This is a genomic window from Blastocatellia bacterium, assembly GCA_035275065.1.
Classification (GTDB): Bacteria; Acidobacteriota; Blastocatellia; order UBA7656; family UBA7656; genus DATENM01.
In genome coordinates this window covers 1-51,151 of the sequence record DATENM010000080.1, presented here as the reverse complement: position 1 = coordinate 51,151, position 51,151 = coordinate 1, and the positions used below count along the sequence as shown (strand labels likewise).

The 51,151-nt window shown below is 61.3% G+C and carries 33 protein-coding genes and 1 tRNA gene; 10 read left to right on the top strand and 24 right to left on the bottom strand.

From position 1 onward, the window contains the following. Both VJ464_18205 and VJ464_18200 read right to left on the bottom strand, forming a co-directional pair. Nucleotides 1-2,061 (bottom strand): alpha-L-arabinofuranosidase (locus VJ464_18205; protein ID HKQ07068.1); only part of this gene is annotated, 2,061 nt, incomplete at its 3' end. Between the two features lie 267 nt (nucleotides 2,062-2,328). After that, complete coding sequence (locus tag VJ464_18200; protein HKQ07067.1) at nucleotides 2,329-5,349, bottom strand: M14 family zinc carboxypeptidase; 3,021 nt, start codon at nucleotides 5,347-5,349, stop codon at nucleotides 2,329-2,331. Between the two features lie 483 nt (nucleotides 5,350-5,832). Here VJ464_18200 and VJ464_18195 point away from each other — a divergent pair, with 483 nt between their 5' ends. Together VJ464_18195 and VJ464_18190 are read left to right on the top strand one after the other, a co-directional pair. Next, entirely contained in the window at nucleotides 5,833-8,799 is a 2,967-nt protein-coding gene (locus tag VJ464_18195) for a protein kinase (protein HKQ07066.1), read from the top strand. A 13-nt stretch (nucleotides 8,800-8,812) separates the two neighbouring features. Beyond that, a complete protein-coding gene (locus tag VJ464_18190; GenBank protein HKQ07065.1) occupies nucleotides 8,813-9,238 on the top strand; it encodes a BON domain-containing protein in 426 nt (141 codons plus the stop codon). 273 nt (nucleotides 9,239-9,511) lie between these two features. On the opposite strand, the gene VJ464_18185 is transcribed toward VJ464_18190, so the two are convergent. Then, a tRNA-Ser gene (locus VJ464_18185) sits at nucleotides 9,512-9,594 on the bottom strand. 627 nt (nucleotides 9,595-10,221) lie between these two features. On the opposite strand from VJ464_18185, the gene VJ464_18180 reads away from it, so the two are divergent. Then, a complete protein-coding gene (locus VJ464_18180) occupies nucleotides 10,222-12,585 on the top strand; it encodes a DUF3352 domain-containing protein (protein ID HKQ07064.1) in 2,364 nt (787 codons plus the stop codon). Nucleotides 12,586-12,630: 45 nt separating this feature from the next. Here VJ464_18180 and VJ464_18175 read toward each other — a convergent pair whose 3' ends face one another. From VJ464_18175 to VJ464_18150, 6 genes are read right to left on the bottom strand one after another with little or no spacing between them, the layout of a single operon-like run. Continuing rightward, on the bottom strand, nucleotides 12,631-12,759 hold the full coding sequence (locus tag VJ464_18175) for a hypothetical protein (GenBank protein HKQ07063.1): 129 nt from the start codon (nucleotides 12,757-12,759) through the stop codon (nucleotides 12,631-12,633). Between the two features lies 1 nt (nucleotide 12,760). Beyond that, a complete protein-coding gene (locus VJ464_18170) occupies nucleotides 12,761-13,225 on the bottom strand; it encodes a hypothetical protein (GenBank protein HKQ07062.1) in 465 nt (154 codons plus the stop codon). 25 nt (nucleotides 13,226-13,250) lie between these two features. Further along, nucleotides 13,251-14,783 carry an aldehyde dehydrogenase family protein gene (locus VJ464_18165; protein ID HKQ07061.1) on the bottom strand — a complete coding sequence of 511 codons (1,533 nt, stop codon included), beginning with the start codon at nucleotides 14,781-14,783 and terminating at the stop codon, nucleotides 13,251-13,253. Nucleotides 14,784-14,797: 14 nt separating this feature from the next. Further along, nucleotides 14,798-15,781, bottom strand: a complete 984-nt coding sequence (locus tag VJ464_18160; GenBank protein ID HKQ07060.1) for a hypothetical protein — start codon at nucleotides 15,779-15,781, stop codon at nucleotides 14,798-14,800. 36 nt (nucleotides 15,782-15,817) lie between these two features. Next, the gene (locus tag VJ464_18155; protein HKQ07059.1) at nucleotides 15,818-17,512 is read right to left on the bottom strand and encodes a M28 family peptidase; all 1,695 of its coding nucleotides are present in this window, start codon (nucleotides 17,510-17,512) and stop codon (nucleotides 15,818-15,820) included. 41 nt (nucleotides 17,513-17,553) lie between these two features. Then, on the bottom strand, nucleotides 17,554-18,504 hold the full coding sequence (locus VJ464_18150) for an acetyl-CoA carboxylase carboxyltransferase subunit alpha (GenBank protein HKQ07058.1): 951 nt from the start codon (nucleotides 18,502-18,504) through the stop codon (nucleotides 17,554-17,556). A gap of 226 nt (nucleotides 18,505-18,730) precedes the next feature. Here VJ464_18150 and VJ464_18145 point away from each other — a divergent pair, with 226 nt between their 5' ends. The 4 genes from VJ464_18145 to VJ464_18130 all read left to right on the top strand — a co-directional run bounded on the left by VJ464_18145 (nucleotide 18,731) and on the right by VJ464_18130 (nucleotide 22,074). Further along, nucleotides 18,731-20,110 (top strand): NADP-dependent isocitrate dehydrogenase, encoded by a 1,380-nt coding sequence (locus VJ464_18145; GenBank protein ID HKQ07057.1) that lies wholly within the window; start codon nucleotides 18,731-18,733, stop codon nucleotides 20,108-20,110. 155 nt (nucleotides 20,111-20,265) lie between these two features. Next, nucleotides 20,266-20,826, top strand: coding sequence for a hypothetical protein (locus VJ464_18140; GenBank protein HKQ07056.1), 561 nt, complete (start codon nucleotides 20,266-20,268; stop codon nucleotides 20,824-20,826). Between the two features lie 15 nt (nucleotides 20,827-20,841). Then, the gene (locus tag VJ464_18135; protein ID HKQ07055.1) at nucleotides 20,842-21,693 is read left to right on the top strand and encodes a ribonuclease H-like domain-containing protein; all 852 of its coding nucleotides are present in this window, start codon (nucleotides 20,842-20,844) and stop codon (nucleotides 21,691-21,693) included. 57 nt (nucleotides 21,694-21,750) lie between these two features. After that, the gene (locus VJ464_18130; protein HKQ07054.1) at nucleotides 21,751-22,074 is read left to right on the top strand and encodes a hypothetical protein; all 324 of its coding nucleotides are present in this window, start codon (nucleotides 21,751-21,753) and stop codon (nucleotides 22,072-22,074) included. Between the two features lie 52 nt (nucleotides 22,075-22,126). On the opposite strand, the gene alaS is transcribed toward VJ464_18130, so the two are convergent. The 6 genes from alaS to selA all read right to left on the bottom strand — a co-directional run bounded on the left by alaS (nucleotide 22,127) and on the right by selA (nucleotide 31,123). After that, complete coding sequence (alaS, locus tag VJ464_18125; GenBank protein ID HKQ07053.1) at nucleotides 22,127-24,817, bottom strand: alanine--tRNA ligase; 2,691 nt, start codon at nucleotides 24,815-24,817, stop codon at nucleotides 22,127-22,129. Nucleotides 24,818-24,948: 131 nt separating this feature from the next. Beyond that, nucleotides 24,949-25,701, bottom strand: a complete 753-nt coding sequence (locus tag VJ464_18120; protein HKQ07052.1) for a DUF4388 domain-containing protein — start codon at nucleotides 25,699-25,701, stop codon at nucleotides 24,949-24,951. Between the two features lie 15 nt (nucleotides 25,702-25,716). Further along, nucleotides 25,717-26,163 carry a regulatory protein RecX gene (locus VJ464_18115; GenBank protein HKQ07051.1) on the bottom strand — a complete coding sequence of 149 codons (447 nt, stop codon included), beginning with the start codon at nucleotides 26,161-26,163 and terminating at the stop codon, nucleotides 25,717-25,719. Between the two features lie 98 nt (nucleotides 26,164-26,261). After that, nucleotides 26,262-27,476, bottom strand: coding sequence for a type IV pilus twitching motility protein PilT (locus VJ464_18110; GenBank protein HKQ07050.1), 1,215 nt, complete (start codon nucleotides 27,474-27,476; stop codon nucleotides 26,262-26,264). A gap of 342 nt (nucleotides 27,477-27,818) precedes the next feature. Next, a complete protein-coding gene (locus VJ464_18105; GenBank protein HKQ07049.1) occupies nucleotides 27,819-29,510 on the bottom strand; it encodes a hypothetical protein in 1,692 nt (563 codons plus the stop codon). 98 nt (nucleotides 29,511-29,608) lie between these two features. Then, nucleotides 29,609-31,123 carry an L-seryl-tRNA(Sec) selenium transferase gene (gene selA, locus VJ464_18100; protein HKQ07048.1) on the bottom strand — a complete coding sequence of 505 codons (1,515 nt, stop codon included), beginning with the start codon at nucleotides 31,121-31,123 and terminating at the stop codon, nucleotides 29,609-29,611. A gap of 88 nt (nucleotides 31,124-31,211) precedes the next feature. Between selA and VJ464_18095 the strand changes: the two genes are divergently transcribed. After that, nucleotides 31,212-31,793 carry an MXAN_5187 C-terminal domain-containing protein gene (locus VJ464_18095; GenBank protein ID HKQ07047.1) on the top strand — a complete coding sequence of 194 codons (582 nt, stop codon included), beginning with the start codon at nucleotides 31,212-31,214 and terminating at the stop codon, nucleotides 31,791-31,793. Between the two features lie 73 nt (nucleotides 31,794-31,866). On the opposite strand, the gene VJ464_18090 is transcribed toward VJ464_18095, so the two are convergent. From VJ464_18090 to VJ464_18060, 7 genes are all read right to left on the bottom strand, one after another. Beyond that, a complete protein-coding gene (locus tag VJ464_18090; GenBank protein ID HKQ07046.1) occupies nucleotides 31,867-33,267 on the bottom strand; it encodes a BACON domain-containing carbohydrate-binding protein in 1,401 nt (466 codons plus the stop codon). Nucleotides 33,268-33,542: 275 nt separating this feature from the next. Further along, entirely contained in the window at nucleotides 33,543-34,865 is a 1,323-nt protein-coding gene (locus VJ464_18085; protein HKQ07045.1) for an MFS transporter, read from the bottom strand. Between the two features lie 107 nt (nucleotides 34,866-34,972). Then, a complete protein-coding gene (locus VJ464_18080; protein ID HKQ07044.1) occupies nucleotides 34,973-36,169 on the bottom strand; it encodes a lactonase family protein in 1,197 nt (398 codons plus the stop codon). A gap of 53 nt (nucleotides 36,170-36,222) precedes the next feature. Next, on the bottom strand, nucleotides 36,223-37,713 hold the full coding sequence (locus tag VJ464_18075; GenBank protein ID HKQ07043.1) for an alpha/beta fold hydrolase: 1,491 nt from the start codon (nucleotides 37,711-37,713) through the stop codon (nucleotides 36,223-36,225). A gap of 54 nt (nucleotides 37,714-37,767) precedes the next feature. Further along, nucleotides 37,768-39,531, bottom strand: a complete 1,764-nt coding sequence (locus VJ464_18070) for an NF038122 family metalloprotease (GenBank protein ID HKQ07042.1) — start codon at nucleotides 39,529-39,531, stop codon at nucleotides 37,768-37,770. Between the two features lie 278 nt (nucleotides 39,532-39,809). After that, on the bottom strand, nucleotides 39,810-40,931 hold the full coding sequence (locus tag VJ464_18065; protein ID HKQ07041.1) for a helix-turn-helix transcriptional regulator: 1,122 nt from the start codon (nucleotides 40,929-40,931) through the stop codon (nucleotides 39,810-39,812). A 191-nt stretch (nucleotides 40,932-41,122) separates the two neighbouring features. Further along, on the bottom strand, nucleotides 41,123-44,866 hold the full coding sequence (locus VJ464_18060) for a multifunctional oxoglutarate decarboxylase/oxoglutarate dehydrogenase thiamine pyrophosphate-binding subunit/dihydrolipoyllysine-residue succinyltransferase subunit (GenBank protein HKQ07040.1): 3,744 nt from the start codon (nucleotides 44,864-44,866) through the stop codon (nucleotides 41,123-41,125). A 199-nt stretch (nucleotides 44,867-45,065) separates the two neighbouring features. Here VJ464_18060 and VJ464_18055 point away from each other — a divergent pair, with 199 nt between their 5' ends. Beyond that, entirely contained in the window at nucleotides 45,066-45,842 is a 777-nt protein-coding gene (locus VJ464_18055) for a hypothetical protein (protein HKQ07039.1), read from the top strand. An 80-nt stretch (nucleotides 45,843-45,922) separates the two neighbouring features. On the opposite strand, the gene VJ464_18050 is transcribed toward VJ464_18055, so the two are convergent. Beyond that, entirely contained in the window at nucleotides 45,923-46,921 is a 999-nt protein-coding gene (locus VJ464_18050) for a PfkB family carbohydrate kinase (GenBank protein ID HKQ07038.1), read from the bottom strand. Nucleotides 46,922-47,004: 83 nt separating this feature from the next. Continuing rightward, complete coding sequence (locus VJ464_18045) at nucleotides 47,005-48,447, bottom strand: glycosyltransferase family 9 protein (protein ID HKQ07037.1); 1,443 nt, start codon at nucleotides 48,445-48,447, stop codon at nucleotides 47,005-47,007. A gap of 300 nt (nucleotides 48,448-48,747) precedes the next feature. Here VJ464_18045 and VJ464_18040 point away from each other — a divergent pair. Further along, nucleotides 48,748-51,151 (top strand): carboxypeptidase regulatory-like domain-containing protein (locus VJ464_18040; protein HKQ07036.1); only part of this gene is annotated, 2,404 nt, incomplete at its 3' end.

The window sequence follows — 51,151 nt, the reverse complement described above, 5'->3', positions numbered from 1 at the left end:
CGAAGTGATTACTATCCAACTGTCGTTGCTTACGGCAGTCCAATTGCAACTCGACGGCGCAATCACGCTGACCTGCCCGTCGCCGCCGCCGAGCGGGAAGAATTGATCGGCGGGCGAGATGGCCGCAGGGCAGGCCGCAGGGGCCAGTGAGATCACGGCGGCGGAGTAAGGCGCTACCGCGTAAACAAAGCTCGCCGCCGCGCCCGCGAAATTGCTCGCGGCCACGTCCGGCGAGCCTGCCCCGGTGCGCGCGGCTTCGTCCTGCGCGACGCCGTATGAATAAACGGTCGCGCTCGATTGCGGGGCGAAGCCTGCCAGATTGATGCTCGCGCTCAGAGAAGTGGTGGCGCTCTTATTGATCAACAGCAGCGTCAAGCCGCCGTCGCTCCGCTTCACGCCGTAAGCGGAAAGGAGGTTGTAGTTGCTCGTAGCGGACACGACCGAGTCGCCGCCCCCGGCGAAGCGGGAGATGAGCTTGCTCATGTAATAAGTCGGGTAAGGGTTGCTTTGCCCGGAGACCATTCCGTAGTCCCCGTACAACCGCCACCCGTAAAGCGACGGGCTGTTGTTATTGCCCGTCTCCTGACCGTTGCGCAGAATCCACCACATCAGCGTGTTGAATTCGGTTTGAAGAATCTGCCCGAAGCTCTCCGCGTAGAACAGCCCGTTGACGAGGCTCGTCGTCTGTTTGCCGGGCCGGCTGCTTACGGAATTATTCTCCGTGCAGACAAGCTCCACGCCGACCGCCTGCGCGCCGAGGTAATCGTTCAACTGCTGGCGCAGGTTCGCGGCGTCCGCCGCCCAGCTCCTCGCCGACTGCAAGAGCCACGCGTCGTCTTCCCCTCCCGGCCCTTGATCGTACTTGTGATGAACGATGAAATCGGGCGCGACCCCTAACGATTTGAGCGTAGCAAGCATCACCGGAGTCCAACCGTTATGCGACTGCCCCGTGCGCGGGTTCACGACCGTGTGGTCCGCGTAGTTGGCGTAAGAGTCCTCGCCCGGCACGGCTACGACGCCGACTTTGATCGTCGGATCAACGGCTTTCATCGCGTTGATGTAATCGCGCGCGGCGAACGCGTAAGTGTAAGGGTCGTGGGGCCGTGCGTGAGAGTCGTTCTCCCAGCTTCCATAATTTTCATTACCGACTTCCCAGTACTTGAACCCATAGAGTTTCGTTACGTTCGAGTAACGCACCCAGTCAGCCGCTTCCTGAGCGGTGCCGCTGCCATAGTTCGTCGTGACGAACGCCTGCGCGCCCGTGGCGCGGACTACGTTTGCGAAAGCGTCGAAGTTGGTCGCCCATTGAAAGGGGTTGCCGTCAGTCATGTTGATTTGCCAGTGGTAGCTATTCGATAGCGAGCCGCCGGGAAATCGAGACACTTTCGTGTTGTTCGCGCTCAAAAGCGAGATCGTCGCGGGGGTGTTGAACGCCGCGTCCCACACGGCACCCGCAACGCCGAACAGTCGAGCGTCAACTGCGCGTTTGACATTATTCGCGTCAACGTTCACCGAGATTTGAGCGGGCGGAGGCGCTGCGGTAAGACTGATGTCGTCAACGTAGAAAGCCGCCTGCGCGCCGCCGCTCCCGTCCTGAAGCCAGAAGCCGTTGAAATTCGGATTGTTCGCGGCGTGAAGCGCCGAGAGCGGAATGGTGACTTTGCGCCATGCGTTGGCGGCGACCGACCCGCCCGCTACGTACGTGTTGAGCGGCACGCTCGGTTGCGACGTGTCGTTGACCTGCGCCGCGACCGTGACGTTACGATTATTAGCCGTGCCTCCGTTGATCCAGAAGACGAGATCGGTATAGGCGGAGTCGTCTAAATTCGCGTGGCGCAGGTAAAAGCCCTGCCACCCGGCGGTGTAAGTAACCTTGACGCTCTTCGCGCCGCTATGAACGTAGTCGGTCGAGTTGAAATCGCGCGCGCACCAGGACCAGTCTTGCCAGCCAGCGCCGAGCGAATCGCTATAGATGACGAGGTCCGCCTGTGCGCGGGCCGGTCGCGACAGCACGCACAGCAGAGATAAAAGGACGAAGCAGTGTATGAATCCCCGGCGCATTCGATTGACTCCTCGGCGGCTTAATACAAACGGGCGAGTTATTCGAGGGGGGCAAGAGATTTCAGGTGAGGTGAGAGATACAGGCGTATCTTAGCAAAAGAAGTATTGACCGAGAAGAGAATTTAATTCTTTCAACTAGGGCCGGTTTGAGAGCAAGCCTACAGCCCCGACTTCAGAAAATAGGCTGCCCAATAGTCAACTGCAATATCAAAGGGCGAGACCGAATTGACCTCGCCCTTTCGTTCATTATCGCGAAGCGATTAACTCCTAATTTTCGCCCGTAGCGGCTTGTTGCGGGCGGGCGGGCTGTTCGGGGCGACCCGCGCCGAGGTTGTTGTAATTCAACGCCGCGTTGAACAGCAAAAAGAAGCTGCCCTGCGTTTGATGCCGCCACATCGGATTGGTAGCAAACATCACGACATGGCCACGGCCTACGGGTATGTCAACTACGGCGGGCTTGCCCGCAAGCTCCGACCCGCCGGCGAGCATTCCGCTCACGAGCAAATCTTTTTCGCTCGAATTGAACCGCAAGACAACGCGCGGCCTCATGTTAAGCGGCGGGATCATCGCTCCGGCGAACTGGCGAACCTCTTCGGGGATTCCCTCTTCGCCGGGCCTCGTTTGCTGTTGCGGGCGCTGGCCCGCCTGCGGCATTGATTGAACGATGTCAGGGTCGCTCAAAGTGCCGCGACCGGACGGGCGCTGGCCCGGCGCGGCCCCGCCTCCACCACCGAAACCGCCTCCTCCGCCTCCGCCGAAGCCCGGTATCGCGCTCACGTTAAACAACGGCGCTTGGTTGAAGTAGACGGCCAATGAGTCGCCGTAGCCATAAGCGATGGGGCTTTTGCGGTCGGCAAAGGTCGCGTTGTAAATAGAGCCGCGCGCTTGCAGTTGCCTGGACTGCTCAATCGTCACGCCCGTAGTGATGCCGTAATCAATCGGTATCTGCGAAATATTCGTGATGGTGATGAACAGCCCGCCGTCTTCGATGAACTTTTGCAAGTTCATCACGCCGCGCAGCTCCATCCCGCCGCGTATGTCAGCCGTTTGATCCGGCGTCAATCCGAAGTTCGGCGTTATGTCGGATTGCTGCCACGGGATGGGGTCGCCGCGCTTAGGCGTGCCGTTGACTATCGTTTGAGCCGTGCCGCCCACGGGCGGGAAGATGATCACGTCGTAACGCGACTTCAGGTCAGTCGTGTCTCGTATGGTGTGGTCCGAAATATACGAGTAAGGAATCTGCAAGCGGTCAAACTCGATGCGGAACCAGCCTTCGTTTTGGGTGTTGGTCCACGTGTGAACTATGGCTATGCGCGGGACCGCCGTTTCATGCGTCTTCACTTCGGGCAGCTTGTCAACCGCGACCGCCGTCAGCCCAAGCTCCGCGACCGCCGATTCGAGTTTCTGCCGCGCGTCGGCAGAGACGCCTTCGGTTTTGATGATGAACGAGCCTGCGTTGAAGGGTTGATCGCCGACTTTGAACGGGTCTTCGGCGGCGAGCACTTTGATGTCTTTGAGCTTGAAGCGAAGCGTCGCGAGCGTGTTGTCCGTGTTGTGATTGATGATGAATGCGGCTGCGGGAGCCGATCCCGTGACGCGGCCCGTCACTTTCGCGTCGCTCGTAAGCAGCACCATCCCCGCTTCGAGCACGCCCTTGTCGGTCACGCGAACAGTCTTCACGTTTCGGAGCGCGCCCAGAGTCCAGCCCGTGTCGTCGTACGGGCGGGGGTCGTTCACGTTGTAATACTGCGTGTCCATCAGCATATCAGCCATGCGCGAGTAAGGCTGATCCATGCGGACGATGTACGAGCCTGCCGGGTACTTCTGCGAGCCGACGGAGAATTCTTTAGTCGCCGTTTGGACCTCGACCCCCATCAACCGAAGCAGGTTCACCATGTCCGCCGCTTCGACGGGGCGCGGCGTGTCGCCCGGTATGACGTAAGCCGCCGGGCCTTCATTCGCGGCCTTCGCGATTGAACGTTTGCTCTTGATGTAGAAGTTATTCAGGAAGCGGTTTTTTTGACTGGCGACGTAGTTGATCGCGAACAGTATCGCGGACTGCTGCATGTTGATGTTGTTTCGTATGGACCACTTCACCCACGGCAGCGGCGGGTTCGGGCGGAACCAGTCGCGCTGCGATTGCGCCCCGACGTTGCGGGTGGACGTATCCGCGCCCGTCCCGCCGTACGTTTCATAGAATCGCCCGATGGCGTTGTGGCCGTTCGCGACGTAAAACATGTAGTTCGGTGCCCAGCCATCATAGAACCCGTGCGTCCACACCCCCGGCACCCCGCGCTTGGTCATCTCTTCGATCTCGTGATAAGCCAGCACGTGCCACTCGTCAATGACGAGCGGGTCGAGCCACGCGTTATACGGCCCCGTGCCGGTCGAGGTGTAGAGGAACGGGACCGACTCGTGCAGGTCGTGCAGTATGGTCGGGTGGTATTCGAGAAACGTCTTCATCTGATTGCGCGTCAGCGCCAGGGCCATCCCCAGCCCGTCGCGGTTGTTGTCGTGCGCGACGTACTTGCCCCAGTAAAGCAGCGGCGGCGCTTGCTTGTTCGGGTTAGCCTTGCGGTAGTTGTATTGATCAACCGCGTTGTCCCGGCCATCCACTTCGAGCGCGGGCGTAATCATCACTATGACGTTTTTGCGAATGGCTTCGATGAAAGGCGAGTCCTCGACCGCCAACCGGTAGGCCAGCTCCATCAGCATTTCACACGACCCGGTTTCGGGCGAATGTATCGAGCCTGACGCCCAGTAAAACACCTTGCCCTCCGCGATCAAGGCTTGCGCTTCCGCGTCATTGATGCGGCGCGGGTCGGCCAGCTTCGCCGTGACCTCTTTGTAGCGGTCCAGGCGGGCGAGGTTCGATTCGTCGCTCACGACCACGAGCATCTGCTCCTTGCCCGCCTCGCTCCGCTCCGAGGCGGTGAAAGTGCGCACGCGGGGCGTGGCTTTTTCAAGCTCGCGGTAGTAGCGATACATATCCTTCGTGTAGGTGAGCTTGTTGGGCGTGCCTACGACGTAGCCGAGAACCTTGTCGGGCGAAGGCACTTTGTCTGACGCCGGCAGGTGGTCAACAAGCTCCGTCAGGAAGTATTTTTCCGTCGTGAACTCTTTTATTTTCGCCGTGTATTCTTCGTTCACGCGCGAGGCGGAACCCGCCCTGGCCTTTTCTTTCTTCTGGGCCGCCAAACCTCTGGCGGCAGCAACGCCGAACAGCAAAGCGCAGGCGAGCGCCACCGCAACCTCCGGCCTGGGTGCAAACAAGCGTCCTCGGTTCATTTTGCCCTCCGTTAAAAATGATGAATTATGAGCGATGGTTGATGAATTATAAGAACTGAAGGCAGGCGCTAAGTCAACACTGGGCCTCCATAATTCATCTTTTTGGAGAATCTGGCCGAGCGTGCTCGCGTCCGCGCCAGTGGAAGCACGGTCACGAGCGCGCCCGCCTGACGGTGAATACCGCGGGCGACATTCGCCGGTTACAAAAAATTCGAAAAATCTTCCCGCCGCGCCCGATCATTTTGCGGCCCGCTTCTTTCATCCGTCGGCTTGGCGTCGGCGGCGGAGAAAGAAAAATTTGCGCCCGCCTGAAAGTCGTATTATGATGAGCCCGCGAAGCAGACGACCTATCTTCAACGGCGCGGCACGCAGGGTCCGGCGATGACAGGGCAAGGGTAACGCAAAGGTAGGCGCGGCGACGGGCCATCGCCGATTGCATTTTTAATCTCTTCAGTTCTTAACGCACCTCGGTTACCACTCGCAATGCAAGTTTCCGGTTGCGAGGCACAAGACAGCGCCAACACCTTCTGCACGCTGAATATGACGAGGGCTGCCGGTACAAGGCTTGGAAGTTACGAAATCCTCTCGCGGCTCGGCGCGGGCGGCATGGGTGAGGTTTACCTGGCGCACGACGAACGGCTCGGGCGCAAGGTCGCCATCAAGCTGCTCGCCGACGAGGTCAACCAACGCGAAGAGCCGTTGCGCCGCCTGGCCAAAGAGGCCCGCGCCGCCAGCGCCCTTAACCATCCGAACATCTTGACCGTTTATGAGTTCGGCCAGCACGAAAGCGGCACGCATTACATTGTCACCGAATACATCGAAGGCCAGACCTTGCGCCAGCTCTTGCGCGACAGCAGGCTCGAAGTCACCGAAGCCCTGCGCATCGCCGCGCAAGCCGCTGCCGCCCTGGTCGCCGCGCACCAGGCGGGCATCATCCACCGCGATATCAAGCCCGAAAACATCATGGTGCGGCGTGACGGGCTGGTGAAAGTCCTCGACTTCGGGCTGGCCAAGCTGATCGCCGCGCCCGGTGCCGGGCTCGACACCACCGCGCCGACGCTTGACATCGGGGCGACCGCGTCCGGCATCGTCCTCGGCACGCTGCATTACATGTCGCCGGAGCAGGCGCGCGGCATGGCCTTGGACGCGCGCACGGACATCTTCAGCCTGGGAGCCGTGCTCTACGAAATGCTCACCCAGCGCGCGCCGTTCGGCGGCGCTACGCCGAGCGATGTGATCGCCGCTGTGCTGACCACGGAGCCGCCGCCGCTGGCCGCGCATCTGCCCGAAGCGCCCGCCGAATTGCAGCGCATCGTCGCCAAGACGCTGCGCAAGGATCGCGAGCGGCGCTATCAAACCACTCAGGACTTGCTCATTGACCTCCAGAGCTTGCAGCAGGAGATCGAGTCAAGCGCCCGCGCGGGCCACACAACTGCCGAAGTGGTCGCGCCGCTCACCGGCGCACACATACCACCGACGACCAGCCTGACCGTGGCGCGGCGGCGCTTCTCTCTGCGCCATGCGCTGATCATCGTGCCGCTGCTGCTGCTAGCCGCCGCCGTCATCTGGTGGTTTGTCGCCGGTCGCAAAAGTCCAGCCGCGGCGCTGAAAACCATCGAAGTCTTCACCTGGCAGAGCGCCCCCGGCGAACCTGAGAGCACAGGCGCGTTCTCCCCCGATGGCCGAGAGATCGCCTTCGCCTCCAGCAGAGAGGGCAAGTGCAACCTTTGGCTGAAGAAGACGGCGACCGGAAACACCGTGCAGATCACTCATGACGAGTTCAACACCAACCCGGTCTGGTCGCCTTCGGGCGACGAGATCGCTTTCTTCTCCGCCCGCGGCGCGCGAAATGGCATCTGGCGCATCCCAGCGCTCGGCGGCACGGAAACGCTGATCAGAACGCTGGCCAGCGGCCAGGGCGACGCCAGGCTGATCTTCTGGTCAAAGACCGGCACGCTTTATTTCGAGTCGAACCAGAACCTCTTCGCACTCGACACGGGCTCGGCAGAGGTCAGGCCGGTGACTGATTTCAACGCCCTGAAGTCCAGCGTCTACAACATCAGTATCTCGCCGGACGAACAGCGCCTCGCTTACATCAGCGCCGACGTCGAGGGTCAGACGAGCGTCTGGGCGATGCCTGTGCGCGGCGGCCCTGCCCTGCAACTGACTCACGACCGGGTCGAGCACCGCGGCACCGTCTGGCACCCCGATGGCCGCCGCGTCCTCTACAGCGCCAGGGTAGACGGCATTTTTCAGATATTCGCCGCTTACCTCGACAGCGGCAAAGTGTCGCAGATTACATTTACTGACACGGACAGCTTCGTGCTCGATGTATCCGCCGATGGCACACGGGTCCTCTACGGCTCCTCCAAAGAGGAGTCGGACGTCTGGGCGGCCAGCATCGAGCGCGCCGAAGAAACCGCCTTCGCCGCCGACATCGGCTGTGAGCTATGGCCCGATGTCTCGCCCGATGGCAAGCAGCTCGCCTACCAATCGGTGAGGAATTTGAGTCAGGGCGATAAGCTCTTCGACGGCGCGATCCTCACCAAACCCACAGACGCGCGGGCGCGGCCATCCCAGCTTGCCGCGCCCGGTTTCCTGCCGACGTGGTCGCCCGACGGCAAACAGCTCGCTTTCATGCGCGCCACCGGCCCGACTTATAACCTCTGGACGGTGGGCGCGACTGGCGGCGTCGAAAAACAACTGACGGCTGACGGGCTGCCGTCGGTCGAGTTCACCTTGCTGCCATACAACCGCGTTCAGGAGAGCAACTTCCGCTGGTCGCCCGACAGCCGGCAGATCGTTTACTGTTCGGCCCGCAGCGGGCAGCGCAACCTCTGGCTGGTTTCCGCCGATGGCGCGAGCGACCAGGCGCTTACCGCCAACACCGACGCGAACCTGTTTATCGGTTGCCCGCTCTGGTCGGCGGATGGCAAGCGGGTGGCTTATTCGACCAGGCCAGACGGCATCTCGGCTGATGGTCAGGCGGTCTATGGCGTCTGGGTCATTGACCTCGACACCAGAAACACCCGGATGGTCTTCCAATCGAACACCTACCTGCGCCTGCTCGGCTGGTCGGCGACCGACAAAGAACTGCTCCTGGTGACGCTCAAAGGCAAGAGCGGCAGCGGCTCGCCAAAAGCGGTCAGCCTGGTGAGCGTCTCGACAGAGAGCGGCCAGCCGCGCCCGGTTAGCGAGTTAGAGTCCGTCTACCCGTACAACATTCGCCTGTCAGCGGATAAAAAGAGTGTCGCGTTTGCGGCCCGCCGCGAAGACAAAGACAACCTGTGGGTGATGCCCGCTGCCGGCGGCCCGGCGAAAAAGCTGTCTGCCAATGGCGACCCGAATCTCTACTTTTCCAGCCTGTCATGGTCGCCTGACGGGCGGACGATCTACTTCGGCAAGCAGTCCAGGCGCAGTTTGCTGGCGATGATTGCCAACTTCCAGTGAGAGGAGAACAGGAATGCTGAATCGATCTAATGCTGAAAGAACGGTCCTGGGGCTTTCGCTGGCGCTGTTATTTGCTGCCGGCCTGTTCGCGTCCTGCACCTCAAAGTCGCAGACGCCCGGGCCGCAGGACTGCGCCAAGGTAAGCGACCGCCGCCTGACCAGAGACTTTAAGAGACGAGTCAGGGCAGACCGCCAGTTCGACGAACAGCGCAGGCACATCAACGTCAATATCAGAGACCGCGTCTTGACGCTGGAGGGTCGCGTGTCCAGCGCGGACGCCCGCGCCACGCTCGAAAGATACGCCCACGAGCTGGGCTGCGTGACCAAGGTGGACATCCGCCTGACCACCCAAACGTTGGTCGGCGGCTGCGCGCCGGGGCAGAAGCTTTGCGGCGACATCTGCATTGACCGGACTTCACAGTGTAATATCATTTACTAATCGAGAGCCGCCCCGGCGTGTTGTCCGCTGGCGATTGGATGAGGCGGCGAGTCGGTGTGTGGCAGGTAGCATTTGATGGGCGGCATGCCGGCGTTGATCTTCACGCGCAGTGGCGGCGACCTGGAAGTGTGGTCAGGCACTCAGACACTGTTGCTCGGGCGGATGGGCCATGCCAGCGATTGACGGCGCAAGAAGCATAACCAATTAATGGCAGTTTCTGCCATTAATTGGTTTAAGAGACAGCGGCAGGTCAACTCGTCGGCTGAAGAAGAGCGGAGGGGACAGGATTCGAACCTGCAAGAGTTTTTAGCTCGGCGGTTTTCAAGACCGCTGCCTTACCGTTAGGCTACCCCTCCCAATCGATCACGCGGAGAGTATAGGTGAGGCCGGCGGCTGATTTCAAGGTAAGCGTTGGCGACCGTCGCCCAGGCAAAAAAATGACCGAAGGGTCACTCGGGCGAGTTGGCCTTCGGTCGTTCTGCGTCCCTTCAATGGTTGTGTCCCTCAACCAGAGAAGAAGAGGAGGTTATTTGACAGCCACAATCCAAATTCCCTCATGGTTGCCGAGTTGGCGCGACTATATCAAACGTCCATACCCTAGAGAATCACTCTTTTTGCGAAAGCAAAATAAAGTATCATTTATTCCCGTTATTCAACTCTGGTTTTGCTGACTTGCAAAAAAATAAGCTAGCTTTTCTTAACCACCCCCCCTCAACACTCAGTGAGATTGCCTGTTTCCCTGAGAAGTTACTTTAACTTAGCCGGGCCGATGCCATCTGCGGAGCCAGCGGCGAGGCGAAGCAACCGTCAGGCGCAACCAACATCCAAGCGCCCGGCGACCACAAGGCCGGTCGCGGGGCGCACGGCCTGCCCGTTCGTGACCGGGGGGCAGCCGGGCGTTTGCGCTTCTGGCCTTGTAATCGCTGTGTTATGATTCGCGCGACCGAACGCCGATTCGACCTGCTCGACACAGGAGAACTCGCATGAAGATTGCCGCCCTTCTCAAGCTCTTGCTGGCCCTGCTACTGGCCGGCTGTCTTGCCACCGCGCCGTTGGCGGCGCCGCGCCATGCCTGCCCCGCGCCGCTGCCCGCCGTCGCCATTCAACAAGATGATGACGACGATGAGGGCGTAACCTTCGACACACTGCTGCCGGCGGACGGCTACACGCTCTATATCGAAGCGCGCAACATCGGTGCCCTATTGCGCGCGGCGGATTTTCGCGAAACCTTTGAGCCGATCTCGCCCCTGCTGGAACAGATGGGTGGAGCGGTAGAATTCAAGCTGGTGCGGCTGGTGATAGATAACGCCGACCGCCTGCAACGCTCACGGGTCATGTTCGCGCTCAACCCGACAGATACATCGCTGCCGAGCACGCTGCTCGCCTTCGAGTTGGAATCCGAAGACGAGGCGGAAACGTTTGTGGCGAAGGTGCAAGAGAGCATGGCACCGCTCGCCCCGGCGGCGCGTAAGAGCAGCCCAGGTCAGGCGAGCGGCGCCGACTCAACCGATCATCCATCAACGACGCCCTCGGTCATTCGGCGCGCCGGTAAACTGGTCGTCCTGTCAAACGTCTCATTCACCTTCAAGGGACTGCATGGCAAGAGTGACCGGCGGATGAGCGGTGACATCAATTTCCGTGCTGCCCGCGATCACCTCTCCAGCGAGCCCCTGTTCATTTATTACGACATCGCACTCAGCGAGCGCCGCAGAGAAGCCGCACTGGCAGCCCTAACGCCAAATACAAATTCAGCGCGAGAAGAGCTAGCGGTCGCCAGGCCGCAAGTCGAGCCGCCGCCCGCCGCCGCGACCTCGCAGGCATCTCATACCACAACGCCCCGGTTGCCGGCGCAAGCGCCCGCCGCCCGCAACAGCAAGACAGTGACACCCGTTCCCCTCCCGCAAGCCGCCAATCAGCCGCCGCGCGCCGAGCAAGACCTGCTCGGCAGCCTGTTCAACCTCGTGTTACCCGGCAGCGGGCAGGTGCAACATAATGACGCTCTGGCGGTGGCGCTGACACTCGAAAACGACGCGCTGGTGGCGCGTGCGTTGTTGATCGGCGAGCCGGGCGCGGCAATTGGCCCTGTGCCGTTTCTGTCGCTGCCGGTTTGTGGCCCGGCATTGTCGTCTGAAGCCGCCAGCTACCTTCCTGCCGACACCGGCATTTTTGTCGTGGCGTCGCTCGACTGGCCGCGCCTTTACGATCTGGTGATCGAGCAAATGCGGACGGCGCCCGCCGCAACAGCTAGCCGCGCCGCGCCCGCTCACCCCGCGGCGGATTTCGAAACGCGCCGTGCCGCCTTTGAGAAAGCTAACCATGCGAGCCTCGCGGACGTGCTGGCGGCGACGCTCGGCAACGAAATCGCCATGAGTGTGCCGGTCAATTATCTGGGCAACACGCCGCTCGCTCGCGTGCCGGTCAACCCACGCGCGGCGACAACTCAGCCGCTGATGCTCATCGCCGTGCGCGACCGCGAAGCGCTCGTGTCAAAGCTGCGCCCGCTGCTCGAAACGGTCGGCGTGCGGCTCACCGAGGCGAAGGCGACGACGGAAAAGGTCGGCGACAACGAGATCACCAGCTACGGCAATCTGGCTTATGCTTTCGTCAACAACTATCTGCTGATGGCGACAAACGCGGCGAGCATCCGCCAGGCGCTTGAAGCCCGCGCCAACAACGCGACGCTCGCGGCCAGTCGCGATTTTCAAAGCTATACGCAGTGGCAGCCGCGCGGCATGGTGGCGCAGGTCTACGTTTCGGCGGCGGTGTTGAAAGGACTGTTCCCCGACCCCGCGCAAAGAAATGAGCTGATGAAGAACGAAGCGGTGAAAGAATTCCTGGCGCGCTATCGCTTCGATCCAGAGCCGATCACCTATGCGGCGAGCGCCGAGGGCGTCGGCGGGCAATACGAGTTGCGCATCCCGCGGCGTCTGCTCATGCGCTTTTTCGCCGAGATTGCCGCAACGGAGCTGGCTACGCGCATCCCGCGCAATGAGTTTGTCGCCAGGAGCTTTCTAGATTCGATTAAAGAACAGGAGAAGCTCTACAAAAAGCAACATGGCCGCTATGCCACCCTGGACGAAATGATGGCCGACCAGCAAGGGGCAGAAGACAAAGAGCGATTGCAGGGCCTGACCATGGCGAGAGACATGATCGAGCGCTACGGTTACAAGTTCGAGATGACGGCTGCGGCGGGCGGCTATGAAGCGATGATGATGCCGCTAGAGTACGGAAAGAGCGGGCGGCTGTCGTTTTACCTGGATCAGGGCGGCGTCGTTCGCGCCGGCGATCATCAAGGCAAGGCGGCTTCGAGCGCCGACCCGCCGACCAGTTCCAAACAAATTTATTGAAGCGGCTTTTCTGTAAAAGGTATTACGAAAGCCCCGGCGTGGCAGTCAGCGCGCCGGGGCTTTTTCGTTCGGCTTTGCCGGCGGGTTGATCGGCTTCGCCCGGGCAAGCGACAGGCACAACCGGCGCAATTGCGAAACCCGTTTCAAACGTGCGGTCACGGCTTTCGCTGACATATCAACTTTCATCGTCGTCCTTCAATCGCTCAATGTCTTCGATGTCCTGCGCACTCGCCCTCAATGATTTTAGCGCAATCAACCCGCCGCGCGATACAACGCGCAACGTGCCGGCTTCCCATGCGCGCTCAGTGCGAGAATCCCAGGCGTTTTCGATTTGTGGGGTGACGAGCAAGCAATCGAGCATCAGCAGATCGCCAGAATCTGGATCGATCTTCGACAGGCGACGAATCTCGACTGCGCCTCTGGCAAACATCATCGGCTGCGCTTCAATCACGTAGCCGAGTGGTTGCACAGCGACTTTGACGCGCTCGAAGTCATCTCCAACGATCAGCAGGTCAATATCAACGGTGGCGCGCGCCAGGCCATACACGGCCATCGCAAGCCCGCCGCACACCGCGTAATCGATCTGACGCTGGCTCAGCGCGCCGATGATGGCTTTGAATTCGTCGTACAGATCAAGCATCGCGCTGCCCGCTCGCGGCTTTCGCTCAGGCGATCTTGCGCAGGCCCAGCCGGTAGAGCAGCTTCATCAGCGACTTGAAGCGCTGCTCCCAGGCGGGCGTGTAGGGGAACCACCACCAGTCGCTCTTCAGCGGCAGCAGGTCCCAGTTGACGTGCTTCAGCCGCGTGAACTCAAACAGCCCGGCGTCGCCGTGAGTCACACCGAGGCCGCTCTCTTTGACGCCGAACCACGGCGTGCGCGCCGCGCCATGCGTGTAGATGGCATCGTTGATAATCACCGTGCCGGCTTCGATGCGGCGCGCCAGGCGGCGGCCTTTCTCGTTATCCGCTGTCCACACCGACGCCAGCAAGCCATAGCGCGTCGAGTTGGCTTCGCGGATGGCCTCTTCTTCGTCTTTCACCACCTTGATCGGCAAGACCGGCCCGAAGGTCTCTTCGCTCATCACCTTCATGGTCTGATCGACGTCGACCAGCACGGTCGGCTCGAAGAAGTAGCCGCCGAGGTCTTCACGCCGCCGCCCGCCGGCTAGCACCCGCGCGCCGCGCGCCACCGCATCGCCGACATGCTCGATGACCGTATTCAACTGCTGCTCGTTGGTCAGCGGGCCGACATCGGTTGAACAGTCCGACGTGGGACGCCCCAGCCGCAGCCGCTTCACTTCATCAACGACAGCGGCGATGAAGCGCTCGGCCAAAGGCTCGACGACGTAGAGCCGCTCGACCGACGCGCAGACCTGGCCGCAGTTCATGAACGCGCCCCAGACCGCGCCCTTCACCGTTCGCTCAAACGGCGCGTCGTCGCAAACAATCATCGGGTCTTTGCCGCCCATTTCCAGCACCACCGGCAGCAAGCGGCGCGCTGCCGCTTCGGCGATCTTACGGCCTGTGCTGACCGAGCCGGTGAAAAAGATTTTATCCACCGCCGCTTCGACCAGCGCCGCGCCCGTCGTGCCATCGCCCTGCACGACTTCGAGCACGCCTTCGGGAAAGCCCGCCGCCGCAAAGAGCCGTTTGATCGCGTCGCCGACCAGCGGCGTATGCTCGGACGGCTTGAGCACAACGGTGTTACCGGCCATCAACGCCATGACGATCTCGCCAACCGGAATCGAGAAAGGAAAATTCCACGGGCTGATGACGCCGACGACGCCGAGCGGCTCGCGCGAAATCAGCGACCGCTTGTTGCGAAAGACCGCCAGCGTGAAGCGTTTGTGGCGCAGCAGCTTCTCGGACTTCATGGCAAAGTGGCTCATCAGGTCGCTGACCATGAAGACTTCGGTAGTCAGCGCCTCGAATTCCGGCTTGCCGGTTTCGTCGGAGATGATGCGGCAGACCTCTTCCTTGCGGTCGTAGAGGGCGCGGCGCACTTTCAAAATGTAGCGGGCGCGGTTGCGACACGAGAGCGCCGCCCATGCGGGCTGTGCGGCGCGCGCCCGCGCCACTGCCGCATTGACCTCGTCCGCCGTGGCGATAGGAAAGCGCGCCAGTTCTTCGAGCGTCGCCGGGTTGAGCGAGACGATCTCTGCCGCGCGCGTGATGGTCATGGGGAGTTTTGCAGTCATCAACGATTCCTCGGCTACGGCAGCAGCTTGATCGAGAACTTCGCCGTCTCGACGAGCGCGCCTTCACGCGGCTGCATCGGCTCGCCGGGGCGCGTCGGCTGGACGTTGACGACGCGGCCTTTCAACAGGCTTTCAGACACGGCAGACGCGATGCGGTTGCCGGCCACGTCGTAGTCGATGCGCGTCGTGCCGTCGCCCGCGCCGCTGAGATTGACTTCGATTTGTGCGGCGGGAATGGCCAGCCGTGTCGCGCCTTCCTGACGCAGCGCCAGCGCGCCTTCAATTACCGCCTGCCCGCCATTGACCGCCGACAACTTGTAGACGGCTTGCGCGGACTTCGGCACATCCGACAGGGCGGCTGCCGAAATGTAGCCATAGTTACCCGCGGATTCGACGCCGGAACTATTCCCCCAGCTCTGCCCGACTTCGACCGCCGCCGCGGGTGCCCAATCGAGCATGCTGAAGAGCAGCTCGGCCAGCCCGGCCTTCGCCGCTTCGACAGGGATGGCACACTTCACGACGCGGTTGTTTGAATCCAGCGCGAATTCGATCTTCTTGCCGACGCCGTTCTGAAAAACCCCGGAGGTCTCGGCGCCGTTGACCTTTAAGCGCGCGTCGAGCATCTCGATGACGGCTTCGTAATAGACCAGATCGCCCGCCGCCGCGCCGGCGTCTGAGGTGAGCGTCTCCCGCGTGTAGGGCGAGCCGTGGCCCGCGGTCGCCGATTGAGCGCCCGCCGACTGAGTGGCGAGTTGCGGGGCGGCGACGCCAGCACGCAGCAACACGGTGGCGTTCAGCTCGCGGCTCTGTGTGCCGCTGATGCCATTCGCGCCAGCCGCCGTGATCTCAGTATTGACCTCGGCGATCAGGCGGTAGCGCGCTTCCTGCCCCGGTTTCAGTATGGGCCTGAGCGATACGCCGCCGGATTGCGCCGGGGCGCTCACCGAAGCCAGCAAGATGGCAAACGTAACCGCAACCACTTTAATCCAATCTTTCATTTTGCTCCTCGTGAATGAATTGATTAGTGAACTCGCTTACGGGCGCGGCGGCGGTAGCTGTGTGCCGCGCGGGCGGTTGTAAGGCGAGCTGGGCAGCCATGCCGGCATCGCCTCCTGATTCGCCACGCGCAGGCCGGTCAGCAGACCGATGACCGACAGTTGCTGTGCGCCTTTCCAGTTCCAGTCTTTCTGAATCGTGTCGGTCGCCATGTGATAATCGGAGACCAGCCACTTCATCGCCCGCGCCCCGAATGCCGCTTGATCGCCGGCGGGCGCGCTGATCAAGTAAAGGCCCGGCACGCCGCGCTTGAAGAAGGCGTAATGATCCGAGCGATAAAAGACGCCTTCGTCGGGGAACGGGTCGGCGATGATCTCAGCGCCGGTCACGGCAGCGACCTCGGCGACGGTCTTCCCCAGATCGGAATGGTCGAAGCCGTAGTTGACCAGGTAATGCAGCTCGCCCCAGACCTCTGTGCCGATGCCGTCATAGTTGATATTGGCGGCGACCTTTTCGAGCGGCCACGTCGGGTGCTTCACCCAGTGCTCGGCGCCGAGCAAGCCATACTCTTCGCCGGTTACCGCAAGAAAGATGATCGAACGGCGCGGCTTCGCCTTGGCCTTTGCAAAGGCTTCGGCGACGGCCATCAGCTTGCCGACGCCGAGGGCGTTATCCGCCGCGCCGGGGTAGATGGTGCCGTCCGCGTCTACGCCATAGGCGTCGTAGTGCGCCGAGTAGACGACCGCTTCGCTCTTGAGCGCTGCATCCGCGCCTTCCATCACGCCGACGACGTTGCTGCTCGTCGCCTCTTCGCGCTTGAGGCGCACAGCGATGGCCGCCGGCTTATTCAGGTCGCGCGAAACGAATTCCCCGCGCGCCGCTTTCGCCTTCAATTCAGCAAAGCTCGCGCCCGTTCCGGCAAAGAGCTTCTCTGCCGCGGCGTCGCTGATTAAAAGAAGGGGCGGAACTTTGATGGGGAAGGCCGGCGCATCGGCCAGCGCGACGCGGCGGCGCGACAGATAAGTCGCCACAAGGTTGAACGGCTGCGTCGCGCGCGCGGGGGCATAGACAATGACGAACCCGGCGGCACCCGCGCCGATCAGCCGGCCGAACCGCGTCTGCTGGTTGGCAGCCTTCGCCCAGGCCGCGGCGTCGACGTTGTCAGGCTTGCCGTCCAGCACGACGACGATCTTCCCTTTGACATCCATGCCCGCCAGATCGTCGCGCTTGATGTCGGGCGACGCCACGCCGTAGCCGATAAAGGTGAGCGCGCCGCTCGCGTCTTTGCTCGCTTCCTGCGGCAGCGGCGGCGCGACGATGAAGTCGTCTTTATATTTCAGGCTGACGTCGCCGGCCTTAAAGGACGTTTCGGGCTGCACCTGCTCGGCCTTGAACTTGATGGCTTGAAGAAAGCCCGGCTTGCCTTCGCCTTGATCGCCGAGCGGGCGAAGTCCGAGAAGGGCGAACTGATGAGCGATGTATTCGGCGGCGCGGTCGGCGCCGGGCTGGCCTGTGCCGCGCCCTTGCATCTCTTTGGCCGTGAGCGCCACGGTCACCTGGCGGATGGTGTCGGCTTTGACATGCGAGGCGGCTTCGCGCTCTGCCGCGGACAACGGGGGCGCGGCCTTTGCGGCAGCGCTTTGCGCGATAGCAAGCGGCGCGCTGAGCTGGATGACCACGAGCGCCGCGACCAGCGTCCGCCCTGACGAGCGGGCGAAAGAAAATGGCTTCATCTGATGCGTCCTCCGAACAACGATATGCGAAAGGGGCAGAGCTACCACTCCAGCACTTCCGCCTTCGCGGCGCGATCTTTCGCCTTTTGGTCTTCAAAATCGCCCATCTTGCGAAACTTGTCGTAGCGCAAGCGCAGCCGCTCTTCGATTGATAAATCGCTGACCGTGGCCAGGGCTTCGCCGAGCGCCTCGTCAAGCGTCGCGCTCATGGCTTCGGGGTCGGCGTGTGCGCCGCCCGCCGGCTCGGCGATGATGCGATCAATCAAGCCGAACTGCAACAGGTCGGGGGCAGTCAATCGCAAAGCCCGCGCCGCCTCCTGCGCGTGATCCTGATCGCGCCATAGAATGGCCGAGCAGGATTCCGGCGAGATCACCGAATAGATCGCATTCTCCAGCATCATGACTTGATCGCCGACGCCGATGGCCAGCGCGCCGCCCGAACCGCCTTCGCCCGTCACCGTGACGATGACCGGCACGCGCAGCCGCGCCATCTCGCGCAGGTTGTAAGCGATGGCCTCGGCCTGGCCGCGCTCTTCGGCGTCAATGCCCGGATAAGCGCCCGGCGTGTCAATGAAGGCAAAGATGGGGCGGCGGAATTTCTCGGCGATCTTCATCACCCGCAGCGCCTTGCGATAGCCTTCGGGCTTGGGCATGCCAAAGTTGCGCTGCTGGCGCTGCTTGGTGGTGCGGCCTTTCTGATGACCGACGACAACGCAAGGGTCGCCGTGAAAGCGCGCAAAGCCCGTGACTAGCGCCGGGTCGTCGCCGAAGCGCCGGTCGCCATGAATTTCGGTGAAGTCGGTAAACAGCGCCTCGATGTAATCGAGCGTATATGGCCGGCTGGCATGGCGCGCCAGCTTGACGCGATCCCATGCGTCCAGGGTGATGGCGTCCGCCGTTAGATTGGCCGCCTCGGATTCCTGTATGCGGCGATGAATCTCGGCAATCGCCTCTTCGTCGCCGGCCACGGGCTGCTTGGTCTCGTCAGTCATTGGAAAACGGGAATCAGGTGGTCAGGAGTCAGGAGTCAGGAGTCAGGAGTCAGAATAAAAGCCGCGGCTGTTGCCGCCTTCCTTGTTCATTCTGACTTCTGACTTCTGACTTCTGACTCCTGCTCCCCGACTTCTCCTTATCTTGACACTCCTTGTTCGCGATTGCTACATTGCGACCGCGAGTAATTCTTACGGCTCATAACTCAGGAGGTCATCATCTATGGCGATGTTCAATGGTATAGAAGTTCCCGCCGATGGTCAAAAGATTACCGTCGAAGGGGCACAGCTCCGCGTCCCCGATCAACCCATCATTCCGTTCATCGAAGGCGACGGCACAGGCCGCGACATCTGGGCGGCGTCGCGCCAGGTCTTTGATGCGGCGGTCGAGCGCGCTTACGGCGGCAAGCGCCGCATCGCCTGGTACGAAATCTTTGCCGGCGAAAAAGCCTTCAACACCTTTGGCGAGTGGCTGACTGAGGATTCCGTCAAGGCGATTGCCGAATTCGTTGTCGCCATCAAAGGGCCGCTGACAACACCTGTAGGCGGCGGCATCCGCAGTCTTAACGTCACCTTGCGGCAGGTGCTAGACCTCTACGCCTGCGTGCGGCCCGTGCGCTACTTCGACGGCGTGCCGTCGCCGGTGCGTCACCCTGAAAAAGTAGACGTGGTCATCTTCCGCGAAAACACCGAAGACGTTTACGCCGGCGTCGAATTTGTTTCCGGCAGCGAGCGCGCGCAAGAGATTATCTCGCTGTTGAACACGCAGTACGGCTTCAAGGTGCGCCCGGACAGCGGCATCGGCATTAAGCCGATCTCGCCGACCGGGACGAAACGGCTGGTGCGCCGTGCCATCAAGTACGCGCTCGATTTCAACAAGCCGTCGGTGACCCTGGTGCATAAAGGCAACATCATGAAGTTCACCGAAGGGGCGTTCCGCGACTGGGGCTACGAGCTGGCGAAAGACGAGTTCCGCAGCCAGATCATCACCGAGCGCGAGACCTGGATTTTGGGCAACCGCGAGCAGAACGCCGACATCAGCGACGAAGAGAACGCCCGCATGATCGAGCCGGGATTCGATCAGATGAGCGAGAATCAGCGCGCCGCCGTCGTCGAAGAGATCAAGCAGACGATGGCCGCAATCTGGGCGACGCACGGCAACGGTGAATGGCAGAAGAAGCTGTTGATCAAAGACCGCATCGCCGATTCGATCTTCCAACAGATCTTAATCCGCCCCGACGAGTATTCGATTCTGGCAACCCCGAACCTCAACGGCGATTACCTGTCGGACGCCGCGGCGGCGCAGGTCGGTGGCCTGGGAATGGCTCCGGGAGCCAATATCGGCGACAACGCCGCCGTCTTTGAGGCGACGCACGGCACCGCGCCGAAGTACGCCGACCTCGACATGGTCAACCCGTCGTCGGTGATTCTGTCGGGCGTCATGATGTTCGAGCACATGGGCTGGCGCGAGGCGAGCGAGAAAATCGTTGAGGCGCTGACGAAGACCATTCAGCAGAAGCGCGTGACTTACGATTTGCACCGGCAGATGGCGGGCGCGACGAAACTGAAGACCAGCGAGTTCGCTTCGGCCATCATCGAGAATATGTAAGCCACGCGCTGCGCGCGAAGGCAAAAGTAAAAAGGCAAAAGGCAAAAGTGGAGAAGGGATTACGCGTTCCGACATTTTTTTACTTTTTACTTTTGTCTTTTGCCTTGTGATGGTGCCCTCACCCATATCCATTCAAACAAGTAAGCTGTAAAAATATGGCTGAGCCAGAGAAGCAGAAAGTCACGCCCGCCGACGCGGACGAATGCATCAAGTTTGTCACCGAGCATCGGGCAGAGATCGCTCAGGGGCTCTATGACCTTCACCTTGAGAAGACCTGGGCGAAGGCGATAGAAGCCGAAGACCTTTTATTGCTCGCCCGGCATTGCCCGAGCGCCAGAGCGGCGGTCGCGGCGGCAACGAAAGCCGCTGATCTGCTCGAAGCGCTGGCGACGGACACCGACGGCAACGTCAGAGAAGCAGTCGCCGATAACCCGCGGACGCCGGCCAGCAGTTTAGAAAGATTAGCCGATGACACGTTATCCGCGGTGCGCATGGCAGTCGCGGGCAACCTGAGCGCACCGGCTGCGAGCCTTGAAAAGCTCGCGCGCGACGCGGTCAATTATGTGCGCTGGAGCGTGGCGAATAACGAGCAAACGCCATCGGCGCTGCTGAAAGTGCTCGCGCAAGACGCGGATTTTCATGTCCGCAATCAGGCGAAGCAAAATCCCAACACGCCGAAGAGCGGATTCTTTGCGCGATTGCTCGGCAGAAGCTGATAGCCAACGCGACGTATGCTGAAAAACACCTTCTGTCATATCCCCGGCATCAGCCCAATGGCCGAGCAGCGTCTCTGGTTATCGGGCATTGACTGCTGGGACACGGCTCTGAATACGGAGCCGGCCGCCTTGCCGGGCCGCGCCGCCGCGGCCTTTTCTGAGCACCTGTGGGAATCGCTGCTGCATCTTGAAAGTAATAACCCGCATCACTTCGCGGCGTCGCTGAAAGCCAATCAGCACTGGCGACTGTTCCCCGAATTCCGCCACACCATCGCCTACCTTGACATCGAAACCACCGGCCTCGGTTATGGCGATTCGATCACGACGATTGTGATTTACGATGGCCGCCGCATTCGCCATTACGTGCAGGGCGATAACCTCGACGACTTTAAGCGCGACATTCAGGAGTACGCCACCGTGGTGACTTACAACGGCAAGTCATTCGACGTGCCCTTCATCGAGCGCTTTTTTCGTACGCGGATGCGCCACGCGCACATTGACCTGATGTATGTGCTGAGGAGTCTCGGCTACAAAGGCGGCTTGAAGGGCTGCGAGCGCCAACTCGGGCTTGATCGCAAAGAGCTGGCCGATGTGGACGGCTTCTTCGCCGTGTTGTTGTGGAATGAATTCAAGCGCACGAAAGACACCCGCGCGCTCGAAACCTTGCTCGCCTACAACGCCACAGACGTGGTCAACCTTGAAGCCCTGCTGGTCAAGGCGTACAACCTGAAGCTGCGCGAAACGCCTTTCTATCAGAGCCATCAGATCGCCGCGCCTGGGCTGCCGGCAATTCCCTTCAAAGCCGACTCCGAGACGATTCAACGGCTCAAGCACAACACCGCGTTCAGCTACTACGGCTGGCGCTAATTCGGGCACATATTATTCTCCTTGTCCGCGTCAACAACGTGGCGGATAATAGGCGGCATGAGCTACGACCCGGACTTCGAAAAGCGGTTCAATAATGCGATGGCCACCATCATTGAGAACCAGGCGCGCATGAACGAAATCCTCACGCAAATGACGGAACGGCAGGATCGTTTCGATAAGCGACAGAAACAGGTCGATGAGCGGCAGGATCATTTCGATGAGCGAATGCGCGGCATTCAGGAAGCCATCGCGGGGCTGATTCAGGTGGCGCGGCTGAACACCGAACAGATCGAGAAGCTGGTTGAGGATCAGAAGACCACGCGCGAAAACTTGAACGCCCTCATCCGCGTCGTGGAAGGTCACATCTCAAACCATTCGTAGCGCCGCAATCAAAGCGTGACGCGCCGCGCGAAGGCGCGTCACTTCCCTTGCATCACTTTCCAGCCAGCATGCGTTCGATGGCGTCATAGCTGGCGTCGAGCGCGGCGTCGAGCTTCTCAGGCTCCGAGCCGCCGCCCGTAGCCATGTCGGCTTTGCCGCCGCCTTTGCCGCCGACCAGCGCCGCAATCTCGCGAATGATCTGCCCGGCGTTCAAGCGTTTCGTCAAATCATCAGTGACGCGCGCCACCAGCGCCGCCTTGCCGTTATTGGCCTGGCCCAAGACGACGACGCCGCTCTTGAGCTTTTGCGACAGCACGTCGGCCAACTGGCGCAGGGCGTTGGCGTCCAGATCGTTGACGCGACGCGCCAGCACTTTGACGCCGCCGACCTCGCGCGCCGCTTCGACCGCCTGCGCGGCCTCCGATTGCGCCACCTTTAACTTTAATTGCTCAAGCTCGCGCTCGTAGCGCCGCACCTGCTCGACCAGCTTATCAACCTGCGCCGGAATCTCTTCGGCCCGCGCTTTCAAGCGGTCGCTCACCTGCTTGATGATCTGCTCGTCGGTTTGCAAGCGCGCCACCGCCGCGTCAGCCGTGATCGCTTCCAGACGGCGGACGCCTGCCGCAATCGAAGCGTCGCTGGTGATCTTGAACGGGCCGATGTCACCGGTTGCATGAACGTGCGTGCCGCCGCAAAGCTCTGTCGAAAAACCAGGCACACTGACGACGCGCACCTCCGCGCCATACTTCTCGCCAAAGAGCGCCATCGCCCCCGACGCCACCGCTTCTTCAAACGGCTTGACATCGGTCTCGACGTCGCGGTTGTGCAAGACTTCGTAGTTTACCAGCCGCTCGATCTCGCCGATCTCGTCTTCGCTAAGCGGCGCGTAGTGCGTGAAGTCGAAGCGCAAGCGGTCAGGCGCGACCAACGATCCGGCCTGCTTGACGTGCGGGCCCAGCACTTCGCGCAAGGCGGCGTGCAAGAGGTGCGTGCCCGTGTGATTGGCCTTGATGCGGCGGCGGCGCTCGGCGTCAACGCGCGCCGTCAGCAAGTCGCCGACGCTCAGTTCGCCGTGCTCCACTCTGGTCTTGTGCAGGGTGTAGCCGCTCGTGACCGAGTAAGTGTCTTCGACGGTCGCCAGCACGTTTTCGTTTTCCAGGACGCCGGTGTCGCCGACCTGGCCGCCGGCTTCCGAATAAAACGGCGTGCGGTCGAAAATGATTTCGCCGGTCTGGCCTGCGACGAGCGACGATGGGCTATTGTCGCCGATGACGATGGCCAGGACGCGGGCGGCGGTTTCAGTCTCCTTGTAGCCGGTGAATTCCGTGCGCGGCAACGCTTCGGTGACCGTGGCGTAAATCTCTTTGGCGCGACGCGCCGCCGAATGGTCGGCCATCGAAGCACCGCTCTGTTGTTGCAGCTCGCCGAGCGCCGCGTCGAACTGCTCGTTGAACGCGTCTTCTTCCATCTCGACGCCGTGCTGGCCCAACACGACGCGGATCAAGTCGCGCGGCACGCCATAGGTGTCATAGGTGCGCGCCAGCTCCATCATCGGCGGCGCGGCCGGCGTGTAACGCTCGAATAGCTCGACAAGCCGCGGCTCACCGATGGTCAGGATGCGGCTGAAGCGTGTCTCTTCGCCGCGCACCGTCTGCTCGATCAGGTTGCGCGAGGCGATCAATTCGGGATACGCCTCGCCCATGAAATCAACGACGAAGCCGGCGACCTTATCGAAGAACGGCGACTTCAAACCCAGCCCTTTCGCGCCGTGATAGATCGCCCGCCGCATGATTTTGCGCAGCACGTAATTACGTCCGACATTGCCGGGCGCGATGCCGTCGGCAATCGCAAACGCCGTCGTCCGCGCGTGGTCGGCCAGCACGCGCATGGCAAAGCCCTCTTCCGAATCGTAAACGTAATCCTTGCCACAGAGCCCGGCGATGACGTCAATGATAGGCCGGATCAGGTCGGTGTCGTAATTCGAGGCGACCCCCTGAATCACTGCCGTGACGCGCTCAAGCCCCATGCCCGTATCAACCGAAGGCGCGGGCAGCGGCGTCAACTCGTACTTGTCGCCGACCTTCGAGCGATTGAACTGCATGAAGACGAGGTTCCATATCTCCATCGTCGTGTCGCCGACGCCGTTGACCAGTTCGGGGCGGTTGTGCTCGGGGTCTTCCGGGTGCGGCCCCTGGTAGTAATGAATCTCCGAGCATGGCCCGCACGGCCCGGTCTCGCCCATCTGCCAGAAGTTATCTTTGCGGCCAAAGCGCAGGATGCGCTCGCTGGGCGCGCCGACCTGTTCCCAGTAGCGCACGGCCTCTTCGTCGGCAGAGACTTCCGCGTCGCCCTCGAAGACCGAAAACCACAGGCGTTGCGGGTCGAGCTTGAACTCGTTGACCAGCAAGTCCCAGGCGAAATAGATGGCTTCTTTCTTAAAGTAATCGCCGAACGAGAAATTGCCGAGCATCTCGAAGAAAGTGTGATGCCGCGACGTGCGGCCCACTTCGTCAAGGTCGTTATGCTTGCCGCCGGCGCGCACGCACTTCTGCGACGACGCGGCGCGCTTGTAATCGCGCGGCTCAAGGCCGAGAAAAACGTCCTTGAACTGGTTCATGCCGGCGTTCGTGAATAACAACGTCGGGTCATTGGCAGGCAGCAAGGGCGAGCTGCGCACGACGCGATGGCCGCGCGCCGCAAAATAATCGAGGAATTTCTGTCTGATCTCTTGTCCGGTCATCATAGTCGTCTTCTTTAATGAAAGTCGAAAACCAGATTATAGCAAACGCGCAAGGCAGTTCCCATTGCGCCTCGCGCTGACGCACCGCCGGCGCGACAGCCGATGGCCCGGCAACTGGTTTTAGGCGGGATGGATTACGAGTCGGAGAGCGAAGAGAAGGCGGCTTCTTCGTCCTTGATGCGCAACAGGTCGAGCATCAGCCCCATGTTGCTGCCGGCCTGGATGGTGCGCGGGTATTCGGTCTCGGATTTGTTGAAAGTGAAGCTGCCTTCGGTGACGTCGAGGAATTTGATGAGCGCATCCTGGCCGACCGCGCCGGGCAATTGCGCGCCGACGATCCGGCCATCGTTGAAATGAATCTCGCCGGCGGCGACCACCGAGGCGATGACCAGCGCGCCGGTCAGGTGATTGTTCTCGATGATCTGGATGACGTCAAACAGGCTGACGATGGCGAAGTTGCCGGTCAACATGTACTGCGCGGGAGCGGCGGGCGCAGGCGGCGCTACGGCGGCCGGCGCGGGCGCAGGCGGCGCTACGGCGACTGGTGGGGGCGCAGGCGGCGCAGGCGGCGCGAGCGGTTTGCCCTCGATCAGATGTTCGAGCAGGGCGAGATGCTCGGGCCGCACATTGACAAACTGCACGCCCATGCCCATCTGTCGCAGGCTATAGCGCACGACCCCCTCGGTTTCTATGAGCTGGTCTTTGACACGAAACTTGAGCGTCAGTTGGGTGCCGGGCGCGTAGTTGATCATCGAATCGATGAACGCCCCGGTGATGCTGAGATCGGTGATGCGCGTGGCCATGCGGCTGATCCCCGCGCCCTCGCACTCGACCTCGCAGATGTAGCTGATGCGCTTAGCTTCGCGCCGCTCTTTCCCAAGATTCATGAAATACCCACTTCATCACTCATCACTGACATCGGCCCGAAGCTCGCTCAGCTTGCGAACGATCAGATCATAGCCGAAGCCGAGCCGCATCAGGTGATCAAACAACCGCTTGGCGCTCTGCCTGTCGGTGGGGCGACCGTGCAGCCGCAGGCGCTTGGCGAGGGCGCGGTCAATCAAGGCTTCCTCGCTCGTTTCCTCATAAGCCGTGTCCAGGGCGCGGTCAATCGTCTGCCGGGCGACCCGTTTTTGGGTTAGCTCGCGCGCCAGCCGCTGCCGCCCGACGGGCCGCGCCGTCAGCCGGTAATTCGCATAGCTTTCGGCAAACGTCGCGTCGTTGACGTAGCCTAGCTCTTTGAGCTTGGCTATGCACTCGTCAACCAGTTTCGCGTCAGCCCAGGGCTTGGCCAGCAGCCGCTCGCGCAACTGCGCTTCGCTGCGTGGCCGCGCCCCCAGAATATTCAACGCCCTTTGAAAGATCCGTTCGCGGAGTTTTTCAGGCGAGACCGCGCGCCGTGACTCCGCCTCGCCGCCGCGCGCCTCTTTCGCGCGCGCCGCGTGGTTTATCGCGTCACCTGTTCTGTGCCTTCTAAAAGCCAATTGACAAACTGCTTGGGCTCGGGCCGGTTGGCGTCAAGCGACGCGGTGCCCGGGCGCTTGCGACCGCGCTCCATCTCTTCGCGCGCCTGCTCGGTAACCGACCGGATGCCGGATACTCTCAGCTTGAACTCGTCGGCATTGGTCGCGCCATTGAGCGCCTCTTCGTATGTTATCAAGCCGCGCGAATAGAGATCAAACAACGACTGGTCAAAGGTCTGCATGCCATACTGCGAGGTGCCCTGCGCAATGGCGTCGCGGATCAAGGCCGTCTTCTCGCCGTGGATGATGCAGTCGCGGATGTAAGGCGTCACGATCATCACCTCGACCGCCGGCACGCGTCCCTGGATCGGCTCGGCAGCGCGCAGCAGCCGCATGGAAACGACGGCGCGCAGCACGCTCGCCAGTTGCAGGCGGATCGCCCGTTGCTGGTGCGGCGGGAAGACCGAGACGACGCGGTTGACCGTCTCGGTCGCGTCGAGCGTGTGTAACGTAGACAACACCAGGTGGCCGGTCTCTGCCGCCGTCAGCGCGGTCTCGATGGTCTCGTAATCGCGCATTTCGCCGACCAGGATGACATCCGGGTCTTGCCGCAGCGCGCCGCGCAGGGCTTCGGAAAAGCTGCGCGTGTCGACATCGATCTCGCGCTGATTGACATAAGACTTCTTGTCGCGGTGGAGAAATTCAATGGGGTCTTCGATGGTGACGATGTGGCCGCTGCGCACGCGGTTGATGTAATCGATCACCGCCGCCAGCGTCGTGGATTTGCCCGACCCCGTCGAGCCGGTGACCAGCACCAGTCCGCGCGGCTCGTCGCCGATCTTTTCGATGACCGGTGGCAGGCGCAACTCTTCCGCCGTGCGCACGGTCGTCGGGATGACGCGCAGCACCATGCCGACCGTGCCGCGCTGCTGAAAGATATTGCAGCGGAAGCGGCCCAGCCCCGACACGCCGTAAGCGATATCGACTTCGCTCATCTCGCTGAAGCGCTGCTTCTGGCGGTTGTTCATGATCGAGAAGGCCATGTTGAGCGTGTCTTCGGCAGAGAGTCGCTGCGCCTCGACCATGGGCATCAGCTCGCCATTGATACGCATAAAGGGAAAGCTGCCGGCTTTGATGTGCAGGTCGGAAGCGCCCTTGCTACATGTGATCGTCAGCAATTGATCTATACTCGGTGACATCAGCTATCGCCTCATGAAAGCTCATCCGATTAACAGATGGAAACGCGGGGACAACGGTAAGCGACTGTCGGGTGACAGATAGGCGGAAACGCTCGAAACCGACGGGCGAATCCGATTGGCGGATGAATCAAAGGGGCAGCCGCCGAAGCGGGCCGACGAAGGCATGGGCCCGACTTTCAGCAGCGCCATTATAAGCGCAAGCCAAAAGCCGGACAATAGTAATGATGGCGAAACGCGGCGACGCGGGGACCGGGGCGACGCGGCGACGCGACGAGGGAAAAATGCGGAGACGGTTCGCGAGCTTTCACTTCGCCGCGTCGCCGCGTCGCCTCGGTCCCCGCGTCACTTCTGTCCGGGCGCGGTGAAGCGCACTTCTTTGCCATTGCTCGACAGGCGCTTGATGGTATAGCTCAGCACGCCTTTGCCGTCGTAATCGAAGGCGTAATTGCCCTGATCGTTGGGCGCAAGCTGCGCCGGCGTGACCGGCACGTTGATCATTTCGGTATCGCCGCCGGATTTATTCAACTGCACGTCGAGCGCCAGGTTTTCGAGCGCATCATTCGAGATGTTCTGCACAGCGCCTTTCGCATGCACCAGGTTCTTATCGGTCTCGGGCACGCGTGAAGGGAAGATCATCGCCTTTGGCTGCGACGAGGTCGCTTCGTTCGGATCGATGCCACGCGAGCGCGCGACCCAGGAGTTGACTCGTTCGTGAACCGACGGCACGAGGAAGTAGGCCAGCGCCGCGCCGCCAAAGACCAGCAGCGCAATCGCCAGCAGGATCAACCCGCCGCGCCCGCCTTCTTTATCCACTTTCCCATAGTCTGTGAGCGCGCCAATGCCAATCTCTTCGCGCGACCTCGCAGGCGTGCCTAGCACGAGCGGCCCCTGGCCTCTCTCCGTGGGCAGGCCCAGTACCGCGCCCGCGGGTCGCGAGCGATTGGCGGTCGCAGCCGTCACCGTATCCCAGACCTGACCGCCGGTCGGCGTGCCTGCGGCGCTTGAGTCGGGCGCAGCGGTTTCGCTGTCGCGATCAAGACGCGCAGCGCGGTCGGAATAAAGCGGCGCGGTCGGCTCCGGTCGCGGCGGTTCGTGAGGTAGATCACTTTTCGCGGCTGGACGGTCGGCGGGCGGGCGCGGCAGTTCGTCTGCCGCGGCCTGAGGCCGTGCGCCGAGCAAAGCCGTCTGCTCGCGCGGCGTGATGGGGCTGATGACCGGCGGCTCGAACGGCTCGCGTGATTTATGAAGCGGCTCGACTGTGGGCGGCTCGAAAGCGGCGCGCGGCGGGCGTTGCTCGACTCGCGCCTCGTGTAGTGGCTCGACCACAGCGGGCGGTGGCTCGACCACAGCGGGCGGTGGCTCAATCGGCGGCGCGGCGGGCGGGCGCAATTCAGCCGTCGCCTCGGTCGGCTGCGGCGACTCGATCTCGCCTAGGCCGGACCAGACCTCTTCATCAAACGGCACAGCTTCGTCGGTTGCCGGCGTCTCGGCGACTTCGGCTTCAGGCGCGGGCGGCTCGGGTGGGGCAGGCGGTGCGGGTGGCACGGGCGAATAGCTCGAAAGCACTTCCGTAGCGCGCCCCTCACGCGCCGGCAAAGAGGGGCTACTGATCAACCGTGTATGGCGCTCATCATCGGTGACGGGCGCAGATGGCGAGCCTCCCAGCAATTCGGTCGCCGGCGGCGCTTTGGCCGGCGCGGGTGGCGCGACTTCTTCGGCCTGAGGCGCGACGTCGAGGGCCTGAGGCGTGACATCGAGCGGCTCGCTGGTAAGCAAGCGCGTCTCGCCGGCAGGCGCACCCGGCACGGGCGTCGTCTCTATTGCGGCCTGTGAAGTATCGCTCACAGGCGGCGGCTCAACAAAGAGGCTGCTGCGCGTCATGCTCCAATCGTCTTCGGTCTTGCTGCTCGACCGCAGCTTGCGGACGAAGTAAACCAGCAGGACGATGGCCAGCACGAATAACAGTGACGCAATGACGATAACCTTCTTCGACAGCGGCGCGGCTTGCAGCCAGATCAAGAGCACGAATAGCATCTCATTCTTCCTCTCTAACTCTGAAGTCTATCCCCGAATCTAGCGATTTTATCGAGCCCGCCGAGGTCAGCGTATTCGCCTTCTAAGACTCGATTGACTCAATGATTTACTGATGCCGTAGGCCGTGGCACGGGTTGCGCGATGGCGGCCAGGGCGTCGAGGATGATGCCTTCCTCATCCGCCGCGACGGTGCGCAGATCGATCAACAGGCGGTCGCGCTCTGCGCGCGCGATGATCGGTACAACGTGCGCTCGCAATCGTTCGGCGAGCGTGGCGGCGCTCCACTCGGCGGCGGCCAGAGCGACGAGCGCCGTTGGCAATTTCACTTCCGGGGCGGCGCCGCCGCCGATCACCGAAGCGCCGGCTTCGACCGTCGCCCGCATTCGCTGCTCGGTCGTCTGCGCGACCCGCTCGCAAAAGCGCCCGGCGCGCTCGCGCAGCTCGGCAAGCGGCGCGGCCATGGCGCGGATCACCGGGACGCGCTCGTGGGCGACGCCGCGCTCGTAAAGCCTGAGCGTGGCTTCGAGCGCCGCATAGGTCAGCTTGTCTACGCGCAGGGCGCGCGTCAGCGGATTGCGGCGCACGCGCTCGATGATCTCTCGCGTCCCGGCGATGATGCCGGCCTGTGGCCCGCCGAGCATCTTGTCGCCGCTGAAGGTGACGACCGCGACGCCGGCCTTCAGCGATTCGGCAACCACCGGCTCGTCTTTGATCCCATAAGCCGCGAGGTCAACCAGACAGCCCGACCCCAGGTCTTCGTAAACCGGGACGCCTGTGCGCCGGGACAGCTCGACCAGCTCGGCAAGCTGTGGGCGCGCGGTGAAACCGACAATGCGATAGTTCGACGGGTGGACGCGCAACAGCAGGCGCGTCTGCTCGTTGATGGCGCGCTCATAATCTTCAACGCGTGTGCGGTTGGTGGTGCCGACTTCGCGCAGCCGCGCGCCGCTCTTCTCCATGACTTCGGGGATGCGAAAGCTGCCGCCGATTTCAATCAGCTCGCCGCGCGAGACAATGACCTCGCCCTGTTCAGCGAGCGTGTTCAACACCAGCAGCACCGCCGCCGCATTGTTGTTGACGACCAGCGCCGCTTCGCTCGCGGCCAGCCGCGCCAGCCGCTCCTGACAATGCGCCTCGCGGTGGCCGCGCTCGCCGCGCTCAAGGTCGTATTCGAGATTCGAGTAATGCGCTGCCGTTTCGCTCAAGGCGTCAATCGCCTCCGCGGCCAGCGGCGCGCGACCGAGGTTGGTATGAATGATGACTCCCGTAGCATTAATCACACGCCGCAGCGAGGGTTGGCTGATCGCCCCGCCGCGCGCTTCGAGCCGCCGCTCGATCTCTTCGAGAAAGGAGTCAGAAGTCAGAAGTCTGGAGTCAGAATGGAAAAGGAAGTCGGCTGTCGCCTCCGGCTTTATTCTGACTTCTGACTTCTGACTCCCGACTCCTGATTTCTGATTCCCGACTCCCAGAAGCTCATCGCGCATCTCATCAAGAATGTCGCGCAGGAGGTCGCGGACGCGGTCGCGTCCCAGTTGCGCAGCCAGGCGCGTGGCCGCCGGGCGCGCCAGCAATCGCTCGACCGAAGGCAGCGATCTCAATCGTTCATTCGTCATGCGATTACCATTGACACGGGTCAGTGCCTGGCTTACATTCTAGCACGACCCCGCATCGCGCGGCGAAGTCCCCGCCCCGAGGATGGCCATGGATTCCAAGCAAGTCAACCCAATTGACGAAGAGCTTGACCGGCTCGAATATGAAATGCGCCGCCTGAAGATCGAGTATGACATCTTCTTCAATGGCGGCACCGCGCGCCCGCCGCTCGACACCAAGGGACGTGTCGAAACCACCATCAAGCGGCTCTACGACTCGCGCAACATCTCCTTCAGTCAGCGCTTTCGTTATAACAGCCTGGTGGCGCGCTACAACGTCATGCGCGAGCTATGGCGGCGGCAGACGCAGGACCGCGAAGAGAGCGGACGCCCGCCGACCGCCGAAGCGCTGATGGCGCTGCGCGACCGACTGCCGACCATTCGCTTCAAAGATTTGCAGAACGAGCCGGAGAAGATCAGCGAGCTTTACGACACGCTGATCGCCGCCAAACGCAAGTGCGGCGAGCGCGTCGGCGGGCTCTCGCTCGAAGCCTTCACCGAATTCCTGAAGGGGCGGGTCTCACAGATCAAGCGCGAGCTGGCGACCGATACCGTCGAATTTGTCGTTGGAGTTGATAATGGCCGGGTGCGATTCACGGCGCGAGCGGCAACCGAAACCAAGAAGGGTCGTTAAACAAGAGGCGAAACTTCAGGCAGAATGTCGAGGGGCGTGGGCCGTTGGCTCACGCCCCTCGGGTTTTTGCGGCTTAATAATGCAGCCCGCTGGTGTTCGGCAGCGGAATATCGCCCGCCTGTCCCCACTGCGCGAAGATGTAGCTCGTGTAGTTGGACGACGAAGTCGGAATAATCCAGATGCCTTGCGACGAGCGCCAGACACCCGGGTCGTATTTGCCGTCGCCATCGAAGTCGCCAACGATGGGCGTATCGCCGATGGACGGGAAGCCCGCCGGTATGAACAACGGCTGGCCCGCCGCGAAGCTGTAGCCCCGGCTCGACAACAGAATGGCATAGGCCGCGCTCTGGCCGCCGGCGGGCGGCTCAATGTAGCCGATGTCCGCCTTGGTGTCTCCATCAAAGTCGCCGATGACCGGCTGCCGACCGGCGCCGCCCCAACTGAAGAATTGCGCATTGTTGGTGTTGTAGCTCGTCGTTGACTTCAACACCCCCCACAGCCCATCACGGTAGAAGCCGATGTCGGCCTTGTTATCCATGTCAAAGTCAGCCGCCAGCGGAATATCGCCCAGCTGACCCCACTGCGCGAAGATGTAGTTCGTGAAGTTTGACGACGAGGTCGCGATGATCCAGATACCTTGCGTCGCGCGCCAGATGCCGGCATCAGATTTGCCGTCGCCGTCGAAGTCCGCGATGATCGGAATATCGCCGAGGGATGGGAAGCCCGCCGGTATGAACAACGGCTGGCCCGCCGCGAAGCTGTAACCGCGGCTCGACAACAGAATGGCGAAAGCGGCGCTCTGACCGCCGGCGGGCGGCGCCATATATCCGATGTCGGCTTTGCCGTCGCCGTCGAAGTCGCCCGTGATCGGGTGCAAGCCGGTGCCGCCCCAGCTGAAGAATTGCGCGTTGTTGGTGTTGTAGCTCGTCGTTGACTTCAACACCCCCCACAGCCCGTTGCGGTAGAAGCCGATGTCGGTCTTCATGTCCATGTCGAAGTCCATCTTGAAGTAGCTCAAGCCCTGTGCGGGGATGCCCGACTGGGTGACCGTGAAGGTCTTGTCGCCGACCGTGATCGTGCCGGTGCGCGAGTTGAAGCTGATGTTTTGCGCGAGGGTGTAGTTGACCGTGCCGTTGCCGATGCCGCTGCCGGAATTGATTGTGATCCAGCCGTCGTTGGTCATCGCCGTCCAGTTACAGGTGTTGCCCACCGTGACGGTGAAGCTGTTGCTGCCGCCCGCCGGGCCGAAAGCCTGACTGGTCGGGGACAGGACAAAGGAACAAGTGACGTTCGGGCTGACCTCAGCGCTGCCCTTCTGCTGCCGGGACAAGCGGCGCTTTGCCCTCTGCGAACCGGCGTCCGTTGAAGAAGATTGTCCGCCATCCTGGGCGCGGCTCGACACCGGGTTGAGGGCCGCTATCAGAGCAACAAAGAAAGTAAGGACGATAATGACCCGCAGAGGGGTTGCTTTCATAAATCCTCCATCGTGAAAATTGGATATCAGTGATGTATGCCGTTGCGACGCCGCATTATAACGAAGATTCGCTGCTAGCGACAGGCATAAATCGAGTCTACGGTTCTTCAGGCTCCGCAAGCGTTAACAGCAGACAAGCAGTTATCGAGCCGCTGCCGCCGCTGTCCACATGCGTTCCGCCGTCAGGGACTATGAGCAGGCCAATTGTAAGCCTTCCGGTTGAGAGATCACAAATCGATTTGCCCGGTCTCGGCGGCCCGACGTAGGTCGGTGGCTCAATCCGGCGTGTCTGCCGCGGAGGATTCTCTCCGCCTAGTCGTCCTGAGAGAGAGGATCAGCCCCGCCGCGACCATTGCCGACACAGACAGGTAGAGGACGCCGCCCGAAAACGAATGCGTCGCGTTGCTGACGTAGCCGACGACGTAAGGGCCGGCGAAGCCGCCGAGGTTGCCGATTGAATTGATCAGCCCGATAGAAGCCGCCGCCGCCGTGCCGGTCAAAAAGCTGGTCGGCAATGCCCAGAAGCTCGGCAGGTAGGCATACATTCCCGCCGCCGCCAGACAGAAGATCGAGATGGCAACCCCCGTCTGATTCTGCGCGGCAAGGCTCAGCAATAGTCCCAGGCTGGCGGTCGCCATCGAAAGCGCCGTGTGCCAGCGCCGCTCTTTCGTCCGGTCCGACGACCAGCCGACCAGCAGGATGGCGACCAGCGCCACCGCGTACGGGATGTCGGAAATCACCGCCACCATCATGTTCGACCAGCCCGACTGCCGCTTGATGATCGCCGGCAGCCAGAAGTTGAACCCATAAACCGCCGTCACCATGAAGAAGTAAGCCAGCGCCAGGCACACGACTTCGCGGTGGCGCAAGGCTTCAAGAATGCCGTAGCTGTGCCGGGCCTGCTTGGCCTGCTTCTCGCGTTCGAGTGCTGCGGTCAGCCACTCACGCTCGTCTGCGGGCAGCCAGCGCGCCTGCTGCGGTCGGTCGGTCAGGTAGAAGATCGTCACCACGCCGAAGACGATGGCCGGCGCGCCTTCGATGATGAACAGCCAGCGCCAGCCGCTCAGGCCGAGCCAGTGGACGCCGAGCAGCAGGCCAGAGACCGGCGAGCCGATGATGTTAGAGATGGGAATCGCCGCCATAAACATGGCGACCGCCTTGGCGCGGTCTTCGTAGCGAAACCAGTGGCTGAAGTAGACGATGATGCCGGGAAAGAAGCCCGCCTCTGCCGCGCCAAGCAGGAAGCGCGCCGAGTAAAACTGCGTCTTCGTCTGGATGAAGCCCATCAGGATGGCGACCACACCCCAGGAGATCATGATGCGGGCGATCCAGCCGCGCGCGCTCCATTTCTCGACCAGGATGCTGCCGGGAATCTCCAGCAGGAAATAGCCGAGGAAGAAGATGCCGGCGCCGAAGCCGATGACGTCGTCGGCAAAGCCTAGCTCGTCTTTCATGGCCAGCGCGGCAAAGTTGACGTTGACGCGGTCGAGAAAGGCGATGATGAAGAGGAGGAACATGTAAGGCATGATGCGCGCCGTAACGCGCCGTCGGGCGCGTTCGGCCACCGCCATCGAATCGCTCGCCGGGCTTGTCGTCAATTGATTGTCTCCGTCTGGTCGTTCAAGTCGCGGAGGATTCTATATCAAACGGCGGCAGGAGGCGACAAATAGAAATAGCCGTGCAGAGGCCGAGTGTGCGGTGTCGATCAAGCGAAGGCCGGCGTCAGCATCAAGCACACCGGCGATGGCACTTCTACTTGATAACCGGTCGGCGTCAGCTTGCCTTCGCTGGCGTCAATGCGAAAGCTATGGATGGTGTCGGAGTTCTGGTTGGCGGCCAGCAAGTAAGCGCCGCTCGGATCAATGGTGAAATGGCGAGGCGTCTTGCCGCCCGTCGGCTCATGTTGGATAGGCCGAAGCTTGCCGGTTTGCTCATCGATAGCCATGACGACGATGCTGTCATGGCCACGGTTCGAGCCATACAGGAATTTCCCCGAAGGCGCGACCTGCACCTCCGCGCAGAAACTCGTGCCGGAGAAATCGCCCGGCAGCGTTGAGATGGATTGCACCGCACCGAGCGTGCCGCGCTTGCCGTCATAGGCAAACACCGAGATCGTCGAATCCAGCTCATTAATGACATAGGCGTACAGGCCATTTGGGTGAAATGCCAGATGACGCGGCCCTGCGCCTGGCTTGACGGCGGCCCACGGCACCTCGTTCGGCGTCAGCTTGCCGCGCGCCGCGTCGAAGCGGTAGATCATGACTTTATCGAGGCCGAGATCGACGGCGAAGGCGTAGCGATACGCGGAGTCAAAGGTGACGCAATGCGCGTGCGGCCCTTGCTGTCGCTCGACGTTGAGGCTTGCGCCCTGGTGTTGCACCACCGCCGTCGCCGCGCCGAGGCTGCCGTCGCGTCGCACGCGCAGGACCGCGACGTTGCCGCTTTCATAGTTGGCGACCAGCAATGATTTCCCCGTCCGGTCCAGGGTCAGGTGGCAGGGCGCGCCGCCCAGCGAAGCCTGTTGATTCAAGCGGCTCAATTCGCCGGTCTGCTGATTGATCGCAAAGGCGCTCACCGCGCCGCCGGGCTTGCCGTTAAACTCGCTCGTTTCATTGACCGCATAGAGGGCGCGCCTGTGCGGATCAATGGCTAAGAAGGAAGGATCGCTGACGCCGCTGACGGTGCGAAAATGGCGTAGCGCGCCGGTCGCGCGGTTGAAACGGTAGAGGTAAATGCCTTTGCTTTTGCCGGACGTATAAGTGCCGACATAGAGCAGCAGTTCCCGATTTGCCTGATCCTTCATGCGTTGCTTTGACCACCCGCCCGCGGGCGCGAGTAGAGAGATGCAGCTCAACCCGGCAGAGCGCAGAAACTCGCGGCGGCGGCGATGATGTTGCGGCATAGTGCGTCTTTAACCGGCGAACGCTTGCTTTATCCGTTGCGGGTGGTTTGTTCTTACTGACCGCCGGCCTTGATATCCGGTATGGGCAAGAAGCGCAAAGGTGGCAGCGAAATCTTGACCTGACGGATATCGCGTCCGGCGAAATAATCAACGATGGTCTGTTGCACCTGGTGATTGATCAGCATATCTTCGTGGCCCGCGTTTTCGACAATAATGTGGGAGCCGCTTTTGAAGTGGCGGCGCACCTCGTCTGCTTGCTCAGGGGGCGTGTTGTTATCCAGGCTGCCGCTGACGAAAAGCGTCGGCACACTTGTGCGAATGGGAGAGCGGTATTCATCGCCCAGGTCGGGGTGGCCAAAGATTTCGCCGACATCCAGGAAGTTCATCACGTTATCCAGAAGCGAGTCCTTCGCTTCCCTCCTGATTTGTGCTCGCCGTTCTCGCGTTGCGCCAGAAGAAGCGTCCATTACTTCCATCATTACAGGAATGCCCGCGCTGAACTGGTTGTATCGCTTTTCGACGTAGCGCGCAAGTATCGAATAATTGCCTTTATCAAGGGTATAAAGCAACGCCGGAAAGGTGGGAAGATCGCTCGTGTCGCCGAGATCGATCATCAGGATGAGTTGCAGGCCGAACTTACCGACCTGGACATCAACCGCCTTGTTCGATCTGTGGTCGGTAATCCGTACCGTTGCCGGCTGCCTCTCCAAGCGCTCAAGAACGCGCTTGAGCAGGCCGGTCATGTCAGGCACCTTCGCGCCGACTACCGGATCGGCAGCCACGAGTTTAGATATTCTCTCGATTTGTCTCTGCGATGTGCTCGGGAGTTTCTCGGTGTGGTTCGGCCCCTCTGTGCCGATCAGCGCCGCGCGATTGATGTGCTGCGGGTGACGGCGAATGACCGCGAGCCCCAGGTGCGTGCCGTAGCTGAACCCGACGAGGTTGACGCTGGCGGCGCCCAACGCCCGGCGCAACTCATCGACGTCGTCGGCGCTTTCGACAGTATTATAAGCGCGCAGGTCAACGCCCTGCTCGACAAAGTATCGGGCGGCTTCGCGGCTTCGCTCCTTGATGATGTCGAGGGCCTTTCTTTGATCAACAAAGAAATCGAGCGGCAGCGGTGGCGACAGCCTGGTGAGATTGGGGCGCGAGTACCCGACGCCGCGCTGATCGAGCAGGATGACGTCGCCAACCTCACGCAGCTTCGTGAAGGCGCGCATATACTCCGGGAAGCGCGCGCCGCCGATGGCAGAAGCGCCCGGGCCGCCTTCGAGGTAGATGATGGGCGGCCCGGGGCGCGTCGCGGTGCTTTTGAGCCGCACGAAGGCGAGCTCGATTAAATTAGTCTTCGGATTGCCGCGGTTCTCCTTGACGGTTAGATGGCCCAGCTCGCCTTTGATGGTTTGCCCCTCGATACTGTATTCGAATGGCTCAAACCTTAGGCTGCCGGGCTGGCGACTCTGGGCGCTTTGGCCGGCGAGCCGCGCGCCCGGCCACAACGAAGCGACCAGCAGCATAAACATCATGGTCGAGCGCAGAGTCATGGCCTTTCCTCAAGCGTCCGGCATCAACCCGTGAGCCCCGAGCAATACGACCGCCTACAGATTTAGAATCATGGCATTGGAGCGCGAGCCATCCTCGATGACGCGCACGCGGTTCGGCCCGCCGCTCAGGCGCAGGTCTGCCGCAGTGGCCGCCACCTGCGCCTTTTTCCCAGAGCCTTTTGCGGTCAGGTTAGAAACCGGCACGACCTCGCCATTGACTTCAAGGCTGAGATGCTGGCTCAATCGCTTCCCCTTGATCTGTAGCACGCTGCCGTCGAAAGAGAGACTTGATAAGCGCGGCCCGCCTGAATCGCCTTCGAGGATGCCGGTTGTCAAAGTCGAGCTGCGGTTGCCGATCCGATCCAGGAACGTGAGGCTGGCCTGAGTCGCGGCTCGCCACTGGTTGATGCCGGGAAGCTGAAGGGCGAAACCGGCGACCGACGATGCGCCAAGGGTGAGCCGGGCGAGCGGGTATTGTGCAAGCACAGTGCCCGAATCGTCAAGCACCTTTACCTCGGCTTCGGCGAGGTCATTCGCGGCGCTGGCGGCGATGCCAGTGATCGTGAGCGTGTCGTCTTGCATTTTACCGGAGAAGCCGCCAATCTCCGGCGCCATCTCGATCCCCGTCTTCAATGCGTAGCCCATCATTTTTATCGCGAGCAGATCGTGGGCCGTCATTACCTGCCGCTTGCCTGTCGGCAGGCCGACCTCCATCACGCCAATGTAGCGGTGGTCGATCAGGTCGTCGTTCTTCCAGTGAGAGGCTTGAAAATGGTCACCGCCAGAGCCGTCCGGCCTGCCGGTCGAAAGCGGCAGCTCAAGCCCCGCTACCGTGAACATCTGTTCGCCCCCTGACGAGAGCACCCGCGACGCTGCCGAGAATCGCTCTTGCGGCGTCGCCGGACGGAGCCGGAAAAGGTCCCAAACCGTGGGCGCAATGGGCGCTTTGCCGTCGAGCTCGCGCGCCCCGGTCTTGGAGATGAATCCCAGCACATGGCCGATTTCATGGACGGCGACCGCTTCAAAATCTATCTTGTCGGAATCTATCCCGTCGCCGGGATCAAAGTCGAACTTGTAATTGGAATTGAACGCCACCTCCGGGGGGCTGCCAAGATATTTCTCCTTGCCGTCGGGGTCGGCTACCGGGTCGAGCAGGCCGAGGGCGCGGGCGTTTGCCGACGGGCCTGTCATGGTGGTGGTGCTGCCGAGGTCGGTCGGGATCGCACCCGTCGGCAGAGCGTTGTAAACGGCCAACTGCTGCTCGTCGGTCGCCGAGGCAATCAACCGCGCTCTGGCCGTCTCGTAGACGTTAGGGCTGACCAGTTCCTGCGCGCTCGAACTTCCCAGCGAGAATTGCGGCCAGGTGTGGCCGAAATAGGTCGGGCCGAAGTCAACATCGATGACAATCGTGATCGGCGATTGAATCTTCTCTTCCCAGACGGCAGCCGATTTCAAAAATGCCGCCTTTGCTTCGGGGAACCTTTCCAATTGAGCGGTCGCCCGCAGGATGATCTTTAGCCCCGACTCTTTCTCCGACACCGCATACGAATTGGCGTGAGAGATCGGGTGCAGCGTGACTCCGGGGGCGTGCTGAAACACTCCCGCCTCTTCAGCCGTTGCCTCGCGGCATGCGGCCGCCCCATTCTGCTCATAAAGCGTGAACTTACCCGCCTCAGGTGCTTGGGGCAGCGAGAAAACAACCGTAGCCGCAGGCGTGTCGGATACAGGTTCTTGGCGAAACGCCAGGGCAGGCGTGGGTGCCAGATTCATCAAAATGATCATGGCCGTGACTAACGAGAGCGCGATTGAGCTTTTCATTTGATGGCAAATTCCTTTCGTACTTTCAATACACTTGCTGGCAGATGGCGTCTGAACTCAACTTGAGTAGCAAACGATTTTCGGCAGCAGGTTTACCTTTCAGGCTTTCTTGGGACGCTGGTAGATGAGCGTACAACCGCCATATTATCCGGTTTTCCAGCAGCGTCGTCCTGAATGGGCAGTCAGGACGCTCCATCGTATGGTGCAGGCGCACTATTACCGGTCAGAAGAAAGCTGGAGCGGGTCAGCGACAGGATGGGAATCTGGAAACGCTTGCGTCAGCCTTTACTGCTGGCGCTCTTCCTGTATTCGGAAGGGGTCATATTAACCTGTTTCTTGAACACGGCATTGAAGGCCGATTTCGAGTTAAAGCCGACCTCCTCGGCGATGGCGATGACCGTGTAATGTTTTTTTGCCGGATCAGCCAACATCTTCTGGGCCTCCTTCACGCGGTACGAGCTGATGAAGTCAATGAAGGTTTGCCCTAACCGTTCGTTAATGATTTGCGAGAGATGATTGATCGGTATTGACAACCTCTCGGAAAGTTTTTGCAGCGTCAAGTCGCCATCTCGATAAAGGCTCTCGGTTTCCATTACATGAAGCAATTTCTTCAAATAGGCTTCGGCCCTTTCCGGCGTAAGGGTTGATTTCTCGTACTTCTTCGGGGGCGGCGCTTCGTTCCGCCCCGCCAGGGCCTCCGGGTGTCTGAGCGCCATGTAGCCCGCCACATATACCATGATTGAAAAACACAAGGGGACGAGGAGCATGGTCTCGGCGCGAAAATCAAAGACGAGACGGAAGAGACCGGCCCCGCAAATGATCAAAATCATGACGATGAAAGTCCGCAGCCAGAGCAGATTGAGCCTGCCGGCGGCAGGCTCAATCTGCACCTTTCGAGCATGCGCAAAAAACATGAAAAGCGCCAAGGCAAGGTAGGGAAGGAACTGGAAAACCAGGAGCAGCGACCGGATACGCCATTCGGCGGGCGGATAGTTTTGAAACGCGGCGTGCAGGTAATCAAGCTTACCTGCACGGCTTTGAAGATAAAGCGGCAGGTAATAGGCGGCGCACAAGGCGAACGGCACGAGATGTAGAAGCTCTCGCTTCCGAAGGCGCGATCCTCTTGAGGTTGCGCCCCTGACGTAAAGGAAGATGATCGGCCCGAAAAGAAAATGGAAAGGCGCGGAGACCTGCGTAAGATGAGGGTAGCTGAAGATGTATTTTGTGCTGACCAGCAAGCTGCCGCCCATGCTTATTGCGCTAACCAGCATGAAAGCAGCAAGCAGGCGGGTGGCGGTGCGGTCGGCTTTTTTAAGGCCCAAAAGCGCCAAGGCCAATAAGAGCCCTTGAGCGGCTCCTAAGAGGGTCAGACCGGCAGTCAGATCAAGAGAAGGCTCCATCAGGAAATGCTCTTTATCAATCAGGCAAGCGCCGCGTACTTATCCCTGCACTGCCTGAATCCTATGCGTTGTACCGGAACGGCGAGACTTTCTAAACCGGCGCGAGAGCGGCAAAGCCCGTTTCCGGCAGGTCTATGGTCACGCCCCGCATAAGCTCTCCGTTTCAATTGCCCCTGGGGTAACGCCCGGCCTTAGCCGGCGAACGCTTCCTTTATCAGTTGTTGCTGTTCGAGCATGTGCAGGGTGTGCGACCCGGTCGCCGTGCTGGCGCTCGCCGGGCGGCCCGCATAACGCAATCGCTGGTTTGCCTTTAACAACTGCCGCAGGCGCGGCTCGACGAAGAACCAGCCGCCATAGTTCTGCGGCTCTTCCTGCACCCAGCAAACGTCCGCGGCGTTAGTGTAGCGGTTCAGCTCGCCCACCAGTTGTTGCTTCGGGAACGGGTAGAACTGCTCCAGGCGAATGATCGCCGCGCCCTGGTCGTTGCGCGTCTTGCGCTCTGCCACGAGATCGTAATAGACCTTGCCGCTACAGAGCAGCACGCGGCGGACGCCTTCGGCTTGCAGGTCCGCATCCTTGATGACGGCGTGAAAGCCGCCGCGCGTGAACTCGTCTATGGCCGACGCGGCTTCCGGCAGCCGCAGCAGACTCTTCGGCGAAATCACGATCAGCGGCTTGCTCATCTGCTGCCGCGCCTGTCGCCTGAGCAGATGGAAGTACTGCGCCGCGGTCGTCGCGTTTGCCACCTGCATGTTGTTTTCGGCGCACAACTGCAAGAAGCGCTCGAAACGGGCGCTCGAATGCTCTGGCCCCTGGCCCTCGTAACCGTGCGGCAGCAGCAAGACCAGCCGCGACGGCTGATTCCACTTCTCCTCGCCCGAAGCGATGAACTGATCGATGATGACCTGCGCGGCGTTCACAAAGTCGCCGAACTGCGCTTCCCACAACACCAGCGTCCCCGCCACTGCGACGCTGTAGCCGTACTCGAATCCGAGCGCGCCGGCTTCCGATAGCGGGCTGTCGTAAATCTGAAAGCGCGCCTTCTCTGGTGCGAGCTTCGTCAGCGGTATCCACTCTTCGCCGGTCTTGGTGTCGTGGAACGACGCGTGGCGGTGGCTGAAGGTGCCGCGCACCGTGTCCTGGCCGGCGAGCCGCACGCTCGTGCCTTCCGCGAGCAGCGAGCCGAAAGCCAGCGCCTCTGCCGTGCCCCAGTCAACCGCCGCCGCGCCGCCGACCATCTTGGCGCGCCGCGATAGCAGGGTGACGATCTTCGGGTTCAGATTAAAACCGCTCGGCACGGTGGTGATCGTATGGGCGATCTCGCGCAAGGTGTCGCGCGCGACGCCTGTCTCAAGCACACCCACCGATTCAATCTCCGGCACGATGGCCGGCAGGCTGATCTCTTTGCCCTGCTTCTCGACGATGGCTTTGGCGCCGAGCTGGGCGTTTTCGTAGCGCCGCATGCGCTCTTCCATCAGCGAGTCCACTTCCTCGCGCGTCATCACGCCTTCGCCGATGAGCTGGCGGGCGTATAGCTCGCGCGCGCCGGGATGCTCCTTGATGCGCTGATACATCAGCGGCTGCGTGTAGGTCGGCTCGTCGCCTTCGTTATGGCCGAGCTTGCGGTAGCCGATGATGTCCAGCACCACGTCTTTATTAAACGTCTGCCGGTAATCGAGGGCGATTTGCAGCACGTTATAGGCCGCCTCGACATCGTCGCTGTTCAGGTGAAAGATCGGCACCTGAATCATCTTGGCGATGTCCGTGCTGTAGGTAGACGAGCGCCCTTCCTCGGGCGGCGTCGTAAAGCCGACCTGATTGTTGGTGATGATGTGAACCGTGCCGCGCGTGCGGTAGCCCGGCAACTGCGACAGGTTGAGGGTCTCGGCGACGACGCCTTCACCGGCAAACGCCGCGTCGCCATGCAGCAGCACCGCAAGATGAGCGTTGCGATTGCCGTTGCCGTCCTGCTTGGCGCGCACGATGCCTTCGACGACCGGGTCAACGAACTCCAGATGGCTCGGGTTCGGCGTCACCGCCAGAGTCACTTGATGGCCGTCGGCGGTCTCGCGCACGCCGGCCGCGCCCTGGTGATACTTGACGTCGCCCTGGTCGTGCGGAAAGTTGGGATGGATCGAGCCTTCAAAGCTGGTGAAGATGCGCTCGCAGAATTTGCCGATGACGTTGGCAATGACGTTCAAGCGCCCGCGGTGCGCCATGCCAATGGTGATGTCAATGATCTCGCGGCGCGCGGCGCTCTCGATCAACTGATCAACGACCGCAATCACCGTCTCGTTGCCCTCGATGGAGAAGCGTTTCTGGCCGAGGTATTTCGTGCCCAGGAATTTCTCGAACAGCTCGGCGGAGATCAGCTTCCAGAGCATCTGCTTTTTGACTTCGACCGGCACCGTTGGCGCGTCGCGCTCAACCCGCGAGCGGATGAACTCTTTCTCTTCGGGGCTCTGGATGTTGCGATATTCGATGCCGACCGAGCCGCAATAGTAGCGGTGCAGGTACTCAACGATCTGGCGCAGCGGCGCGGTCTCTGTGCCGCCCAGGCCCTGCGTGATGAAGTGCCGATCCAGGTCCCAGATCGTCAGCCCATAAGTTTCGATATCAAGCTCAGGATGATACTGCACCTCGCCCCAGCCGATGGGATCGATGTTGGCGATTAGATGGCCGCGCACGCGGTAGGCGTTGATCAGTTCGAAGACGCGCGCCTGTTTGTGAACCACGTCGCGGCGGCGCTCTTCGCCCAGGATCGCCGGGTTCACGTCAATCGCCCAGCGGTAGGGACGGTAAGGAATGCTCAGGTCGCGGAAGATTTCGTCATAGAATTCGTGCTGGCCGCGCAGCATCTCGTCAATGCGGGCGAGAAAAGCGCCCGATTCCGCGCCCTGCACGATGCGATGATCGTAGGTCGAAGTCATCGTGACGATCTTGCTGATGCCGATGCGCGACAGACCTTCAGGCGACATGGCCTGGTATTCGGGCGGGTATTCGATGGCCCCTGTAGCGATGATGACGCCCTGCCCCGCCATCAATCGCGGGTTCGACGCAGTCGTGCCAATGGTGCCGGGATTGGTCAGGCTGATGGTCGTGCCTTGAAAGTCTTCGACCTGGAGCTTGCCGCCGCGCGCACGCCGCACGACATCGTCATAAGCGTCGAGCAACTGGCGGAACGTCATCTTGTCAGCGCCCTTGAGGTTGGGGACCAGCAAAGTGCGCGAGCCGTCTTTCTTGGTCACGTCAACCGCGACGCCCAGATTCACATCCGTATGGCGGAGGCGATAGCTCGCGCCCTCGACCGAGGCGAACGAATCATTGAGCTGCGGAAAGGCTTCGAGCGCTTTGACGATGGCGTAAGCGACAATGTGTGTGTAAGAGACCTTACGTTTGGCGGCGGCGAGGTGCTGGTTGATGACGCGGCGATTTTCGTCCAGCAGCTTGATGGGAATCTGCCGCTGCGACGTAGCGGTCGGCACCGCGAGGCTCGCTTCCATGTTCTCGGCGATGCGCAGAGCGGGGCCGCGTATCGGCAAGCGCTCGCCGGCATCAACGGTCGGCGTCCGTGCCGGCGCGGGTGCCGGCGGCGCGGCGGGCGGCGCGGCGGTTGCCGGTTGCGGCGGGCTTTGCGGTTGCGCCGCGGGTTGCGCGCCCCAGTTGTAATCGGCGTGCAAGACGTTTGCCGCGGCGGGCGGCGTCTGGGCCGCTGCCGGCGCGGCTGATTTGGGTGCGCCGTTGCCGGCGGGCTCGCCGGACAACTGGCCGTTGCTCAACAGCTCGGCGAAATAGCCGCGCCACTCTTCGTCAACCGACTGCGGGTTGCGGCTGTATTGCAATAAAAGCTCGCTCACATAATCGGCGTTGACGCCGAACTCTTCGGCGATTAATTCGCCCAGCTCGGCCTCGGTCATCTGCCTGGTCGTCGTCATATCGAATTTCCTTTCCGTCGCAAGCTTACAGTTTAATGCGGCGGGCGGCGCTTAACAACCAGCCCGCCCGCGAAATTGCTTGCGCTTCGCCATAAAGAAGTCAGAGAATTTGAACGGGCCGCGTCGTACAAGACGCTCTGCCCGGCTGTTGGGCAGTTCACGCTTTTGTAACTCTAATTTGAATCTGAAAGGAACACTCATGAAGCGAACGCTAACGATTCTCTTTCTCTGCTTGATGCTGGGCTTCGGCACCGCCATCAACGCGCAGGATAAACCGGCACCGGCGCAGACGCCTGCGGCCAAGCCGTCCACCCCGCTGCCGAGCGCCGAGCAGATCGTCAACAAGTATGTGCAGGCCATCGGCGGCAAAGCGGCCCTCGAAAAGATCACCAGCCGCCAGGCGACGGGCACCTTCGAGATCGCCGCTATGGGCGTCAGCGCGCCTGTGTCGATGTATTCCAAAGCGCCGAACAAGACCGTCTTAACAATTGACATCACCGGCTTCGGCTTGATTCAGCGCGGCTACAATGGCACGGTCGGCTGGGATGTCAACCCGCAGACCGGCAACCGCGAACTGTCGGGTGCCGAGCTGGCGCAGATGAAACTGGGCTCGGACTTCTACCGCGACATCAAGATGATGCAGCTATTCCCGAAGATGGTGGTTAAAGGCATTGAGAAGGTGGGCGCTAGCGACGCCTACGTCGTTGACGCGACCACCGCGGATGGCATTACCGAGACAATGTACTTCGATGCGCAATCGGGCTTGATCGTGCGGACAGACGTAGTGGCCGACACGCCAGAGGGTAAGGCGAAGGTCTCGTCTTACTCCAGCGACTACCGCGACGTGGATGGGGTCAAGCTTCCCTTCACCATCAGGCAAATCACTCCCGCTATCGAATTCACCATCAAGCTCGACAGCGTTAAGCACAACGTCGCCATTGATGATGCCAAGTTCAATAAGCCGGCAGGCCAGTAAGTAGGGGGCAGGAGGCAGTAGGCAGGAAGCAGGAAGCAGTCGTTAATCCGTACTGCCTCCTGCTTCCTGCCTACTGCCTCCTAGCCTCTTCTGCCCCCAAGCTCAAGGAAGAATTGATCGACCGCCGCCGCCGTGATGCCGCGCGTGCCGTCGAGAGAATTGACCGCGGCGGCGGCGGTCGCCTGACCATAGCGCGCCGCCGCAATCAAATCCAAACCGCGCGCCCAGCGCGCGACCGCAAAGCCTGCATGCATACAATCGCCCGCGCCGATGGTCGAATAGCGAGCGCGGCTTTGCGCGCCTTCGACTCTGACCGGCGCATCGCGGTTGCATTGCGGCCACAGGCGGCAACCGCTCGCATCAGTGACGACGAGCGCGCCACTGAAGTCATCCCACAGCGCCCGGTCAACCGAGCCGTATTCCGCCTCATTAATCTTGACGACATCGGGCCGCGCCGCCGACTTCAGGCAATTGGCGAGCGCCGCTTTTTCGGCGTCGAGCGAGATGACGCCGACACGCGACCGCACTTCCGCGATCACCTGCGCATAGAGATCAACCGCCATCGCGCCGCGGCTGGCGATCACCGGCGGGTTGCCGGCCACCAACAGCACGTCACTGCTGATCTGCGCAGCCGACGCCAGAGCCACCGCCAGCGCGCTCTCAGCCCAGACGGCGCGCGGGCTGATGTTGAGCTCGACACGATCACCCTCTGAGGTCGTCGGATCGGTCAGATCGATGCAGAAGCGCGCGCGGCTATCGATGATGACCGGGCGAACGCGCACACGACCGAGGTCGCTGGTTTGCAGGTCGTGCAAGTAGCGGCCTTCGGGCGAATCAGGGCGAAAGACGATCAGCTCGACTTCAACCGCATCGGCGTCTGCGAGCAGCCTGTCTATGACGCGCGCGACGTTCGTGGCTTTGCCGCCGGCATAGGTCGTGATGAGCTGCGGGCGCAGCTTCGCCCCGGCCTTGATCCGCACCTCGCGCCCGTCGCTCGCGACGTAACCTTCGTCCGTATCGCGGCGGACGTGAAAGATCGAATCGGCGCACGGCGTGAATTCGAGAATCGTGATGCGCATAAGCAATAGTCGGGATCAGGAAGCAGGGAGCAATCGCCAGTCCCCCTATAGAGCTTGGAAATCAACTGCCTCGTGCTCGCTGCTCACTGCCTCCTGTTGAACATCTCCTTCGTAGCGGCGAGGGTCGCGGAAAGAATCTCGGCAGCCGGGCGCGAAGGCTCGACGACAATGAGGGCGCAAGCGGCGCGGCCCGCGGGCCGCCAGCGGTCGAGCACGCGCGGCGAGGTGTAGCCGGCAAACACATCAACGCCAGGCGTCCCGGCCGCAGCGGCGATGTGCTGGCCCGCCGAATCATAACCAATGTACAAATCGCTTTTCGCAATCAGCGCCGCAAGCATGCCGATGCGCCCATCCCAGACCAACAACCCGGCGGCGTCCGCCTCGCTCATCTCGGCCAAGCCATTTTCCGTAAGCCCGACGACCGTTGTTATCTGTCGGGTGCGAGCAATCACCGCGTCGGCGCGGCGTGTTTCTTCCGCGCCCGCGCCTTTGTCGAGGATGACGGTTGCGCCCTGCCGGATCAACTCGGTGACAAGCGACGGCTCGAAGTCATCGCCGACGCGCTTGGCGGGGTTGTCGCCGACGCCGAAGTTGACCGTGATGATGGGCCGGGCGCTCGCTTGCCGCAATCGCATGACGAGCGCATTCGCCGCGCCGAGGTCTGCGCGCCGCAAGCTCAAGCGCGGCAGCATCGGCTGTGGCGCAGCAAAAATTTCGTCGAGCCAGGCAGGCGTCAATTGACCGAGTGGCTGCGCCGTCGCCGCGCCGTATTCGCGGCTCGGGAAGAAGAGGTAATTCGCTTCCGCTTCGGTCACCGGCAGCAGGCCGAGTTGCGTCAGCCGCGAGTCGGGATCAACCACCAGCCATTCGCCCGGCGATAATCCGGCGGTCAGCTCTCGCGTGACTTCGATCACATCGAGCCAGTTCAACAAGCGTTCAATCGTCATGCCGCCGCGGCGGTAGGCAATCTCTTTGAAGGTGATTCGCCGGTCGCCGCCAAAAAGCTCGGCGGCTTTGCGCCCGCCGACGAGAACCAGCTCGGCGTCGGGGAATTCATGTTCACAGCGGTTGATGATGACGCTGGTGATGGCGACATCGGCACCGAGCGTCACACGCGATAGCACGATGATGCGCCGCACGCTTGCCGACGGCAAGCCTGCGCCCGCCCGTCTATGGCGCAGCGCTTCGGCGCGGTTGAGCAAAGCGGCTTCGTCGTGCAGTCCAAAATGACTCAACGCCTGATCTAACGCGCGGCCCTGCGGCAGCCGGCGGCAATGTTCGATGGCCTGGGCAAAGACGCGGTTGTAGAGCGATACATTGGCGGGCGAAAATGAATCGGCCAGCCATTCGATGAGCGACGCGAAAAAGGCTCTGGTGGCCCGTTCCGCGGTTCCGGCATGGTCGCTTGTCGCAAGCCCCATCAGTCGCGCGACCGCTTCGCGCCGGTAATTGCCCGTCGCGCGGAATTCACTCAGAAACCCCGCGACGATCTCGTCAGGCGTGGCGTTGTCTAATGGTTTGCTCATCCTCGAACCGGACGCTGATTATCCCAACGACAAGTGACAGGTGACAAGTGACGCGGAGAGAAGTCAGAAGTCAGAAGTCAGGAGTCAGGAGTCGGGAGTCGGGAGTCAGAATGAATAAGGAGGTCGGCTCCGCCGCGGCTTTTATTCTAACTCCTGACTTCTGACTCCTGACTTCTTCTTTCTTGTCACTTGTCACCTGTCACCTGTCACTTTAGAATAGGCACATCGAACCGTAGGGAATAGTCCTCAGTGATTGGCGCAATCGCCCCCCGGAATCTAAACCGCTCAGGAGAAGACTGAATGTCACGATCATCATTTCGCTGGCTGGCTGCGACGCTGACAATCGTTTGCATGCTGCTGTCGGCCGCCGCGCCGTCCGTCTCGGCACAAACTTTTCGCGGCACGATTCTCGGCACCGTCACCGACCCGCAAGGCGCGTTTGTCGTCGGCGCGACCGTCACGGCGCGCAACCTCGACACAGGCATCGAGCGGTCTACGGTCACGGATGACGCCGGCAACTATTCACTGCCTGAGCTGCCCATCGGCAGATATGAAGTCAAGGTGCGAGCCACAGGCTTTCGCGCCTACTCAATCACCGATGTCCGTGTGGAAGTCGCAAGCGAGCGCCGCGCCGATGCGCAGCTTTCGGTCGGCGGCTCCAGCTCCGATACCGTGACGATTACGGCCAACGCCGTGCAGGTCGAAACCACCGCCAACACGCTCGGCGGCACGATCTCTGGCAGCACGGTGGTTGACCTGCCGATCAACGGGCGCGACTTCACAAAATTCCTGGTGCTGGTGCCCGGCGCGACCGGCGACCCGTCGGGGGCGACCGATTCGCCCGGCTCGTTCGGCCTGTTCAGCGCCAACGGCAATCGCGGACGCGCAAACAACTACCTGCTCGACGGCACCGACATGAACGATGGTTATCGAAACCTGCCCGCGATCAACGAAGCCGGCGTCTTCGGAACTCCCGCGACCATACTCCCGATCGAAGCGATTTCGGAAGCTGCGATACTCTCAAACTTCGAAGCCGAGTACGGCCGCAACGCGGGCGCGATCGTGAATATCGTCACCAAGTCGGGCACCAACGATTTTCACGGTTCGCTGTTTGAGTTTTTCCGGAACAACAAGCTCGACGCGCGCAACTTCTTCAATCCCGAACCCGATCCGCAGACCGCGTTTCGAAACAATCAATTCGGCGGCGCGCTCGGTGGTCCAATCAAGCGCAACCAGACGTTCTTTTACTTCGCTTACGAAGGCCAACGCGAACGAGTCGGACTGAATTCAACTGCGCGCGTTCCCGATCCGAGTGAGATCCAGGCGCTTGGCGGTCCAACCAATCCGGTCATCGCTCGCTTGCTGGCGCGGAATCCGTGGCCCGCTCCGAATAGACCGTTAGATCCCGATGACCCCAGCGCGCCGAATCTCTTCGTCACTACGCCTGCTTCGAACGACGTCGACAGCCTGATCGCGAAGATCGATCACTCATTCAACAAGGACAATCAACTTACCGGTCGCTATTTTTTCGGCACGAGCGATCAGTCGTTCCCGCTCGCGATTCTTGCCGGCAACATTCTTCCCGGTTTCAACACGACTACTCCAACGACAGTCCATCTCGTCTCGCTCTCTTATCTGAAGATTCTTTCGGCAACGAAAGTCAACGAGTTGCGATTCGGTTACAACCGCTTCGACGAAGGGTTCTTTCCCGAAGACAACGATTTCGATCCGCGGTCGATCGGACTCAACACCGGCATCACGAACGACCGCGACTTTGGGTTGCCCCTGATTCGCATTCAGGACGAGCGGGGCATCACTAACATCGGCGCCACGCTTTCTGTTCCACGCGCGCGTGTCGATAGCAACTTCCACATCATCGATAACTTTTCGTGGAAACTCGCCAGACACGACCTGAAGTTTGGTTACGAGTTTCGACGTACAACGGTGGACCAGTTCTTTGATGCAGGCTATCGCGGCCGTCTGGATTTCGCCTCGCTCGGAGATTTTCTCTCCGGCACTTTGAGTGGTGGCCGGGCTGCGCGCGGCAATTCGAATCGAAACACGTTTCAGAACTCACATGCCGGTTACTTGCAGGATACGTTTCGCTGGAGCCCGCAAGTCACGTTCAATCTCGGACTGCGCTGGGATTATTTCGGGGTTATCGGCGAAGAGAACGATCTGCTGAGCAACTTCAGTCCGACCGAAGGTCTCGTGCAGGTTGGTTCAGCAGGACTGCCGCGTCTCTACGATCGCGACTGGAATAATTTTTCGCCGCGTCTGGGACTCGCGTGGAATGTTCACGGAAACGGCAAGACTGTCGTGCGTGCCGGTTGGGGTTTGTTCTACGACGCCTTCTCGCAGGACTTCTTCGCGGGACAACTTCCGTTCAATACGTTCAATCCCGGACCGGCTTTCAATCCGGTTGGACCAGCGCCGGTACTTTTTTCGTTCTCGACCGAGCCCGTAATCCAGAACAATGTTCCGATTTTTACAGACTTTCTCGATTCGGATGTTTTCGCAGTCGATCCGAACCTGCGCACTCCGTACATTCAAAACTACAACTTCAACATTCAGCGCGAGTTGTTCGCAAACGGTGTGCTTGAAGTCGGGTACGTCGGTTCACACGGCACGAAGCTGTTTCGCTATCGCGATATCAACCAGCCTGTGAACCCGAGTGTTTCGTCCGCGCGGCCGTTTGACAATG

Excerpts from the sequence above, each read along its gene's own strand:
- VJ464_18130 (HKQ07054.1), top strand. The coding sequence starts at position 21,751 with ATGAGCTACGACCCGGACTTCGAAAAGCGGTTCAATAATGCGATGGCC.
- VJ464_18045 (HKQ07037.1), bottom strand. The coding sequence starts at position 48,447 with ATGAGCAAACCATTAGACAACGCCACGCCTGACGAGATCGTCGCGGGG.
- VJ464_18110 (HKQ07050.1), bottom strand. The coding sequence starts at position 27,476 with ATGTCACCGAGTATAGATCAATTGCTGACGATCACATGTAGCAAGGGC.
- VJ464_18150 (HKQ07058.1), bottom strand. The coding sequence starts at position 18,504 with ATGACTGACGAGACCAAGCAGCCCGTGGCCGGCGACGAAGAGGCGATT.
- VJ464_18070 (HKQ07042.1), bottom strand. The coding sequence starts at position 39,531 with ATGAAAAGCTCAATCGCGCTCTCGTTAGTCACGGCCATGATCATTTTG.
- VJ464_18095 (HKQ07047.1), top strand. The coding sequence starts at position 31,212 with ATGGATTCCAAGCAAGTCAACCCAATTGACGAAGAGCTTGACCGGCTC.
- selA (HKQ07048.1), bottom strand. The coding sequence starts at position 31,123 with ATGACGAATGAACGATTGAGATCGCTGCCTTCGGTCGAGCGATTGCTG.
- VJ464_18155 (HKQ07059.1), bottom strand. The coding sequence starts at position 17,512 with ATGAAGCCATTTTCTTTCGCCCGCTCGTCAGGGCGGACGCTGGTCGCG.
- VJ464_18175 (HKQ07063.1), bottom strand. The coding sequence starts at position 12,759 with ATGTCAGCGAAAGCCGTGACCGCACGTTTGAAACGGGTTTCGCAATTG.
- VJ464_18135 (HKQ07055.1), top strand. The coding sequence starts at position 20,842 with ATGCTGAAAAACACCTTCTGTCATATCCCCGGCATCAGCCCAATGGCC.
- VJ464_18090 (HKQ07046.1), bottom strand. The coding sequence starts at position 33,267 with ATGAAAGCAACCCCTCTGCGGGTCATTATCGTCCTTACTTTCTTTGTT.
- VJ464_18080 (HKQ07044.1), bottom strand. The coding sequence starts at position 36,169 with ATGCCGCAACATCATCGCCGCCGCCGCGAGTTTCTGCGCTCTGCCGGG.
- VJ464_18170 (HKQ07062.1), bottom strand. The coding sequence starts at position 13,225 with ATGCTTGATCTGTACGACGAATTCAAAGCCATCATCGGCGCGCTGAGC.
- VJ464_18050 (HKQ07038.1), bottom strand. The coding sequence starts at position 46,921 with ATGCGCATCACGATTCTCGAATTCACGCCGTGCGCCGATTCGATCTTT.
- VJ464_18165 (HKQ07061.1), bottom strand. The coding sequence starts at position 14,783 with ATGACTGCAAAACTCCCCATGACCATCACGCGCGCGGCAGAGATCGTC.
- VJ464_18180 (HKQ07064.1), top strand. The coding sequence starts at position 10,222 with ATGAAGATTGCCGCCCTTCTCAAGCTCTTGCTGGCCCTGCTACTGGCC.
- VJ464_18075 (HKQ07043.1), bottom strand. The coding sequence starts at position 37,713 with ATGACTCTGCGCTCGACCATGATGTTTATGCTGCTGGTCGCTTCGTTG.
- alaS (HKQ07053.1), bottom strand. The coding sequence starts at position 24,817 with ATGATGACCGGACAAGAGATCAGACAGAAATTCCTCGATTATTTTGCG.
- VJ464_18200 (HKQ07067.1), bottom strand. The coding sequence starts at position 5,349 with ATGAACCGAGGACGCTTGTTTGCACCCAGGCCGGAGGTTGCGGTGGCG.
- VJ464_18160 (HKQ07060.1), bottom strand. The coding sequence starts at position 15,781 with ATGAAAGATTGGATTAAAGTGGTTGCGGTTACGTTTGCCATCTTGCTG.
- VJ464_18055 (HKQ07039.1), top strand. The coding sequence starts at position 45,066 with ATGAAGCGAACGCTAACGATTCTCTTTCTCTGCTTGATGCTGGGCTTC.
- VJ464_18120 (HKQ07052.1), bottom strand. The coding sequence starts at position 25,701 with ATGAATCTTGGGAAAGAGCGGCGCGAAGCTAAGCGCATCAGCTACATC.
- VJ464_18140 (HKQ07056.1), top strand. The coding sequence starts at position 20,266 with ATGGCTGAGCCAGAGAAGCAGAAAGTCACGCCCGCCGACGCGGACGAA.
- VJ464_18145 (HKQ07057.1), top strand. The coding sequence starts at position 18,731 with ATGTTCAATGGTATAGAAGTTCCCGCCGATGGTCAAAAGATTACCGTC.
- VJ464_18065 (HKQ07041.1), bottom strand. The coding sequence starts at position 40,931 with ATGGAGCCTTCTCTTGATCTGACTGCCGGTCTGACCCTCTTAGGAGCC.
- VJ464_18190 (HKQ07065.1), top strand. The coding sequence starts at position 8,813 with ATGCTGAATCGATCTAATGCTGAAAGAACGGTCCTGGGGCTTTCGCTG.
- VJ464_18195 (HKQ07066.1), top strand. The coding sequence starts at position 5,833 with ATGCAAGTTTCCGGTTGCGAGGCACAAGACAGCGCCAACACCTTCTGC.
- VJ464_18105 (HKQ07049.1), bottom strand. The coding sequence starts at position 29,510 with ATGCTATTCGTGCTCTTGATCTGGCTGCAAGCCGCGCCGCTGTCGAAG.
- VJ464_18060 (HKQ07040.1), bottom strand. The coding sequence starts at position 44,866 with ATGACGACGACCAGGCAGATGACCGAGGCCGAGCTGGGCGAATTAATC.